Origin of the sequence: Sinomicrobium pectinilyticum (genome assembly GCF_003725735.1) — a bacterium.
GTDB classification, from domain to species: domain Bacteria; phylum Bacteroidota; class Bacteroidia; order Flavobacteriales; family Flavobacteriaceae; genus Sinomicrobium; species Sinomicrobium pectinilyticum.
In genome coordinates this window covers 1-57,671 of the sequence record NZ_RJTM01000108.1, presented here as the reverse complement: position 1 = coordinate 57,671, position 57,671 = coordinate 1, and the positions used below count along the sequence as shown (strand labels likewise).

The following is a 57,671-nucleotide window of genomic DNA, read 5'->3' as shown; positions in this document are numbered from 1 at the left end:
AGGAACAGCCCTGCGCCGATAATGGGAGAATCCCCTACCCTGCCGTGTACCTTCCAAGCAGCCCCACTGGTAGTGCAGGCTCCGTAAAGGTCACCGTTTTCATCTATGGCAAGCATGCTTATGGTATCGTGGTTTTCTATGTTAATAACCGGTTTGTACTCGGATTTTTCCAGCCATTCCCTGTATGCTTTCTCGGCATCTTCGGTAAGCAGGTTTTCTTCTTTGAATCCTTCTTCCAGGGCAAACTGTTTCGCTCCTTCCCCTACAAGCATAATATGCGGGGTTTTTTCCATCACTTTTCTCGCTACGGATATTGGGTGTTTTATATCCTGTAAAAAAGCTACGGAACCGCAATTGCTCTGGTGATCCATGATACAGGCATCCAGGGTAACTTTTCCTTCCCTGTCGGGCCATCCGCCATAGCCTACGCTGGAAACCTTCGGATCGGCTTCGGCAGTCATTACCCCGGCTTCCACGGCATCCAGACCGGACCCGCCGTTTTTAAGTGTTTTCCAGGCTTCTTCGTTGGCCGGTAGCCCGTGATTCCACGTAGATATCAATACAGGTTTCTTAACCGGTTTATCGTCACCGGCAGCAACTCCGGATTTTTTCTGGGGGTCATGGGGTTTTATACCATTGTCCACGCAGCTGTAGAGTGTTCCCACCGCTACCGTTCCAAGGGCAGTTTTTGTGATAAATTTACGTCTGTCTATCATAGCAGGTATATTTTCTGTTATCTCTCCGTCGATGTCACGGGCAACTATTAATACATTCAAAAACCGGCACTATCGCCCTTCTTTGGTTTCTTTGATCGCTTTCAGCATACCATCGGTAAGCGCGGGGCCGTCAAAGAATGAGACGCCTTTAGCCCCGTTCTCTTTTGCGAGTTTTACGGCTTCTTTTATTTCTCCAGGAGACATTTCGGGAACATAGACTCCGGTGTGGAGTTCAGTTTTTTTGTCTTTCAGGTCCTGTACCCCCTGTTTTGTTGCAAAACCTATCCAGTCGGTCTCTTCATTATAGAAATTGTGATAGATCATGGGCAGCACTACATCAATATTCCATTTATCCCAACGCTGGCGTACCATATGGTCTGCCATTTCCGGATAAGGGAATACAGCCGCTGTGAGTATTTTGTCGTTTTCATGAGCTATTTCATAAGCATCGTTTACTACTGCCCTTATTTTGTTCAGGCGGAATTGCTTCCACTCCATATCCAGGGCAGGGTCTTTGAATTCCCTCGGGTTCTTATGATGTATTTTTTCAAATTCGGCCACACAGACATCGCAATAGCAGAAATCAAATTCCGGAAGTTCTTCTTTTTGCTCGAGGTCATATTTCGGCAGTAACCCGATAGGAAGAAAAATATCGGGAAAACGGATATAATCGAGATGTACACTGGCCACTCCTTTTACTTTGGCCAGGCCTTCCACCAGGCCCAGTACGTGATTCCGGGACTCTTCTCTCGTAGGACAGAGCCACTGGTAATAATCTACATAAGGCCTGTGATCGAAACAGGATTTTCCTTCACGGCTCACGGCATACCAATCCGGATGTTGCAGGGCCACGGAGTCGCCTGGGCGGTTCATGGCCATAATCCAGGCATGTACTTCCAGGCCGGCTTCATCGGCAAGGGGAGTTAATCTTCCCAACAGTTCGGGATCGGTATTGGTATTAATGAGTACTGCATCCAGGCCATTATTCTTGTACTTGGCAAATTCTTCCCGGTACGAATCGTCTGTCCTTTTAGCATCGGCAGTGATCCATGTCCAGTATTTAAAGGCTTTTTCGGCAGTGTTGCCGGAGATGTCTTTTTCTTCTTTTTCCCCTGTAGCTTTTTCCTGTTTTCCACAGGAAACAAGGCATATGAGGGCATAAAACACAGTGAGTTTTAAGATTTTCATAAGATTATTTGTTAGTCGTTTTACTGGTGAATTTTCCATCTTCCTTCATAACAAGAAGGTTACCGGTAAAAGGGCTTACCGCCGTTATATTCCAGCCTTCGCTATGCACTTCGAGGGCTGTTTTTACCGGTTTTCCGTCAACGACAACGGGCTTATCTACCAATTGCCGTATGGAAGTTATCCATGTACCTTTTTCCTGAAAATACTGTTTCTGTTTACGGTACAGGGCATAGAGTTTCCACTTTATCTTTTCATCTTCAGGAATGCGGAACTCTTCGGTCTCTCCCGGTTTTTTACCGGAAAAATAGACATAGCCCCACCATTCCGGTTCGTGCATGTTTATCACCCATTGGGGTGACCAAACCCAATTGTATTCCGGCAGGTATTTTCCGTTTTCGTCTTTTTTCCGTTGATATTTATCATTTACCAGGTCAAAATCCCAGTTGACCCTGGAAAAATTTATCCGCCAGAATTCGTTTTCGGGAGTATTTGGAGACGCACTGCCGTGCGCCTCAACTAGCACTTGCCAGGGCATGGCTATTTCTACACTCCAGCCCTTGTCGGTATCATTCGGGTCATTTAGCGTCCCGTCAATATGAACGGCAGTCTTTATACCCTGTATATCCCAGCTGTCTATGACCGGGGCACTTTCCCTGTACGGTTTTACAAGATATAGATCCCATATGGTATTCAGGGCGTTCATCTCAAATTCCATATAGTTGTGTGTATCCCCGTCCGGGTCTATAAAGATCTCGAAATCGTTATTATAAAAAATTACGGTATCGCGCTGTTTCAGGGTTGCCCATACATGGGGTTCTTCCATTTCGGCATAAAAATACAGGTATTCTTCATCCCACAGCATCTTGACGTTGGTTTTATAGGCAGGGGTTTTATCTCCTTCGATATCTATAAAATCCTCACTCCATGCTGTTTTTTTCCAGGAATCTTCTTCTCCCTTTCCGTCTACCGTAATGGTTTCGGACGTTTTATGAGCTACATATTTCCTGGGCGGTGTGATTTCTTCCTGGGCAAATGTATTCAGGCATAAAAAAAATGTGATTGCCAGCGAGGCGATCATTTTTCTCAGATCGTGACAGCAGATGGAGACACACGGCCGTGTGTCTGTACGGGAGCAGGATTTTGCGGGGATGGTCTGGTGTATTTTTGCCATTGGTTTTCGTTTGGGCCGGGTTACAGGCTATTTTCCTTTATAAAACGGACAATTTCGCTTATCCTTCCGAATGCCATTGCCGTTACGGTGTCAGCTGCGCCGTAATACAGGGCCAGCTTGTCTTCTTCGTGCGAATGTAATGCTGCACACGGGAATACTACATTAGGGACATCGCCTACCATTTCATAGGTCTCGGCCGGCCCCAGGAGATAGGGTTGTGTTCTGTATTTTACCTTGTCCGGCTCGTTCTTATCCAGCAGGGCGGCGCCTACGGAATAGCGGAAACCATTACAGGTATTAATAACCCCGTGATAGAACAGCAACCAACCTTCATCGGTAAGGATCGGGATAGGTCCGGCTCCTATTTTGGTACATTGCCATGCACTGTCCACAAAAGGGGTTACCTTCATAACGCAGCGATGCTCTCCCCAGTATTTCATATCGGGACTATAGCTGATATAAATATCCCCGAATGGCGTATGGCCGTTATCGCTCGGTCTGCTCAGCATGGCATATTTACCGTTGATCTTCTCCGGAAATAACACGCCGTTACGGTTAAAAGGCAGGAAAGCGTTCTCACACTGGTAAAATTCTTTAAAATCGAAAGTATAGCCGATACCGATAGTCGGACCGTGATAGCCATTACACCAGGTGATCCAGTAACGGTCTTCGATAAACGTCACCCTCGGATCGTATTTGTAATCGGAATCGATCATTTGGGTATTGCCCGCCATAAATGATATGGGTTCGTGTTCGATGTCCCAGTTTATGCCATCTTTACTGAATCCGGCAAAAATATTCATCTGTACCGCCTTGTTATCGCAACGGAAAACACCTGCAAATCCATCTTCAAAAGGAACTACGGCACTGTTGAAAATACTGTTGGACGAGGGAATGGCATACCTGTCTATAATTGGATTTGCGCTGTAACGCCACATGACGTCTTTACAATTTTCCGGTCGGTCCTGCCAGGGTATAGTATTCATAGAGGTTAGATATTAGACGTTTAGACTTTAGATATTCAGATTTTTATAATGTGCTACATAACAACATTCGATTCAGGTGGATTTTCCTCAATTTTTCACCCCATCCTAAATGGTAAATCAAGAAGAATCGGGCCTCCTTTAGCGTCTGGGTCAAACTGATTTACCGATAAATCCGCATAGAACAAACTTTGTCATGTACTAAACTTTTTAATCTTTGTATTTCCTTACTTTATCGAGCCAGGTAAATTTGAGTATTGCCGAAGTTACGGCAAATACGGTGAACCATAACAGGGCCCGGGGGTAGTCCCGGACCATGAAAAATACGGGCAAGAGGATCATACTGGACTGCCATACGATACCTATGGTACAATTCAGCATATCCATACCGAACCCTTTGTTTTCCTCCACGGGACTTCCTCCTTCCTTCAACTGCCGGTATACGGGTTTCCACCAGCCCCACGGCCTTACATTGGCATAAAATTTCTTCAATACCTCATCATTGGTTGCCGGGGTCAAAAGCGTCCCCAGGAGACATCCTAGTATGGAGAAGCTAAATATCACCGGGAACAGGTAAATTGCCGGGGCATTTGCTATTTCATACGGAAATGATCCTTCTGTAAAATTGTGCTTGTTGTGATCGAGCAAAAACTGTAAGGTAGCAACGATCAGCCCGGCGAGCATGCCCCAGAAATATCCCCATCCGTTAAAGCGCCACCACACCCATTTCAAAAAATTTGCCGCTACATATCCGCCATAAAGCGCACTGGTGATCCACAAAGTTATGGAATTGATGGATTCGGCAAAAAAGCCCATGATCACTCCCAATGTTACTACAAAGAAAGATGCGATGTGGCTGGCCTTTATGTAATGTTTGTCAGAAGCTCTGGGTTTGAAATATTTCTTGTAGATATCATTTACGATATAAGCCGGGCCGGAGTTCACAAAAGCTGAGAATGTAGACATAAAAGCCGCAAGGAGCCCGGCGAGAAGCAATCCTTTGATCCCTACGGGAACGTGATTATTGATAACCCTGGGCAACACCATTTCCAGGTCATTGGACGTTACCGAGCCGGTCGCTGCCATAGATGGCGCCAGGTATACCAGTCCTATTACTACAATGCCGGCAATGAGCAGATAGCGCGGTATGAACAACACCAGGTTGGTAAACCCGCTCATATATGCGGCATCTTTTACCGTTCTTGTAGATAATATACGCTGCATATCATAGCTCGGGGTCGGCCCTGCTACACTGGCAAAGAAACCTTTCAGCAGGGTCATCCCTATAAATGCCCCGAACATCTTATAGCCCTGGGTATCGATAAGTTCATTAAACGTAGCGAATTTACCATCCCAGAAACCTTCCAGTTCATTGCCGAAAAAGATATTTTTCCATTCGGCAGGGATCAGGGCTGATATTTCCGCATCACTGACGGTAATGAAGGCATACACCGCAATCAATATTCCCGCAAGTACCATAATGAGGTACTGCAATACTTCCGTTGCCACTACAGAATACATTCCTCCTTTTATGGTATAAATGGTAGTCAGTAATATAATAAGAAGTGCATAGGTCTGTTCCGAAGTCAGCAAAAGTGTACTTCCTGCAGTCCAGGACAAGTCCCAGGGCAGTATGATGGTCATAAACTTGCCTACCCCTTCAAAAAAATAGGCGATAAAACCTACGGCAGCCACTACGGCAAAAACAGCTACGATGAGGTGCGAAGCCCTTCCGGCGCGGTCGTCCCCGAAACGGGTGAGTATCCATTCGGAGCCGGTCATAATATTCGACCTTCGTATCCATGCGGCGAGGAATACCATGACAAATATCTGGTTCCATATAGGCCACATCCACATGAACATAAAACTCTTTACACCGTAGAGGAACAATATACCTACCATCCAGGCCGTCCCGGAAACGTCGAACATTCCGGAACCGTTGCTCAGTCCCAGGTAATACCACTTAATACTGTTGCCCCCGAGAAAATAACCGTCCAGTCCCCTGGAGGCTTTTCTGGATACCCAGACCCCGATAGAGAGGGTTAAGATGATATACAGGGCAATAATAAGAACATCAATACTATTCATTCACCTGTTTTTCGGCTCGAACACCCCAGTTCTTATTCGGTTCAGGCCCCATTTCGAATTCCAGTTCGCCTCCGGCGGTTATTTCGTCATGGGTGATGTAGGTCCGGTTGAATTCTTCTCCGTTCAACGTAGCAGACTGTATGTATATGTTCTTATCTGATACGTTATTTGCTTTAATGGTAAACAATTCCTCTTCCGATACTTTGATCACCGACTTTTCAAAAATCGGGCTGCCTATCTGGTAGGTACCCGAAGAAGGGTTGTACGGGTAAATCCCCATGGCACTGAATACGTACCAGGCAGACATCTGGCCACAATCTTCATTTCCGCTAAGCCCCGCCGGGGTGGTATCGTACTGGGTATTTAATATCTCCCTCACCCAATATTGTGTACGCCACGGCTCTCCCGCAAAATTGAACATGTAGGCGATATGATGGCTCGGTTCGTTACCATGAGCATACTGGCCTATCAGCCCCGAAATGTCAGGGGAAGCATCTCCTCCCGTAATTTCGGAACTTTCCGTAAACAATTGTTCCAGCATATCGGTAAAGGGTTCTTTTCCTCCGTGCAATGTTATCAGCCCATCTACATCATGAAGGACAAACCAGCTGTGCTGCCATGCATTTCCTTCGGTATAGTCGGTCCCTTTTCTGTGAATGGAGAGTTTGGGGTCGAATGGTTCGTGCCATTGTCCCTTATCCGATTTTCCCCGCATAAACCCGCTTTCCGGATCATAGAGGTGCTTAAAGGCATTCGCCCTGTCCGAAAAATACTTGTAGTCTTCCTCTTTCCCGAGTTTTTTCGCCACCTGTGCAATACACCAATCGTCATAGGCAAACTCCAGTGTTATGGTTACGGACTCATCCAGGAGATTATAGGGCACATAGCCATATTCCTTATAAAATTTCACACCACGGCTTTCCTCATCCTTCATCATCGTTACTTTCATGGCCTCATAGGCTTCATTGATATCAAAGCCCTTGATCCCTTTCATAATAGCTTCGGTAATTACCGGAATGGCATGATTGCCGGTCATGGTATAGGTTTCATTACCGTACAATGTCCATACGGGGAGGGTCTTGTTTTCTGCGTAGTAGACCAGCATGGAGTTGATAATATCCGAGACTTTATCCGTATCCAGCAGCGTCATTAACGGTTGTGCAGCACGGAATGTATCCCAGAGGGAAAGCGTAGAATATGCCGTATAATCCCCGGCGGTAACGATACTGTCGTTCTGCAGGCGGAACTGACCATTGGCATCACTGAAAGTAACGGGAGCCAGGCGGGTATGGTACAGCGCGGTATAAAAAATGGTTTTCAATGAATCTACCGGTGTCTCCACTTCTATTTTGTCGAGGGTACTGTTCCATGCCTGTTCTGCATCTTCCCTTACGGCATTGAAGTCAAACCCTTTGCGCTCTTTCATGTTTTCCCTGGCGTTGTCTATGCTCACGGAAGAAAGACTGAGCTTTACTTCCAGGGTTTTTCCGCTCTTTTCATCGAAAAACAACTGCGCCGATGTTTTGGCGCCGGTGACCTCTTCCGCCCCTTCCGCTTCTTTGGCATCGGCATAAAGGTTATGTGCTGTTAACGGTTTGGAAAATTTAGCAACAAAAAACAGTTTCTGGTTCTTCGCCCAGCCGGTACTGTGCCTGTAACCGCTTATGGTTGTTTCGTCTTCTACGGTTATCCTGGTATCCAGCGCCTTGTCCCAGTTGATGGCAAACCCGAGATCGATCACCACGGATTGCGGATCATTCTCTTTAAAAGTATAACGATGGAAACCGGTCCGCTTTGATGTGGTAAGTTCGGCATTCACCTCATGATCTTCCAGATATACCTGGTAATAACCGGGAGTTGCCGTTTCATTTTCGTGCGAATATTTTGATTTATACGGGTAATCTTCTCTTGAAGAAACAGGAACAGACAGGTCTACCTCCTTATTTACGGGCATAAAAAGCAGGTCGGCCAGGTCTCCGATCCCCGTACCGCTTAGATGCAGGTGACCGAACCCTACGGCAACGGAATCGGTATAATGGTATCCGGAACACCAGTCCCATCCGGCAATACCGTTATCGGGACTGAGCTGGATCATCCCGTAAGGGACCGTAGCCCCGGGATATGTATGTCCGTGGTCGCCGGTCCCGATAAAGGGATCAGCATATTGTGTCAGTACAGGATTTTTCTCTTCCGGTTCACTTTTTTCCTTTTTCTCAACCCTGCCACAGGAGGCCAGGGCGCATAACATTCCGAGCAATGCGTAGGAAGTACATTTTTTTTTCATACAACAGTTTGTCAAGTCCGTCTTTATTTGTTAATTGCATCCCTCTAATCTACTTACCATTAACCCGATACCTCTTTATTCTGCCGGTTTCAGGATTAACCCTTTGTAAATTAAACCCGCAGGGATGTTACCAAATATTTATATTTTTGAGAACTTAACGAATAAATTTAGACCAACAACATTTTTTAAGAGCCAAACGTCATAAAAGTCGCCCGGAATATAAGGCATGGGTACGAAAGCAGGAAAGCATTGACAGGATCAGACAAAATCGAGGTTGGGGATGATTAAAAAGCATATCCTGGAGGGATGTGAAAGGTTATGATGCAAAACAAACAAACAGGCAGCTTTTTTAATTTCAATCCCTCTTCCAATTACCGGATTGAAATTAAACACCACATTATTTTTTGGTCGGTTTATTTTCTTTTTAACACCATACGATGGGGGAGTTATTACCATGACTATTGGTATTCTCTCAAAGCTAACCTCTTAGGGTTCCCCATTCATATGACCCTCTGCTATTTTAATATTTATTACCTCATGCCCAGGCTCATCTACAGGAAAAAGTTTATACTTTATACCGCATGTATCATCCTTGCCATTTATGTGATGGTCCTGATCAAGTTTTACCTGACCTATTTCCTGATAAGTACCAATGTATGGCCGGAAGGCCCCGAAGAGACTACCACCCTGTCCTTTAACTACATAATACAAATGATGCTGGGAGAGCTCTACGTAGTGTCTTTTGTTACCGCAATTAAAATTACGGCCGACTGGCTCCGGGAACACAAAAGGGCGGCAGACCTGGAAAAGGTACAGCTGGAAACCGAACTGCGTTTCCTCCGCACCCAGGTGTCCCCGCATTTCTTTTTCAATACGCTAAACAATATTTATTCCCTGTCCATAGAACAGTCCAAAAAAACCCCGGAAACCATACTGAAACTATCGGAGCTGATGCGATACCTGCTATACGAGACCAAGCAGCGCAAGCAAAGCCTTTCCAAAGAAATATTATGCCTTCAGAACTATCTGGACCTGGAACGGATACGCTACGGGGATTCCCTGAAAATAAAAATGAATATTTCAGGTGACATAGAAGGAAAAAAGATCCCCCCCATGCTGTTGCTGTCTTTTATAGAAAATTGTTTTAAACACGGGGCCAATAAAAATATTGACGGGGTCCGGATAGATATGGATTTTGATGTGCAGGGAGATTTCCTGTACTTTAAAGTGGCCAATACCATGCCCAAAGAATGCCATAGGGAACATTCCGGAGACCAGGCCGGGGGCATAGGCATTAAAAATGTAAAGAAAAGACTGGCCCTCGGATACAAAAAACACGAATACGATCTGAACATCTATGAAAAAGACAACAGATTTATAGTAGAATTAAAAATCAAGGTTGGCTGATGTCGTTCAGGATATAAGAAAAAACAATCGGCCTAAAATAAAAAAGTCACACAACATGGTTATACGATGTATTGTAATTGACGATGAACCTCTAGCTATCAACGTATTAAAAAATTACATTGGCCAGACCAGAGGACTGGAACTGATAAGTACTTTCAGCAACGCTCTGGACAGTATTGATTTTATGCGGGTGAATGAAGTTGACCTCATATTCCTGGATATTAACATGCCGGTACTGGACGGTCTTAACTTCCTGAAGAGTGTGCACATTAAACCCATGGTTGTCATTACTACGGCATATGAAGAACATGCCGTGGAAAGTTATGAACTCGAGGTACTGGATTACCTGGTCAAACCTATACCGTTCCACAGGTTTGTAATGGCTGTTAATAAAGTTTTCCGTATGCACTCCGTCCGGCAAAAAAATGATTTCGGAGATCCGGGAGAAAGAAAGTTTATCTTCATTAAAATAGACAAAAAGAAAATGAAGAAGATATTCCTGGATGAGATTACGGTTATCGAAAGCCTGAAAGATTACATAAAAATAAACACCTACTCCGGCAAATATATTGTACACCAGACCCTGAGCAGTTTTACCGATGAGCTCCCTGCGGATAAATTCATCCGCATACACCGCTCTTATACGATTTCTTTGGACAAGATTGAGGCCCTGGAAGGGAATAGTATTGAAATAGGCGGTCAAAGATATACGATAGGGAGAAGCTATTTTAACGAAGTGCGGAACAAAATACTGAACAAACCGCCTGAGGAAGATGAACTATAAAAAAGCCGGGAATGAACTCCCGGCTTTTTGTTTGTGATATAAAGATATACTTCTGTTATTAATCGTAATATCCGATCCGGATACTTCCATTACGCAAAATTACTTCACCGTCTATGGCGATGCCGGAACTTCTCCGGTAGGGCGATTCCATGTAATACGTGTTCCTGTAGTAAACCGGATAGCCTTTCCCTTTTTTCATCCGTTTGGCATAATGCTTCCGCATTTTTCTTTCTCTCTTCAGATAATCCTTATAGGCTTCTTTTTCCCGTTTTTCCTGTTCGCGGTAGTACTCTTCCCGGTTTTTTCGTATTTCCCGGTGGTATTCTTCCATGTCTTTACGGTATTCTTTTCCATGGGGTTGTGCCATCAGCCCGGTAAACGACATCACAGCGATTCCAAATAATAAGATTCCTTTCGTTTTCATCTGTTCCGTTTTTTTAAATCATAACAGAGCAGAACCAACTATTATGCCAAAACGAGGGACTTTAAAGCAACACCTTAGATAACAACACATTAACACATCCGACAGAACAACGACTTTGATCCGCGGAAGTCCATCACCTGGATAATTTATTTAAAACCCCGAATACGCCGCGTATAAAAGTTGCACTGGTAAGCACTTTTACCAGCGGGTTCATCCTTGTACTTGTACGCCCTGAAGTTCTTTTTTCCACTTTTTCGCGTTCCTTCTTCGCCTGCTCCTGTGCTTCTTCGCTTTCGGCATGTTCTATTTTCCTGTTCAGCATTTCATAAGCACTCTCCCTGTCAACAGTTTCATTATATTTTTTAATCAATCCGGATTTGTCCGTAATTTCCTTGATTTCCGCATCCGTGAGTACGTCCATCCTGCTCATGGGTGCACGGAGCATTGTTGCCGCCAGGGGCGTTGGCCTGCCTTTTTCATTCAGTACTGTAATAAGGGCTTCTCCCGTCCCAAGGGAGGTGAGTACGGCAGCCGTATCGTAATATTCACTCACGGGATAATTCTCCGCCGTGAGCTTGATAGCCTTCCTGTCCTTGGCAGTAAAGGCCCGGAGCGCGTGCTGGACCTTTAATCCCAGCTGTGACAGAACGGCATCCGGGACATCGGTGGGAAGCTGTGTACAGAAATACAGCCCGACACCTTTGGAACGTATCAGTTTCACTATACTCTCTATCTGGTCCAGTAGTGCCTTGCTGGCTTCATCGAATATAAGATGTGCCTCATCGATGAAAACTACCAGTTCCGGTCTTCCGGTATCTCCCTGTTCGGGCATGGTGTTGTATATTTCCGCCAGCAGGCTGAGCATAAAAGTGGAAAAGAGTTTCGGCCTGTCCTGTATATCCGTCAGGCGGATGATATTTATATATCCCCTGCCCTTATCATCCACCCGCATCAGGTCTTCGATCTCAAATGAACGTTCTCCGAAGAACAAGTCGGCACCCTGTTGCTCCAGTTCCACCAGTTTTCTCAGGATAGAGCCGGTTGAAGCCGTGGATATCCTTCCGTATTCTTTCTCTATTTCCTTTTTGCCCTCATCCGTGATGTACTGTAATGCTTTCCGGAGGTCTTTCAGGTCAAGTAACGGAAAATGATTATCATCACAATATTTGAATACTACCGACATTACTCCCGATTGGATATCATTAAGGTCCAGAATACGAGATAAAAGTACTGGCCCGAATTCCGAAACCGTAGCCCTGAGACGAACCCCTTCCTGGTCTGAAATGGTCATTAATTCCACCGGGGAACCCTGTGATTCGTATGGCAGCCCGATTTTTTCGTGTCTTTCCCGTATAAAATCGGCTTCCTCTCCCGGCCTGGCAATGCCGCTCAGGTCTCCTTTGATATCCATCTGCAATACCGGGATCCCCTGTTGTGACAGGTGTTCGGATAAGATCTGCAAAGTCTTGGTTTTTCCGGTCCCCGTTGCCCCGGCAATCAGTCCGTGACGGTTAAATGTTTTCAGCGGAACTTTTACATAGGCGTTGGTTACGGGTTCGCCATCCAGCATGGCTGCCCCAAGAATGACAGCATCTCCCTTGGTAGCATATCCGTCCGTAATGTATTTGAAAAAGGTCTCTCTCCGGCTCATGTACTATTTTTTTTGTATAAAAATAAGTTAATTTTTAAGAAACCGAAATATAGTTTTAATTCCCGTATATCACATTTGTATTTGTTCATCAGAAATATTCCCCGGGTGGGGCTTTCACATATCCGGGGAAAGGAGTATTCGCTTTTCCGACTTCTTATCGTATCTTTGTGCCATGATAAAAGAAGAGGTTTCAGGATTGGTGGCGAAAGGAGAAATGCTTCCCTTAATGGAAGAATTCTACACCATACAGGGAGAAGGATATCACAAAGGTACTGCTGCGTATTTTATACGGGTAGGCGGATGCGATGTAGGATGCCACTGGTGTGACGTAAAGGAGAGCTGGAACGCAGAAACCCATCCGCCCACGGCAGTAGAACATATTATAGAAAACGCGGCAAAACATTCGGACACTATTGTGATTACCGGAGGAGAGCCCCTCACCTGGGATATGGGGCCCCTGACTGCCGGATTAAAAGCCAGGGGACTTAAAACACACATAGAAACCTCGGGGGCATATCCGCTTACGGGTACGTGGGACTGGATTTGTCTTTCCCCGAAGAAAATAAAACTTCCCCTGAATGATATTTACGAAAAGGCAGACGAATTAAAAGTCATTATTTACAACCAGCACGATTTTGCTTTTGCCGAAGAACAGGCCGCAAAAGTGAATACAGACTGTATTCTGTACCTGCAACCGGAATGGAGCCGCCGGGAGAAGATGATCCCCGACATCGTGAATTTCGTCATGAAGAATCCCCGGTGGAAAGTCTCCCTGCAAACACATAAATATCTGAATATTCCCTGAGGGGTTGCCGGTTTTCCTGTTACCAGTCCAGTTATCGGTTATAACCTCCAGTGTGAAGTTACATATTCTTTAAAGTTATCTATTTTTCCTCCTGATGCATGATATTGCTCTGCTAATTCGGAAATATCATCACCTAAGCCGGGATATAGGACCTTTAGTTTTTCCAGATGATTAACGGTTTCGTCATTACCGGAATGGGAATATATCAAAAACTTCACAAAATCGTTTTTGTATTTTTTTCGACCATAACCTTCCACAATATTAGAATTAACCGAATCCGATGACCTTTACAACTGACTCCCCAACTCGAACAGTTCATATTTTGGTAAGCGTAAAGGTAATTTGTGCGTCCTGCTAAACAATTCGAATGAAACCTTATAGATCTCAAGATCTCTGTAAGAAGTAGTCATAATTATTGATTTTTATGGGTTTGGTTCAAATAATAATAACAAACACCCCCATAACAACTGGCAACCGACAACCGGAAAACCGCCCCCCCCTAAGCCCTGCTGTACTTCCTTCGGTAATCCTGTGGTGTGAGTCCGGTAACCCGTTTGAAAATTTTCCGGAAGGTCTTCAGGTCGTTATACCCTACATCGTATACTACGGAATGAATACTTTCCGTGGTTCGTTCCAGTGCTTTTTTAGCGGCTTCTATTTTTACACGCTGCAGGTATTCCAGGGGAGTGTTTTGTGTGGCATTCTTAAACCTGCGGACAAAATTCCTCTTGCTCATATTGGCCTTTTCCGCGATATCCTCCACGGATACCTGTGCATTATAATTTTCTTCTATGTATTTCTGGATCCTCAGGATCTCTTTGTCCTCGTGTTGATGCTGTCCCTGAAAAACACTGAAATGGGCCTGGTTAACCCTGTCCATATCTATAGAGAACATTTTGCTGACCTGTATGCCCACTTCCCTGCCACAAAATTTTTCTACCAGGTAAAGGATCAGGTTTAAAGACGAAAATGCCCCTCCGCTGGTGTAGATCCCTTCCCGGTCCGTAATCACCATATCGGGCATCAGGTCAATGTCCTGGTAACGCATTTTCATATCGGGAATGGCAAGCCAGTGCGATGTGCAGGGTTTTCCGGATAATAGTCCGGCTTCCGCAAGAAAATAGCTCCCAAAACAAAGACTGGCAACTTCCGATCCTTTTTCATTCATCTGCCGTATCCATTCTACCAGTGCCCTGTTCTTTTCCAGCACTTCTGTAGCATCTCCGTTAAACGCGGGCACAATGATAAGGTCGGTATTCTCTGCTTCACCCAGGGTTTTCCGGCAAATGAAACTCGCCGGGGCGAACAGGCGGATATCCCCGGCCCTTTCACTTATCAGCTCCAGTTCAAAAGGCATGGTACTGCCCATACCTTCCACGAACCTGTTTGTTCCTATAAAGATGTCTACCGCACCGGAAACTGCCGATAATACGGCTTCTTCATACACGAGCAGGGATATTCTTTTCATATACTCTGTTAATATTGAGTTGTTTTTCCGTGGCCCGGAGAAAACCGAAGGTTAGCTGCGCCGAATCTCTCCATCATAAATGCAGCTATGAAGATGTACCGGTTTCTGCCTGTCACTCTTTGCCACAGACCGGAAAACATTCAAATTCCGGCACTTAAAAGCCCGAACCTAATCAAAAATAAACAATTTTTGTCACAAACACCCCCTCAATATGGCAATTATGCACTTTACAAGCGGCCGTTTTCTTTCCGAGATTTGTATTATCACTAAAACACATCACCATGAAAAGTCAGTTATTAATGCAGTTTGACCTCCATCACAGAATTTTTAACAATGTTCTGGAAGACCTTTCGGATAAAGAGACCAATATAAGGGTTAACGGCAATACAAACATGAATCATATTAAGTATATAGCCGGGCATCTGATGAGCACCCAGTACGGTTTTGCCTACCTGGCAGGACTACGACCGGAGGAAAAATGGAACGAACTTTTCTCCCCTGCAAGCGGGTCCAGGGCTATGGACAATATCGCCTATCCGGATATCGGTGAGATCGCCGGCGAATGGAACCATATGTATGAGGGCATCCGCGAAGGACTGGTACAACTGCCCGCAGATACCCTTCACAGCCGCCCCCCCTCCCCGATGGACGGGATTATCGGTAACACGACGCTCGGGACAGTCTTTGACAATACCATAGCCGGGTTATGGGCTTTCTTTAATCATCATCAGGCATACCACATAGGGCAGATAGGAGTTCTTCGCAGGGGCCTGGGGAAAAAGGCCATGCGTTATGACGGGCCGGAGGTTTACAGTAATGAAAACAAATAATAAATCTATAAAGTTTCAATCATGAAAGCAGTAAACATTTATCTGAATTTTGAAGGCAAGACAGAAGCGGCCTTTAACTTTTACCAATCCGTATTTGGCGGCGAATTTATGGGCGGGATCATGCGCTATAAGGATTTCCCACCATCTGAAGAATTCCCGCCCCTTTCCGAAGCAGAGAAAAATCTCGTGGGGCATGTTTCCCTCCCGTTGGGCGACCATTCCATACTCATGGGAACGGATGTCGTGGAATCCCTGTGCAAAGGCCATAAAACAGTAATGGGAAATAACGTTCATATTACCCTGGAAACCGACAGCGTGGAAGAAGCCGAAACTTTTTTTGGTAAACTTTCCGAAGGAGGCCATACGGTAATGCCCCTGGAAAAGACATTCTGGGCAGAAAAATACGGTGCATGTACCGATAAGTTTGGCGTACACTGGCAGCTCAATTACACCAGAAACAAAGCACAGTAACGGCTTAGGGGTGCAGGTTTCAACTTCGGAACCTGCAACTTTTTCACCTGGTGTACGGGATGTCTGTCTCCGGTTGAGCGGAAACCTAAACTGACATATCCAAATTAATTATTATCTTATACATATTTTCAATCATGGAAAAATTTCAGATCACCATTAATGCATCCCGGGAAAAAGTGTGGGATATTCTTTGGGACGAAGACACTTACCCGGTATGGACTGCTCCTTTCAGTGAAAGTTCACAGGTAGAAACGGATCAGTGGAAAGAAGGCAGTAAGGTACTTTTTATCGACGGAGATTCCGGGGAAGGCATGGTCTCGACAATCGCAAAAAATATTCCGGGAGAGTTTATGTCCTTCCGCCACATCGGTATCTACAAAAACGGCGTGGAGGACACCGAAAGTGCTCAGGCCAGGGAATGGAGCGGGGAAGAGAACTATACGCTGAAAACCGTTAACGGAAAAACCGAACTGGTTGTAGAGATGGACATCGACGAACAGCATAAAAGCATGTTTGAGGACCTGTGGCCAAAGGCACTTCGGACAGTAAAGGAACTGGCCGAAGAAAAATAGGCGGCACCCCGGCATATGTGGAATACCGATTTATATAAAAATTCCTCAAAACCTTAAACCCAAAAAACAATGGACCCCATAGAGGAACAAAACAACCACTCCAAAGAAAAGCATTCCGCATCTTCGATCTTCAAAGCGCTCAAAAATGCTGTTTTGGGTACTGAGGCGGATTATACAAAAGTAGGCCTTAAGAAAGCCATCTTTCTCCTGGCAGTCCCCATGATACTGGAACTGGTCATGGAATCTGCCTTTGCCGTAGTGGATATCTATTTCGTAGGCAAACTCGGCCCCTCTGCCGTTGCTACCGTAGGGCTTACGGAGACTTACCTGTTCCTCCTTTATTCCATAGCCATGGGGCTTTCCATGGCCGTTACCGCGATTATTGCCAGAAGGATAGGTGAAAAGAAAAAGGAAAGTGCCGGGGCCTCGGCCATCCAATCTATCTTTCTGGGCCTGCTGGCCTCTGTTCCCTTTGCTCTCGGTGGCATATTCTTCGCAAAGGAACTGCTCACACTTATGGGTGGCGACACGTGGAGCCTGGAACACGGCTACAGGTATACACAGTGGATGCTGGGCGGCAATGCCGTGATCATGCTGTTGTTTGTTATAAATGCCATTTTCCGCGGCGCGGGCGATGCGGCCATTGCCATGCGTATCCTCTGGATATCCAACGGGATCAATATGGTGCTGGACCCCCTGCTGATCTTCGGTTGGGGCCCTGTACCCGCAATGGGCATAGAGGGTGCGGCCATCGCCACCAATATCGGACGGGGCATAGGAGTACTGACCCAATTGTGGATCCTTTTCAAAGGCGGAAAACACATCCGTGCCAGGCTTTCCCAACTGTACTGGGATGCAGGGATGATGCGGCACATCCTCCGTACTTCACTGGGCGGTATCGGGCAAATGATCGTAGCCATGACCTCCTGGATCTTTCTCATGCGCATCCTTGCCGATGTAGGCAGTGAAGCTGTTGCAGGTTCTACCATAGCCCTCCGCATTATGATGTTTACCCTGATGCCCGCCTGGGGGCTCTCCAACGCCGCAGCAACACTGGTAGGGCAAAACCTGGGCGCCGGAGACCCGGAACGTGCGGAGTCTGCCGTATGGAAAATAGGATTTTACAATATGATCTTTCTTGTCTGTGTCTCTCTTGTTTACTTCTTCTTTAACCAACCGCTGATGAGCCTGTTCACAGACAATCCCCGGGTTATTGCTATCGGGGGCGAATGGTTACGTATATTGTCATACTCCTACTTTGTATACGGATGGTGGATGGTTTCGGTACAGGCATTTAACGGGGCCGGGGATACAAGAACCCCTACCAGGATAAACTTTGTCTTTTTCTGGCTTGTCCAGATACCCTTATCCTATTTGCTGGCCATTACGCTCGGCTGGGAACATTCCGGGGTATTCTGGGCAGTGTTTGTCTCTGAGACCGCAGTCGGGCTGTATACCTTATGGCTCTTTAAAAAAGGCCGTTGGAAAACAGTAGAAATCTAGAAAGATAACCGGAGCTACTCCCGAACCTTTAACTCTAAAATCAGAACCCATGACCGAAAAAGAAAAATTTCTCCGAACGTTCCACCGGGCATTTGCAGAAAACGATACCGGTTACATTATGGACAATATTACCCAGGACATTAGCTGGGATATTCCGGGTGACAGGTATGTACAAGGCAAAGAAGCTTTTGCCTCGGCCCTTAAGGAAATGAAAAACGAAGGAAAAACCAAGACGGAGATCGAACATGTCATTACCCACGGAAAGACTGCGGCCGTCAACGGGACAGTATTATACGAAAACGGGATGTCCCATGCTTTTTGTGACATATATGTCTTCAGTGGTTTTAAGGACCCCAAGGTTAAGGAGATCACTTCGTATGTGGTCCGAATAAACAATCGTTCCAGATAAAAACCTTTGGCATGGGAAAGACGAGAATCGAAGACAGCCCTTTTAACAAGCTTATCGGACAATGGGAAACCGAGGGGCGAATACTGGAAACCCCGGAAAACCCGGAAACGGAAATAAAGGGAAAGGATATTTACAGCCCCATACTGGACGGATTTTTCATTCTTCATAAAGCCGATGTGGAAATCGGGAAAGAAAAAAGTCAAACCTACGAGATCATCGGACCTGACCAATCCGGTAATCAGGCTAAGATGCAGCATTACAACAATAGTGGTGCTTCGGGAATAATGCTGGGCCGCTTAAAAGGGGACAGCTATAGTATTAACGGGGAAAAACTGCGTTTTAAGGGAAGGTTCGACCATAATAACAACACTCTCAATGGTATGTGGCAGCAATTGACCGACAAAAAAGAATGGAGGGATTTTATAGAAATAAAACTGATTAAAATCAAAAGTTAAAACAAAGACAAATGGAAACACCAAAGAAGGTATCAAAAAAAATGTTCTGGACAGGAAAGATCATCAGTGTGTTGCTCGTTCTCTTCCTGCTCATGGACGCCGTTATGAAGGTTGTTAAGGCCACCCCTTCCGTTGAAGGTACAATAGCTCTGGGCTATCCGGAAAGCACCGTTGTTCCCATAGGTATAATCCTGTTGTTATGCACTGTGCTTTACATTATACCACGTACTGCTGTACTCGGAGCCATATTGCTTACCGGTTATCTCGGCGGGGCAACGGCAACACATTTTCGTGTGGAGCAGCCGGTTTATTTCGCTGTGATTTTCGGAATACTGGTATGGCTTGGTGTATATCTTTATGACGAACGCCTGCGCACTCTCATCCCTTTCCGGAAAAAGGATGTTACGGGTGAAAACCGGCCTCAAAAACAGGAAGACCATTAGTCCCCGGAATTTAAGATTCTATTGCTTTATTTTACTCATATCAAAAAACTAAAATCAGAAACCATGAAAAAAGTAAGTATCATTATTGCAGCCTTTGTCATACTGACCGCTTTCGGTACAAAGGATACCATCAGCACAAGTAATCACACAAAATCTTCGGTAATTGCCAAAGATGACAAGCAAGTTCTGCTGGACTATTTCAAAGAGACCAACAAAAACCTGTTGCAGAACGTAAAAGGGCTGAGCAGCGAACAATTGGAATTCAAGGCTGCCCCGGATAAATGGTCGGTAGCCCAGTGCCTGGAACATATTGTACTCACGGAAGGATATATTTTCGATATGGTGGAAAAACTGATGGGGGAGCCTGCCAATCCGGAACGAAGGGAGGAAATAAAAATAACCGATGAAGACCTCATCAAAGGGATGACCGACCGCAGCCAGAAAGCCCAGGCTCCGGAAGAAATACAACCTTCCGACAAATACACCAATGCAAAAGAAGCCCTCCAGGCTTTAGAGGAACAAAGGGCAAAGATCAAAAAATACATCAAAAGCAATGCCGTGGAAGATATGCGTAACCACGTTACCGATTCTCCTTTCGGCCCTATCGATGCCTATCAGTTTACCCTGTTCATCGCGGCACATAGTGCCAGGCATACGCTACAGATAGAAGAAATAAAAGCAGATCCCGGCTTTCCGGCCAAATAATACTATTATACCGTAACGGCCTTACTCAGGTAATTACGGAACGGCAGTAATTCCCTGTACACAGCGATCACCTCTTCCTTAAAACCGGGAGAAGTGATCGCTGTTTCCTTCAGATTATGCACCACAACATAACTCTTATTCCGCAAAAGATCTATGTGCGGGTGTTCTTTATCATATCCTTTGGGAGTGGTTTTCAGGCGATCATCATATAAACCCTCCGTAAATAATTTCCGGAAAGCAGGTTTATTCAGAATCTTCTGCAACTCTTCCCCGTCGTAGTCTATAGCATCGCGGATACTGGCAAGTATCTCTTTATCCGGCCGGTAAAAACCTCCTGCTATGAAACTCTCCGAAATACCAAGATGGATATAAAATTCGCTCTTATGCGGCGCCTTGTCCAGGACCGCTCCGAAATTGTCTTTATACACAGGCCTGTTCGGGTGATACAACAGGTTATTGTTTATCCTGTTCAGTGCTTTTCCGGGTGGGGTATGTTCATAGTCGGTATCTATTGCTGTAAGCTCGGCATCGAGGGCTTCCAGCCATTTTTTATAAGAATCCCTGACTGCATGGTATTCTTTCCGGTTGGCATCCATCCATTCTTTGTGGTTGTTTTTGTTCAGGTCCCGAAGAAAACGGAACAACCGCTTAAAGTCCATAGTATAAAATTTAAGGTTAAAAACAGCTGCAGGCCGCTAACCGTATTTTAGTCACGGAAGATAATAAAAAAAAGAAACGTATCAGAATTTGTACTTCAAGGCAATCGAAAAATAGGGGGCAGCAGAGAAATGGGGATTACGCTCATCATCATCACTTTTAAAAATGGACTTTAAATTCCTTTCCTGATAATATGCGTCCCTTCCGGCAGAGATACCTGCGGTAACAGGGATAGAAAATGATTTGCCAAGAATGAACTCGGGCTGAAGACCTGCTACAAAATACTGATGTGTGAACATCATCTTTTTACCGTTAATTTTTTCCAATGCGAGTGTCCCATTCAGTTCTGCTATTAGTTTTAACTTGAAATTTTCGTGTAGCTGCATCCCTGCCGAAACGGCAAGTCCGTCCACTGCGGAAGCCTTGAGTTCATAACGCCCGTTTAATTCCCAATTGAAGTAAAACCCGGGGAAGACCATGGGGTATCCTACTATATTATTTATAACAGGGCCCAACCCTATATCCAGGTTATCCCTTAAATGCCATATAAATATCACACCGCCATTGCCCAGGACATTATTTAATTGCACATCCGACACGTCGGTATGACTGGTATAAACCCCTGCGCCCAGCATAGCCAGGATAGACCATTTTTCGCCAATCGGCCTCATATGGAACAGGCCTACCTGTGCATTTACTATTTTATCCGGGCCAAGCGCTCTATCCATATTTTTATTATTAAAGAAAGTATAGCTTCCTCCTACGCCCAGGCCCCATATTGTAGGTTTGTTGTTTCCATTCGTCTTTACGGAAAAGGGAATCCTGGCATTCACCGAAAATATTTTCGCGTCCCCCTTGCCATCCGTTTTATTGTTGTCTTCACCCTTAAAACCGGAAGAACCTATATATTCTGTTTTCAGCTCAACCTGGGCATTTAATCCGGCCGACAGCAAGGTCAATAAAATCATGCAAAACAGTCTCATAATTGTTATCATAGTCATTGTTTTTAACAGTTAAGATCATCTCCGTATGGATTTGACCCTGCAAATATTAGCTGCAACGTCCCCCTGTTAAAATACATTTGACGAATGGCAATACTCCTTTGACGAATAGTAACGGTCCAATGGTATTATCTGTTAATTTTGCAACAGTGAAGTTCTTAGCAGAGATTCAACAGGCAAAGGCCAATATCTTCCGGTGATTACCGGCGCGATATACATCATTACAAATCAACAACCTGAGATTTTCAGAGAGATGAAAAATTATTTTTTCAGAAGTTATAACCGTGTCATTATCCTTATCTGGGCGATCATTGTTTTCCTGGTCTGGGTACAGTTCAAGGATCATTACCCACCTCTGCCGGCCCTTTCATTGATCGCATGTATTTTTATACCGACCATCCTGATTTCCTATTTTTTGAGCAATCGCCTGTTACAAAAGGCGATGTACCATAAAAAAATGAATGTTTTTATCGGTTGGTTCATAGGTTTGTCCGTACTTCTTTCATTTATGTATGCACTGACTTACCAAGGGTTTATGCTATTGGAAAAAAAAGGTTTTTTCACCTCTTCGCAGTGGATATATAAAGATTCCCTGCTATTGGAATTTGTAAGTGAATTACCAACTCCCTTCGTCATTAATCTCGGTTTTTGCGGACTGCGGTTTTATTACGAATATTCCAAGCTGGAGAAGATACATTTAAGGAGCCAGTTACAAATCCTTCAGGAACAGATCAACCCGCATTTTATGTTCAACGTGTTGAACCATATTCACATCCTGATGCAAAAAGATGTGGAACTGGCCTCTGCCCTGCTCGTTAAATATTCCGATATACTCCGCTACCAGCTTTATAACGGCAAAAAGGAATCGGTATCCTTAAACCAGGAAATACAATTTCTCCGGGATGTGATTGAAGTGGAAAAAATAAGGTGGGGAGATGCGTTAAAAGTGCATTGTACCTGGAAGATCAAAGACGGGGAAAAAGAAATACAGCCTTTGTTATTTATTACTTTTATAGAAAATGCCTTTAAACATGTTTCCCGCTCCCTGTCGGAAAAAGGATATATTAATGTATTTGCCGAACAAAAAAGGAATTCCTTTTATCTCGAAGTCGAAAATTCAAAATCGACACAGCAGTTACAAAAAAAGAATGCTTTGGCCTCGGGATTGGGCCTGAAGAATATCAAAGAACGCCTGGAAATCCTCTACCCCGGAAATCATAAGTTACATATCCATGAAACAGAGCTTTCCTATACCATTCAGTTAAACATCACATTGTAGATTATGGAAGAACAGCCTGCAAAACCTACGGACCATACCGTTTTGAAATGCCTGGTAACGGATGATGAACCCATTGCTAGGGAAGGGATCATTTCTTATATAGACAAACTGGATTTCCTGGAGGTTGCCGGGGTGTGTTCTTCCGCATTGGAAGCCGCTGAATATATCAAAAAATCTACCGTAGACCTGATGTTCCTCGATATTCAGATGCCACATCTCTCGGGAATGGAATTCCTCGAATCCCTGGATACCCCTCCCCTGACCATTTTAACTACAGCTCATTCAGAGTATGCCCTGGAAAGTTACAGGCTGCAGGTGGTGGACTACCTGTTGAAACCGATTACATTTAAACGTTTTTTCCAGGCGGCATTAAAAGCACGGGAAGCGTTCAATCTCCGAAATAAAGGCGAAGACCCCGATGCCCCGATGTATATCCGCCAGGGAGATTCTTTCGTGAAGATCATATGGAGGGACATACTCTATGTGGAAAGTATGCAGAATTATCTGAAACTGCACTTCAGGGATAAAATCCTCGTCATACACCAGACCATGACTTTCCTGGAGAATATCCTCCCGAAGGATTCTTTTTTCAGAATACACAAATCCTATCTGGTGCACCTCTCGCATATAGACCTGATAAAAGGGAACCGCGTTTACATTAATCATAAGGCACTTCCCGTTTCCAGGCAGAGAAAAGATGAATTTCTGAATACTGTGGTCTACAAGAACCTGGTGAGTAAATAATAGTACCCACGGGAACATTTTTATTTCCGATGTTCACGCAAAAGCCACAAGATCACGGCACAGGATATTTGCACTTTACCGGGATTTCCTTTCGTAAGGCCCGATTGTAAATCTGTCCTTTTCTTCCTTCCATTCCCCAATAATCACTATTTTGCATACGAAAACCGGGTATAAACACACTTTGTAAAAATGACATTTCATACCGTAAAAGCGGTTGTCTGTATATTGTTTAGGGGTCTTCGTACTTATTTTATTCTGATCACGAAGCTTAATTTGTAATCTTGTATAAGCAAAGAATATATGCTCTCTTTCGAAAAAGAATATAAAGGCTGGCCACCGGAACGGATTGCCAGGCACATCATTTACTGGAGTTGCTGGCTGACTTTCTATTGCGTGATCAACGCTTCTTATTATGAGACGGACTACCTGCAATGGTTTCTGCTGGAACTGATCTTCATGACCGTAAAAGTGCCTTATGCCTATTTCGTGGCTTATTACCTGTTTCCAAAATTTCTCTCTCAAAAAAAGTACGGCACCCTTTTTTTCCTGATGCTGTTCTTCGCCTTTCTGGGGGTGGGCTTCCTCGTGATCCTCCTGTCCAATTTTCCTCAGATCGCCTGGGGGCAACCTACCGAATTCTGGTCGGTCAAAACCTTTTTCAGGGCTATTGACCTGGTATACGTAGCCTCCCTGGTCGTGATTATAAAAATGATACAGCGGTATCTCCGGCAGGAACGGATGAATGCACAGTTAAAAGAAGATAAAATGGACGCCGAACTCCAGATACTGAAAAACCAGTTACAGCCCCATTTCCTTTTCAATACGCTGAACAATATATACAGCATAGTCCTTTCGGGGGATAAAAACGGGGCAGGGGCCATTTTAAAACTATCGGACATGCTGAGCTATATGTTGTATGAGTGTAATGTGGACCTGGTAGCACTGAAAAAGGAAGTAGCACTTATCCGGAATTATATCGAACTGGAAAAAATACGGTATGGCGACAGGACGGACCTTTCTTTTGAGGTAGACGGTGATGTCGGGGGAAAGACCATCGCCCCGCTGCTACTGATCCCCTTTGTAGAAAATGCCTTCAAGCACGGCGTGTTCAAGGATGAAAAACACTCGTGGATACGTATCCATTTACAAACGGATGAAAACCAACTGACCTTTATTGTGGAAAACAGTCTGCCGGAAAACAATAACGGGAGCCCCGGGGTGAAAAGCGGTATAGGGCTGAACAATGTAAAAAAGCGACTGGAACTGCTTTACCCGGAAAGACATTTTCTCAGTATGACCCAAACCGAAACTTTTTTGATTAACTTAAAGATAAGCTTATGAAGTGTATGATCGTAGAAGACGAACAGCCGGCGGTAAAGGTACTGGAAAGCTATATCGGGCATTTCAGTGACCTGGAGATCACGGGTGTTCACCATAATGCCATGGATGCCTTTACCAGTCTGCAGAAAAGCCCCGTAGACATTTTGTTCCTGGACATACAATTGCCAAAAATATCGGGAATCCAGTTCCTGCATTCGTTACACGACCATCCGGCCGTCATCCTCACCACCGCCCACCGGGAATTCGCTCTCGACGGCTATGAACTTGAGATTACTGATTACCTGCTGAAACCCATTTCTTTCGGAAGGTTTACCAAGGCCATTGCCAAGGTGTACAAGCAGCACCAAAAACCACTGAACATCCCGAGGGAAACTCCTGCGGACAATCGTGTCCTTTTTTCAGAACCGTTCATCTATATCAAGTCGGACCGGGAATTCATCAAGATTTATCTGAAGAATATACTGTACATAGAAAGTATCAAAAACCACGTTAAACTGGCTACGTTGTGCGGTAATTATTTTACGCTGATGAGCCTTTCCCAGGCCGAGGAAAAGCTGCCCGGAGGACATTTTATGCGGATACACCGTTCTTTTATCGTCTCTTTGGAACATATTTCAAAATTCACCCCTGCCGGTATACAGATCGGTAATAAATATATTCCCGTGGGCCGGCATTATAAAAAAGGATTCCTGCACTGGGTAGAAAAGAACATCGTATAATATAACCTTGAACTTACCGGGCGAAACGCCTCAAGCTTTTCCATATAAATTTGTATTCCTTTTAGCCGACCTGCACATATCTGCCGATATTAAAAACCGCTACGTGAGAGAGAAATACCACTTTCAAAAATAAGTTCCGTAAACCCTGCTTTCTATTTTCCGGACCGGAAGAGGTTCTTAAATATAATATCGAAGGCCACATAATGTGCATCCTGAGAGAAATCATTCCCCAGAAGGTTGTTCATATAACCGAAATTCAAGGTCACATCCTGCTTTGGCAGGTTCAGGGAATAATAGACAGAAAACCTGCTTTCGCCGTATTCCCAGGTATCCCAGTGTTCCTTTTTATCGGCAGCGTAAAGAACTTCCGCGGCAGTTATCAGTTTCTGGGTTTTATCCGGATTGAGGTTTATGGTCATTTTTCCGCTTAACCTGCCCCGAAACTGTGCCTTTTTCTTATAGGGTTCGAAACCGGGGGTATAGAACAACCTCAATTCCGGGCGGAACGTAAACGAAAAGCTGATGAACTCTCCCGGGTGCAGATAAGAATAACGGCCGTAAACCCTTACTTCCTGACGGGCATCATAAGGAGGCTCTTCGTTAAACTGGTTCTGCCACCTGTAACTCAATGCCCCGGAATATTTCCAGTGTTTGGCAAACCGATGTTCGATCTCCTGGTTGAATACATAAATGGTCCCCCTGCCGAAAGGATTATCACTTCCCGGGCTATTGGTACTCCCTATTCCTATAAAAGTGGTGGATGTAAGGTGCTTTTCTGCATTAAGGTCTTCCTTTACCCCGACGGCAAACCACCCGGAACTGTTTACTTCCCCCAGGCCGGGAGGTGTTATCTGGGCGGATACGGGTATATAGAGTAACCCGAGGAACAACATACTCAGCAATAGTCTCATAGGTGTCTTTATCAGATTATACGGCAAAGTAAAAACCGGAATTAGGAAAGAATCTGGAATTCCGGGCGGTTTCGGGAAAGTAATCCGGACTATAATTTTTTCACACTGCTAAAGTGCCGCAATAAAACAATATACCAGATTTACTTAAGGTAAAATTTGAAAAATCGGGAAGCCTTCATTATCCTTACCCCTTCTTACAGACCAAGGCGTCTTTATATCAGGCTTATATTAAATTATTGTCAACGAAAGGAAATCCCGGATTTCTGGTATACTGTTTTTTAAGCTAAACTGCTAAGTTTGTCTTCTATACAAACATATATACAAATGATTACCCAGGAACAGGCCCGTGAATATATTGGCACGCAACAAAAGATACAGGTAACCGAAAAGGATCTGTCCGCCTTTTCCAGACCCTACCAGGTACTCGGGAGAATTATTACGAACCAAACCCGGAAGACCTTCGGTAGTGTTGCTCATATCACCATTTATGTAAACCACGTCAGTAAAGACCCTGCCTTTAATCCGTGGAGATCAGCCGAGGGCAGGCGCCTGGCCGAATTGCTTTTTGGCAGTATCAGGGCTCCCTACATAGAGGGTATATGGGATTTGGTCTTCTCTTTGCCCTATCAGACAGGCTATTACAGGAGACCTTTCCGCAACAAGCCTTCTGTCACCTATAACCAGGTACAATTGCAGCAACTGCAATCCCTGTATTCTTCCGGAATTGCAGGTTTTGCTTTCATCCCTTTTGAAGAGCAAATACGATATGGCAGCCTGTTCCATCATCAGTACGAAAGTCATGCCTTATTGTTCTCGCTATTATTGAAAACAGCTCCGCAAACCTATTTCCCGGTTTTCGAAGATATCATTAACGGTGAGGACGAAACAGGATCGGTAAGTGCGCAAATTATCAAAGCCCTACTGCTTTCCGAAAACCCGGAACACTGGAAGCCCGTAGGCAACCTCCTTTTGGCGGCACAGCGACAGGAAGGACTGCGTCAAACTATTCTGGAAGTACTGGATTTTACCTCTATAGGGGCACTTGAATACATGACAAAACTTATTCTGGATGAAGATCTGTACCGCTTCAGCAGCGTGGTCCGGGCAGTGGATTCATGGTTCGGTTTTGGCTGGGAAGCCCCTAAAAAAGCCACTATACAACGTATATTAACCATTGTATTGAAACTATTACAGGACCCGGGATCTGTTTCCGAAGCCGCCGGAAGCCGGGATCATCTGGAAGCTTATACGGCATTCTGGGTAAAAGGACTGACCAATGTCGATGAAGCCAATAAAATGGCATTCGATACGGTTTTCAGTGATACTGCCGGTAAAAATGAAAAACTGGTAGCCCTGTTTTTCATTCATGAGACACAGCGTACCCGTAATGAACTGGTTGGTTATGCAGAAAACCATTTCGGAAAAGACGAAGAATACGATTACTGGATGCTCCTGAACATGCCGGAATTTAACCTCAGTGATCCCTTTTTTGCAAAAATAAGACAACGCGCGGAAAGCCTTCCAAAAGAGGGAAAAACATTTTCCGGAAACGGATTCTCATGGAAGAGCTACAAAATCACTCCGGATTATTTTTACAGGTTCCTCATCAATAAAGCCTCGGAAAAACAACTGGAAATATTAGGCTCCGGCCTGGCTGCATTACCTTCCGAAATAAGGGAATTTTACATGCGTACGGTTTTCCCGGGGTTCTATACCTATTCTGCCCGGTACAACAACAATAAGACAGAAGCTGCATTTAATCCTCCCAGGGGTTCCTGGCAGCGTACCGTAGTGCTTCAGGCCATACAGGACAGAAACGAATCGGTTTCCGCCACAGGGATGAACCTGTTCCGCAAAATGGAACTGTTTCCGGAAGAACTGGATGTTCTGGAACAATTGCTGGCACGAAAAAGCAAACACATCCGCTCCGGCAGTATAGACGTATTGCTGAAACAACCCGAAGAACCCTTAAAACAACGCATCCATAACCTCCTCTCCTCCGCCAGACTACCGCAACGCCTGGCAGGGCTGGAAATACTCACGATACTGTATGACAAACAGCAATATCCGGATTTTGTAAAAGCGCAGGCAACGCAATACAAAAACAGGGCCCTCAGTAAAAACGAGTCTGTTTTTATTGATAAACTCCAGGACCGCACCAGCGAGTATTCGTTCGAAAACGGATTTGGCATCATCGATTATGACAACCTGAGCCCTTTATTTAATCCCGAACAAAAATTCGAGCGTAAGACCGGGATCTCCTTCCTCAAAAAGAAAAACAGTTTCCTCTTTAAGAGCTTTATGGATACCGGTAAAATCGTTTCCCAGTTAAACAGGCTTATTTCGCTTTTTGAAAAACACAAGGATTATGAGTACCGGGCCAGAGGATACCAGGATGAAATTGTAACTACATTACTTTCCCAACGGCTGGATTATGTGTACTCCGGAGAAAATGTACGCAATCTTCCCGTAAATCAACGTTTCCGGCATCTGGTACTGGCGGAAACATGGGAAAAATGGTATGAAGAAAGTACTTTAAACGATCTGGAACTCATGGTATGCCTGTACTGGTGCAGACAACTGGAATACCCATACCGCCAGGCCGGGCTCACCCCGGAAGCCGGGAAGTTCAGGGACATTTATATCCCGAAAATCGAAGGTCTGCACCTTAAACCACGGCCTCATGCCTACCAGACAGACCCCGTACTCAGCAAAATGTGTGTTCTGCTCTCCCTCTTGACAGAGACTTTTGCAGACGTCACGACCATCACAACATTCAAACTTGATGTCATGGAAGATATGCTGGCCGGTATACCGCCGGAGCTTAAAGAGGTTTCGATGACCGTTGGCGATAGCTATAATCACAGGGACTGGTATCAAATCATCCCGGAACTGGCCTTTGATATCCGGGAACATGAAGTAATGTCACTGGTACCGGAACAGCAATTGCGGTTCTGGAACATGCAGCAATACCTTATGGCGCATGAATTGAATTTCCCGGCAAAGGTAACCGACATCAAAGAAATAATTCCGGCCATTCCCAAACTGAATGCGGACAGCAGGTACAGAAACCATGAAAACACTTCATTAAAACTTACGCTGGACCTTTACAAAGACGGGTATATTACGAAAGAGGACGTACAGTTACTCGCACTTATGAATCCCCCCTTTTTCTACTACCTGGACGGGGGTAATAACTATTTGAAAAACCGCTTCAAGGACATGGAGCGCCCCCCGGTGATGGAAACGGTAAAATATAACATGCTGGCCGTGGAACTGGAACGGGGCGATCTGGAAACCGAAGTATCTCCTTATGTAAAAAGCTTTAATGTAGTGGAGGGCACGCGCTATTTTCACAGCATCATGCAACGCATGAAAAACGAGAAGTTTGACCGGGGCAATGGTTATTACGACACAAATACCAGGTCTAGAAGTTTCAGTCACCTGCTGAAACACACCATTCCGGCAGAAGACGAACCACTCTCTGATTTTTCCCAGATGATGGATTCCTTAAAACTTACCAGAAAACGGAACATAGAAATTGCATGTTTCGCTACACAATGGGCAGACTGGCTGGGCGATTATCTGAAAATAGATAACCTGAAAGAAGCGGTATGGTGGTTCCTGGCACATACGACCGATTACATGACTGCCGAAAAAGAAACGGTTATTTCCAGATATTCCGGTATACCAAAGAACGATTTCAGCAGGGGTGCCATAGATATTAACTGGTTTAAAAAGGTATATGAAAGCCTGGGAAAGACCAATTGGAAATTACTGCATGAATCGGCCAAATACCTCTCGGACGGAATGGGCTACAGAAGAGTGAAAATTTACTCTTCCGTACTATTGGGAGAGACCAAAATACGGGAAACTCTCAAAAAAATCACCGAGAAAAGGGACAAGGATTATGTCATGGCCCTCGGGCTGATCCCCATCAGCAAGGCAAATCCGGAAAATGACCTTCTCAAACGCTATGACCTGTTACAAACCTTCCTTAAGGAAAGCAAACAGTTCGGTGCCCAGCGCCAGGCCAGTGAAGCCAATGCGGTGGAGATAGGGCTGGACAACCTTGCCCGGAATGCCGGGTACGAAGACCGTATCCGGTTCAGTTGGGCAATGGAGGCCAAAGCCGCACAAAAGATCATGGAGAACCCGGGAGTGGTTAAAGATGATACGGAAATAGCACTGGTAGTCACCCCGGATGGGAAAGCCGATATACGGGTGACCAAAAACGGAAAGCCACAAAAATCCATTCCCGCCAAATACAAAAAAGATAAAGACATATTACAGCTCAAAGCGCATAAAGAATATCTCAAAAAACAATACACCCGTACCCGGGAATCCCTGGAAAATGCAATGATAAGGGAAGACAGCTTCTCCTCCGGGGAAATCGCGGGTATTATGGAGCACCCGGTAGTTAAAGCAATGCTTGGCAAGCTTGTACTGTTTAACAGGGAAAAACAATTTTCCGGCTTTTGGAATAACAGTACATTAACAGATCCTGCGGGGAATTCGGTTACACCGGACAAAGAGGACAAACTGGTTATTGCGCATCCCGTACATCTCTATCATGCCGTACAGTGGGACCTGTACCAGAAATATCTTTTCGATCACGCCATTGTACAGCCCTTCAAACAAGTATTCCGGGAATTATATCTGCCTACTGAAAATGAAATGGAATTGAGCAACCGTTCCGAGAGGTATCAGGGACATCAGGTTCAGCCCAGGAAAACGATCGCCCTGTTACGATCGCGGGGATGGACGGTAAATTACGAAGAAGGTCTTCAGAAAGTATTCCATCAGCATGGTGTAATGGCTACGCTTTATGCCATGGCAGACTGGTATTCACCGGCAGAAACAGAAGCCCCTACACTCGAAGAAGTATGTTTCCACTATCTGAAAGATTACCACAAGGTACCCTTAAAGGAAATAAACCCGGTAATCTTCAGCGAAGTAATGCGCGATGTGGACCTGGTTGTAAGTGTGGCACATGTAGGGGAAGTAGATCCGGAAGCCAGTCACAGTACTATGGAAATGCGTGCGCTTCTTGCCACGGAATCGGCCCGGTTGTTTAAATTGGATAATGTGGAGGTAAAAGAACGTCATTTACTCATTACAGGGAAGCTGGCGAACTATAGTGTCCACCTGGGAAGCGGTATTGTATTTAAGGACGGATTACAGTTGTCCATCATCCCGGTTCACAGCCAGCACCGCGGACGGGTATTCCTTCCTTTTATGGATGATGATCCGAAATCGGCAGAGATCATTTCGAAAATGAAATTACTGGCCGAAGATTCCGGGATCAAAGACCCGACTATTCTCGCACAAATCCAAAAATAATAAATACCAGACTGTTATGAACGGAAAAACCTTAGGTTTGCAACAGGCTGCCACGGATACGCAAAATAATTTAAGAGAACGATTGATTTCCCTCATGAAAAGACGGGACAATCCGTGGCCGGGATTTGCAGGAATTAAAATAACGGCAATGAATCCCATCTCCGTCGGGAGCAGGGTTCCGAACCGAAACTCATACTAATAACATGCAGGATATCCGGCTTCAATTAAAAAGACTAGGGAAAAAGAAAGTAAAAACGGTAGTATTTCCGGTGGAAAAATATCCGGAAACACTTTCCGGCCTCATAGAGCAATGCGTAATAAGCGAAGTAAAACGTTACAATAACGAACGTACGGAAATACTATTGAGCCCGTTCCTGGCCCCTTCGGAAATCCAGGAAAGATCCGGAGAGGGAAAAATCGGGTTCGGGAATATTTACAATACAACACCGGCAGATACGGACAAGGCCATAGAAAGTGCCATGCTTGCTTTCAAAGATGGGCTTTTCCTGGTATTTGTCGATGACGAGGAAATAATCGCTCCCGATCAGCCCCTGCAACTTTCACACAACAGCACCATTACCTTTATAAGGATGACTTTTCTGGCGGGGACGTACTGGTAATATTCTTGTTTTTCCCGGAAATAACCTCATCCCCTTACAAAAACTGACATTTCGTTGCCGCCATAACAAGTTCGGCAACATTTCTGACCTGGAACTTATAGTGCAGGTTCCTGCGGTGTGTTTCTATCGTAAGCGGACTTACGTGGAGTATATCTGCAATTTCCGTGGTGGTCTTTCCTTCTGCTACGAGTGCGAGCACCTGCTTTTCTCTCTTTGTCAGGCGGGGCACCTCCTTTAATTCAAATCGGGAAGGGTTCCCTATAATTTCGTTAATCTCCCGGCTGAAATAAATTTCCCCGTTCTGCACTGCGGCAATTCCGTTAAGGAGCCCCTGCCCGGATATGTTTTTCAACATATAGCCATTGGCACCGCTTTGCAGCATCTGCATAATGATATTGCGTTCCGTATAGTTGCTGAGCGCCAGTATTTTTGTTTCGGGAACGGCTTCTTTTATCTGCCGGCACAGGTCTATTCCGTTAATATCTGGCAGGTTAATATCCAAAAGTATAACATCAGGTCGTTCTTTCCCGATAAACTCAAAAGCCGGTTTGCCCATTGTAAAATGTGCTGTAATATCCAGGTTATGGCCATGCTCCAATAAAGATTTCAGGCCTTCTATTACAATGGAATGGTCGTCAACAATGACAACAGATATTTTACTGATCGACATAAAGTTCAATATTTACGGTAGTTCCCTCATTTTTACCGGAGATTATTTCCCATGTACCTCCCATGGTATTCACACGATGTTCGAGATTGGTAAGCCCCAGTCCCTTGCCGCTTTCGGAGTGCTCCGGATCAAAGCCTTTTCCGTTATCTTCCACGGTAATGTAAAACCTGTCCCCGTTCTGGCTGCACTGTACGATGACCTCGGAAGCTTCACTGTGACGCATGGCATTGTTCAGCAGTTCCTGAACAATCCTGTAAATGGTAAGTTGCTGGGTGTTACTAAGGCCGGAACTTATCTCATAAGGTTGGTAATCTACCTTAAAAAAGGCCGTTTCATATGACTTGCACAGGTCTTCCAGAGCACCTTTCAGGCCTACCTGTAATAAGGATTCCGGCATGAGATTCCGCGCAATCCTGCGAAGTTCCTGCAGCGATTTGTCCACATTGGTGATAATACGGTCCATTTCGGACTGAAGGGTATCGGTAAACCTGGATTCTACCTCGGAGAGGTTCATCCGCACCCCGGCCAGTATACCTCCCAGTCCGTCGTGAAGGTCCCGGGCTACCCGCTTTCTCTCCTGTTCCTCTCCTTTCAGCATGGCCCTGGCAGAAAGAAGTTGTTGTTCCTGTTTCAGTTTGCCCAACCGGCTCTGATAGTTCCGTTCTTTTTCCATTGCCAGCTTCCTGTCCTTTCGGTAATAGAAATACGAAAAAGCAATAGCTATCATAAAAAACAGGCAGACAATACCCAGTAACCAATTAATCAGGCGATTGTTCTTTGCCGAAAGCACGGCCAGTTTATTACTGGCCTCCAGGCTGGCTATTTTTCGCTCTTTTTCTGCATTTTTATATTTTATCTCCAGGGCATTAATGTCGTCTTCCAGCGTACTGGTGTGCAGGCTGTCACTTAAAGTACTGTATTGTTTCTGCCAGTGATATGCCTGTTCCATATTCCCCATGCCCGCATATGTTTCTGCCAGGGAGGCATATATTTCTACGCGGTTGCCGTAAAAATCCATCATTTCCTCTTCCTGTAAAAACCGGTTCAGCAAAGCATTCGCTTCTCCGTACCTCTTCGCTGCTATAAGGGTTTTCACTTTGTAGAATTCGAGTTCCTGAATTTTATAGGCCTTTCCTACACCACTCGCAGAACGTATACCCTGGTCATAATACTGCAATGCCCTATCATAATATCCTGTTTGCTGGTAGTACATTCCTTCCGCCATATAATAAAGGGAATTATGTTCCGTATCCGGATAAGGGGCGAGAAGAAGCTGCAAACTATCCAGTACGGCCCTGGCTTCGGGAAACCTTTTCAACAAAATGTAGTTTTCGGCAGCACGTCCGTAGGCCGAGGCCAGCCGGAATGATTGGGAACGGTTCCTGCTGAGGATACCAATAGACCTCTCCAGGTATTCCGACGCCTTATTATACTGTTCCAGGTTCATAAAAGAAAGGCCGACTGCCAGGTATTCCGATCCCATTACGGCACTGTCCGCGGCCTTTTCGGCCAGGGGAATGGCTTTGTTGAGCAGAATATCGATATGTGCCCGGTCATCATCGTTGCGCTGGCGGTGTACGGCTATATTATTCCACACATTCGACCGGCTGACATAAGCTTCCTTCGTATCCAACCCGCACAACAGGCTATCTGCAATGAGATAGGCCTTCTCACTTTTTTGCTCGTCAGAATTGAAATAAAGGAGTCCCTCTGCATAATAAGACATTGCGTAGATATAGGGATAACCTTTCCCCAGTTCCCGTCCCCGTTCCAGGTACTGCCTTGCCCTGACCGTATCTTTATAAAGCCAGTAATTGATAAGCCCTAACGATGCCCCTGCTTTTACACTATCGTTGCTCCCGCTTTTCAAAATGTGCTCCAGGCTGTCCGCATAAGACTCCATGTCCAAAGATGCCGACTGGGCAAAACCGTCATATACACTGAGAAAAAAGAATAGCAGGAAATAAAAATTCCGGATCATAAACGCAATTTAAACATTAGTTCGATCACTTTTTATCCTTTTCGAAAAAATACCCGAAAACCAGTAGAAAAAAAGACTCGTTTCCGGGGATTGCCTTGCTTAAGACCTTCCGGTACATTTGCGAAAATCCGGTTAAAAGACAGACCATAAACCGTATGACAACCTATTTCAGAAACCTTCAAAAGAATATATCATGAAATCGCTTTGCATTGACTTCAGCAAGAAAAGACGGGTTTTCGCCTCCCTTTTTACGGTCTTTTACATTTTATTGTCAGCCTCGTGTAATCCGCTGAAAGAAGCGGACCGAAAAGCAGAAAAAAATAAAGTAACCACTATTTATCCCACCGTTGCATTCGATTCTCTTAAAGCTATCCATGCACTTCAGCCCGGGAATTCCACGATTCGGGGAATTCTTTTTACCAAAGAAAAGACCAGCCTCGGAATTAAGCCTCCTTTGGGGCAAAAAGTATATGCGCAGAACACCCTGGTAACCCTGTTCCCCGTTACCGATTATTTCAATGCCTGGTACGAACTCCGTAAAAAAAGGGAAAATAAAAGGACTATAGTATATATGAGCAACGAGGCTTTTCACTATCGTCTGGAGACCAAGACAGACGAATACGGGCGTTTTGCCTTTGAAAACCTGAAACCCGGGACATACTTCCTGCAAAGTATATTCAATACTTCCTTTGCCCATACGGGACAGTATTATACGGGGCGTAGCGTATACGGCAATTACGGGACCGCTGCCCATGAATATGAATACAAAACTTTTTACAACCAACAGAATGAACGCATTGAAAAATTTGTGGAAATAGATCAGGATGGGGAGATTCAGGAAATCAAACTAAAATAGGTGAAACGAGCAATATCGTCCGACAGTACAAACCGGAAAACCTTTTCCGGAAAGAGAGGCCCTGTTTGTACAGGGCCTTGTTTTTGATATCTGTAAGAGACAGAGAATAAGAGATATATAAAAATCAATATTTTCCGAATTCCCGAACATTCAAAATTCGTATCTTGTCGTCCTTTAATACCTTGCCCGGAACCGGGAACAGGAAAATGCGAATCAAAAAAACATGTCATACTGCTTTTATATCGATACCATGCCGGAACCACGGCGGAGCCTGCATAAAAATTATCACGACAATCATTACGGTTTTCCCATTCACAATGATAATGAACTCTTTGGACGGCTTATCATGGAGATCAACCAGGCGGGGTTAAGCTGGGAAACCATCTTGAAAAAAGAAGAAAATTTCCGGAAAGCCTATGATAATTTCAACATTAAAAAAATAGCCGCCTATACGGAAAAAGACCGGGAAAGGTTACTGGGCGATGCCGGTATTATACGCAACCGGTTAAAGGTAAATGCTGCCATTGAAAATGCCCGAAGCGTACTTGTCTTACAGAAAGAATTCGGGTCTTTTGAAAAGTGGCTGGAACACCACCATCCCAAAACCCTGGAAGAGTGGATGAAACTATTTAAAAAGACCTTTAAATTTACCGGCGGGGAGATCGTCAATGAGTTTTTAATGAGTACAGGTTATCTTCCGGGAGCCCATGCAGAAAACTGTCCGGTCTACGAGGATGTGCTGAAAGGCAACCCTATGTGGAAACAATAGACCGTGAACGGGAAAGCCCTGTTCTTCTCACCCTACAAAAATACCGCACTACCCCCTCTCATCATCGGGAGCCGGGCCTAAAACCCGGAACAGGGACTGATCAGATCATTTCGTGCCCTATGAGGAATTGCAGCAAGGCTGCCCCCGAGGGGACAAGGATTAGCGACAGTCCCGTTGAAAACAAAATGAGCAGCGCAGCCTCTTCTTCCCAGGATTTCAGGAAAGAGGCAAAAACCGCAAGATTAACTGCTATCGGAAAAAGTGAAATGAGTGCCATGACCTGCCTGTCTTCACTACACAACCCGTCTACCAGCCAGAATTCCAGCGATAACAAAAGTACCACGATAAGAACGGCGGCCAGTACACGGATGCTCAATATTCTGGCATAATACCCCCAGGACACCGTGCCGAATTTTATATTGGTCAGGCTCATGCCAATAATTGTCATCCCCGCAACTGAAACAACCACTCCTAAAACGCTACTGACAGAGCCCATCACTTCCGGCAACTCTACATTGAAGATCTTGAGAATAACACCCAGGCTAATGGCATAGATAAAAGGCACCTTAAATACTTCCTTTACAGCTTTCCGGGTACTGTACCTCGATTTGGCTACCTGGATATACCCCAAGATATTCCCGTACAGTGCAGACCCTATATAAATGCAGATCAGGATAGTTATACCTTCTTCGCCAAAAAGGGCAGTCACTACCGGTATTCCGAAAAAGGCCACGTTAAAATAAGCATAGCTGCTTTTCAGAATATTTATATTCATGGGAACGTCCATCTTATGCTTAACCATAACGGCAGGTAGCTGCATCAGAAAGGACAGTGAAAAAGAAATAACGGCCAGAATGGCAATATTGGAAATACTGGCTTCCAGAACCTTGTCAACAACCAGGATGGGCAACAGTACGAACAGCAAAGGCTTGTTGATATACGCCTTGGGGACCATATTCCTTTTACTCAGAATATAGCCGACAGGGATAAAGCACAGATAGGGAAGCAAATTAAAGTAAAGTGCCTTAAATGCGCCCATCCCCGGTGATTTTAAAAATAATCTCCGCGGCCAGTCTTGCTATGGTCTTTACATTAAACCACATGGCATTTACATCTATCAGCATCCCGTTCACCAAATGGCCTACGCCATAAATATGTTCCCCGCCCTTTTTCGAAATGCACTGCATAGTATGCGGATTGATCACGGCTCCACCCAGCGGATACGATTGAAGATATTTTTTAATTAACAGATTTTCCAGTAAAATATTGTCCATTTCTTCCAGCTTACCTGCACTCCCGGTAGCATTCACCAACCTGTCCACATAATGGGTACCGTTTTTCGAAGTCTCTACCCGGAACTGCCGTTTTTTGTCATTGAATTCTACCTTCTCATTTTCGGCTATGACCCCCAGTTTTCCCTCCCGTATCAATGCTGCAATCCGTTTGGCATTGTGCAGGGGCATGGCATGCCTGTTTATCATCCAGTGCGACCCGAGCCACTTCGTAAACATCATCTGCTGCTCCATATCCATCCAGCTCCATATATCAGCCGTGTCATAGCGCAGGGCATATGCCATATTCAGAATAGCATCTCCTCCCTTTTCCGCAACCTCGATATCTTTTTCCAACAGCGGTAACGGATCTCTTGCATGGCGGTTCATCGCCTTCCATTCCAATTTTTTGCCTTCGGAAGATTCCACATCTTTAATAAAAAGACGGAAAAGCTCTTTTACCGTGGGGGAATGTCCCTTTTGCCGCTTTAGTTTATGTAAATTCTCCAGCGTGAGATAACCTCTCTCCAAATTATTATTTTCATCGGGCTGTACCCTCGGCAGCATACCATCCGGCGAAAACATGGTAATCTTTCCTGTATGTCCGTTATCTATCAGTGTCATTACCGTGTCTATAGCACTGAGACTGGTACCCAGTATGCCCACGTGGTCTTCTTTCCCGGTCCTTTTCAGGAGCCGTTCCGTAGGCCACGGAAAATCTATGTATTGCCTGTACTCCCTTAACCTCTTAAAAGAATTCGGTTTAGGAGTGCCGGGAGCCAGAAGTACCTCATCGGCTACAACCCCAGAGCCGTTTGCCAGTATTACGGAAAGCTGCTCATTTTCCAGGCGGTCTATCGTAATGGCCTCACTGTGGATAACCGTTACGGATATCCCGTGCTGCCGTGCTTTGTCGATTGTTTTTTCCAGTTCTTCCGACACATAATGCCCATACAGTATTCTGCTGGTATAGGCATTCTCCTCATCGCTTCCTCCTTTAACATCACTCCTCTTTTTCCCTCCGTTCTCCCTGAGCCATACTGCAAAATGACCGGGTTCGTGGGCATATATTCCCATAAGATCGGCCTGTGTATTCAATAAATGTGATTTTTGCTCGGTCCCGAAGGCCAACCCGTATCCGACCCGGTCGTTACGCTCTATCAGTGTATAGCTGATCTGTTGTTCGAGTTTTTTGGCAATACTCCGGATAAGAAGTTCTATAAGAGCAGCCGAACCACAGGCCCCGCCTCCGATAATCACCACATTTTTCATTGTTTTCCGTTCGCTTTGCACCTAATTTAAAGAGATAATAGCAAACATTAAAGAAAATTTGATTATTTACCGTTTTTTAGTTCCGGGAATTCTCCCTCAAAGGGTTTTAAACCCACCGATATGGAGCAGCTGAACCGCTAGGCATAGATCATTGCAGAGTGACCGCAATAAGATGGCAGGCTTTTAAACTCCAAACCGGGCCACTCAAAAAGCTTTTGTAAGGGTAAGGCATGCCAGGCCCAGTATCAGGTGAATATCATATCTTTATAAAAAACCCGCAATACCGGGGAATAAAAAACACAACACAAGCAGCTATGGCATTATTCGGAAATCCGGAAAGAACACTTAGAGAAGGAGATACCATTCCGTCATTCACCTTGAAAGATCAGGATGGGAAACCGGTAAATCTTCCGGAAGAACTGGGGGAGAACGGAGCCGTAATCTTTTTTTATCCGAAAGATGACAGTCCGGTCTGCACCAAAGAAGCCTGTGCATTCCGGGACCATTATGAAGAATTCACGACCGCCGGCGTTCATATTATTGGTATCAATTCCGGGAGCGTGGAAAGCCATAAGAAATTCCGGCAGAAGTATCATTTACCATTTACGCTCTTAAGCGATCCGGACAATAAGGTGCTGAAGCGGTTCGGGATCAAAAATATGCTGTTCCTGACGGGGAGGGAGACTTTTGTAGTCGATAAACGAGGAGAGGTAGTATATAGGTTCCGGGACCTATTCCGTGCGGGGAACCATATCAGGGAAGCTTTGAAAGCGTTGAAATTACTGGATTAAATCTTTTATCCTTTCATCATGTTCGGATAAAGCCTGCTACCCTCTCTTTTAAGCGGGTTTCGTATAAAGATAAGGCAATTGCAATGAATTTGCAGGTTTTGAATCTTTAACTCAACCCTCTGCTTTTCACTAAAAATAAAGAGGACATGAAAACAACCATGGAAGAATCCAAAGAATATACAGGTATATGGGATTACCGGTTACGGATACATCCGGCATCCACAGACCGGGAAATACAACTATTCCGGGCTATAGGAGTATTGTTTGGTAAAGTCTTCTTCGGCAATGAGTTCCAGGGCACTCACATCCTGTAAAACTTCTCCCTCTATTTCTGCTTTATAGCTGACTTTTAACGGCGCGCCGAAATTAAGGACCTGCACCCCGACACTTATGGCCTGTAGCGGTACGGCATTCTCTACAACATAAGTAGTGGTCCCTCCGGAAAATTCATTGTCCCCGAGGGAAACTCCCATTTCATTGGTTTGCTCTACCCCGTTTATTTTCCATAAGGTATTTTCTTTAATATCGGCACTGGCAAAGACAAAGGATATAAAATCCGAAGATTCGACTTCCCCTTCAATTTTAACCGTAAACTTTGCTTTATGAATAACCTTTTCTTCATTTTTTATATCTCCGGAATCATCATCGCTACCGGAACAGGCGGTTACAAAAATACCCATGACCATTGCCGCGAATAATAAAAAGCTTTTTCTCATTTTGAACATTGTTTGATTACAGTCCAAAATTAAATGGCCCGGATTTTTCCTGAAATACCACCGTATCAGTAATTTTTTCTACTTGTTTTCCGGTAGTTCCTGCGTGATAAGCCAGTGGGGGCACTGGGAGCTGGGTTGCGACGAACCATACAGATATGGGAGAAAAAAACGAACTTATTCCGATAACCGCAATTTCACGTAGCTTATCTTTTCCCTATCGTATGTATAGGTAATATAGACCGTACCATCGGCAGTTTGTATAATGGCCGGATAACTGAATTCGCCTTTATCCTGATCTTCGAGGATATAAATATCTTTCCAGTTTTTGCCATCGGCAGAAAATGCCAGGTTCAGTTTGTTCCTGCCTTCCCACCAGTCCTTACCACCGGTCATGGGATTATAAACCAGAAGATGGTTCCCGTTGTCCAGGGTCACAGCATCTATCCCGGAATTGGGATTGGCCACTCCCGTCTTTTTTAAAGAAGTCCAGGTCTTTCCCTCGTCGGAACTCTCACTCTCCAGGATAACATTCTGGTTACTCCGGACCAGCGCTTTAATTGTGCCGTCCCTGAGCCTGATAAGAGTTGGCTGGATGGCCTTATAATCCGAATCCGGGTCAACCGGTATTTTTTGCCAGGTGTATCCGCCGTCCTCCGAAATTTCCATGTGTACCTTCCATATATCCCCGTTCTCCGTACTGGACGGACTTATCATTTTTCCGTCGACCAGCATAAGAGGTTTGTTTTTTATGGGACCTAATATCGTCTCCGGAAGTTGTTTCCCGCCCGACCAGGTTTTGCCGTTATCTTCCGATGTTTTGTACATTCCCCACCACTCACTGGGGGAAGGCCCTGCTTTATAATATAAAAACAGGGTACCAGCTTTGTTTTTAAACAAGACAGGGTTCCATGTCGGGTACCGTACAGCGCCGCCGACAATCCCGTCTGCTATTCTTTCGGGTACCGACCAGGTCTTACCATCATACACCGCCGAATAGATACAAACATCGGGATGGCGTTCGTGTGTACCACCAAACCATGCGGCCATTATATCGCCATTGTCCAATGATAACAATGTAGAGGAATGGCATTGCGGAAAAGGCGCTTCTTCGTAAATAAAGCCTTGTTCCAGTATTTCTATTCCGGGGGTATTACCGGTCTGTTGAGAATTTCCGTTTTGTAAACCGACAATAAGCAGTGCCGCAATCCATATCTTTTTCATGCGGTCAATATAGTTCATTCCGGAAAGATGTCGGATATCCTTTTTCATTTCTAACAGAATATATGCAAATAATGAAATTATTCCTGCCGTTATATTTATTTATGCAAAAACGGTTTGTACTAAAAACTACTTACGAAAAAAATCAGTTCAGGCCTCTGTTATACCATAACTGTTCTTTCCCGTTGCTTTTCAACATATTTTGTAACGTGTATTTTTTGACGTCCTGTTTGCTTAGCTGATGGCTCCAGGAAACCCTGCCGGATATTTCTGCTCCTTCACCTGTATTTTCATATTCGGCATAAAAGGCCGTCTTTTCCTTTTCCGGAAACATTTTATCTCCTTTCCAGGGGTTCCACCCTTCGGCAACTATGTGCGGCCCCAGGTTGCAGGAAATCAATACTGTTTGTGCATATGGGCGCCAGGGTCTTCCCAGGAAGACTTTGGTTACATCCTCGCCTGCAACGAGACGGCATTTCATAAATACAAATCCGAAATCCTGGTGCTCGGGTGTCGCCGCTGCGGTAATATAGGAATCGCGTATGCTCTTTATAGTGCAGTTATTGAAAACCGCTGTAGCCTCTCCGAAGATAAAATCAGTGGTCCCTTCTATATAACATCCGTCATAATATTGTTTGCTTCCTTCCGTAGCCGCATAAATGGTATCCTGGCAGCCGACTATATTACAATTCCTGAAAACGGCCCTGTCCCCTTCCACATGTAATGCCACGGCCTGCCCTTCTCCGCAGGACGCATTTTTAACAGTCAGGTTCTCCGCCATAAAATCATTGCCCTCAACCAGCAACGTATAGGAATTAAAGGTGGAAAATTTAACCCCGGTAGCGGGATTTATTTTACCCGAAAAGTCATTGTTTACAATGATGGTTTCGTCCCTGTCCTCGCCTTTCAGGATAATTTTGGTCTTCCAGCTCGGAACAACTAATTTTTCATTGTAGACTCCTTTTTTTATCGTAATCAGAACAAAACCGGGCCCGAGGTCCCGGGTAGCATTTATCGCTTCCTGAATGGTTTTAAAATCGGAAGTTTCGTCCTTTGATACTACTATTTCCCGATAGGGTTTTACCACCTCCTGGCCGGAAGTACGGACAAAAGATAGGGACAGTAATAACAGAAAAAGCAATTTTTTCATGTGTTGGGTTTTATTATTTTGACTTCGCTCAATTCAAGTATTTATGGTCACATGCAACTTTTGATGACTTAAATTATCATTGAGGAGTTTAATGATCGGGTAAGTCATGCCGGTTCCATCTGATTTTTATTTTTTAAACACTTTATTCAGAAATGCTATGCTGTAATTAAGTGTGGTTTCGAACCACGGATGTAAAAGCCAGAAAGAATGCGGCGAATCCGGAATGGTATGGGCCTCGTTGTATATACCATGTTTTTCCAGTATCCGCATCATGTCGTCCCTTCCGGCATGAAACCTGGGTTGGGCACTGTTTATAAAAAGCGTAGGAGGTGTGGTTTCATTCACATATTCCAATGGGGAGGCTTCTTGCCATATCCCCGGTTTTTCCGTTTTCGTACCGCCCAACCAGTAAGCTGCATATTTCCCTTCTTCTGCTTCCGGGTGGATAAAAGAAACGATACCATCTGTATTGATAATGGCCTGTACCGCGTCGGAATAGCGGGATTTACCTTCTTGATATAAGGGGCTATCCGGAGTGACACCTACCAGTGTGGCCAATTGTGCCCCGGCGGAAGCTCCCGAAATTGCAATCCTGTCCGGATCTATACCGTATGTCCCGGCTTTTTCACGGAGCCACCGTATGGCAGCTTTAATATCAAGCACAGCGGCCGGATAAGGTGCCTGTGAACTCAGCCGGTAGGATACCGTAGCCGCAACAAAGCCGTTTTTTGCCAGATATTGCGCCATGGCCCTCTGGTTCTCTTTGGTCCCGGATATCCAACCTCCCCCGTGCACCAACAAAATGGCAGGAGTGTTTTCCTTTTCTTTACCGGTAGGGACATAAATATCCATATCTAACCGGATACCGTCAACTTTGCGATAGGTTATATTTTCTCTTGCAATGACTCTGTCATCATGCAGTTCTGCCACGGGGATAACCGTAGGATAATATTTGCGGAGTTTCTCATAAGTCGTCTGTACCGTGTATGGTTGTGCTTCAATCTTCTCCTGTGCAAACATACCTGTCCAATTCGAAAAAATCAGACAAAGCCATATGTACACCGGTATTTTCATAGACGATTTATAAACTCTTATTTTTTATCTGCACTCCATTCCTGCATGCCTTCGAATACCAGCCGAGCCACTTCCGTAGCTCCTTCGGGCTGAAAATGAGTATTATCTTTCTGCCCGTCGGGATAGGCTTGATACACCCCGGCAGGAAGGTTCATAAAATAATTTCGGGAAATGTATTCTTCTCCTTTTTCAGCAAAAAAATCCATAGACTTTTTATTCAGGTCGATCATCGTGGCCTGTAATTCTCGGGCCACATCTTTTACTGCTTTGTCGTATTCACCATGTACATTCCGAAGTTTCCCGTCTTTCCACGGATAGTTTCGGGCTACCGGGGTAAGGAGAATAGGATATGCACCCTTTTCCCTGGTTTGGGTAACGAAAAGTCTCAGGTATTCCTTGTACCCTTCGACATCCACATATCTTTCGGGCTTATTCGTTGCGGCATCGTTATGACCGAACTGTATGATGACTATATCATTTTTCTTTAAGCTTTCATAAACGGAACGCCACCTACCTTCCTGGAAAAAGGTACGTGTACTTCGTCCTCCCCGTGCCCTGTCATCAACAAATACACTGTCACCCTTAATAAGCTTCTCCACCTTGTGTAAACTGTCAACGCTCATAAAGGGCTGAAATACCTGTCCCCACCCGGTAATAGGATATCTCGTTTTCTTATAATCTTTTCCCGGTTCGTAATCATTACTATAATCTGCCATAGTAGAATCTCCTACGAGGTAAACCACAACAGGGTCTTTTTTACCCGTACAACCGGTAAGGAACAGACATACAAAATATACGGTCAACAGCAGAAAAACCTGTTTCGTTTTCATTCCTTGTTATTTTAATGTGAATTAGGATCAGATTTTGTTTTAGTTAAAGATCAGTCAATACTGCTTTTCCATAAAAAAACAGTCGGGTTAGGTTATAAATAGTGAATTTCAACCCTTAATTCCCATTTTTAACATACCGGCGGAAAAGTTATGCATCTATTTCTCTCCCGGTTTTTCACCGTTGATCGTAGTATTTACAAATTTTACCGGTTCCGAATCTTCTACGGACATTATGGTTTCGGCTTTGTCAATAGTAACATTTTCCAGGGTCACATTCTGTATTTTGGCCTCTTTCCTTCCCCGGATCAGCACACCGAATTTACCGCTGTTCTTTACAGTCACGTCTTTCAGGTGAATATTTTTGATAACGGGAATGTATTCTCCTTCCTGGGCTTCATAAATGGCATAATGGGTATTGATCTTTAATGTGGCTTCCTTTACCTGGCCCACTTCTACGTTATTTACAAAGACATTTTCCACAAACCCGCCCCTGAGGGTATTGGTTTTTATCCGGATGGCCCTGTCCAGGTTCGGGCTATCCATGATACAGTTGCGGACATATACGTTTCTAACCCCGGCAGAAATCTCACTTCCCATGACAACGCCTCCGTGTCCGTCCTTCATTTCACATCCTTCCACGACGATATTTTCACTCGGAATGTTAACGCGCCTGCCATCGTTATTCCTTCCGGATTTTATGGCGATACAATCGTCCCCGGTATCAAAAACACAATTTTTAATATGTACGTTTCGCGCATATTCCGGGTCACACCCGTCATTATTAGGCCCGTGACTGCTTACGGTTACCCCGTCTACCGTAACATTGTTTGATTTAATGGGATGCATCACCCAAAAAGGTGCATTGGTAAAGGTTACTCCCTGCACCAATACATTCTCACATTCGAAAGGTTCAAAGAAAGTAGGTCTCAGATGGTGTCCTTCACCGAAGATCCGTTCGGCAACGGGAGTACCTTCTTCATTCATTTTACGCAAGCGTGGCAAATTCTGTTCGTTCCTTTGATGCGGACCTCCTTCGGTATAACCATACCTGGTACTTCCGCACCACGGCCACCAGTTGGTTTTATCGGCTTGTCCGTCAAAGGTTCCTTTTCCGGTAACCGCTATGTTTTTTTGCTCGTATGCATAGATAAGCGGGGAATAGTTCATTAATTCCACCCCTTCGTAGGACGTGTGAACAACAGGTAGATAATCTTCGGTATTTTTGCTGAACAAGATAACCGCCCCCGCTTCGGTATGCAGATTTACATTACTCTTCAAATGGATTGGCCCGGTAAGAAATTTCCCCGAAGGTACAATAACCTTTCCTCCACCCTCTTCATGGCAGGCGGCAATAGCTTTTTCGAAGGCATCCGTACTCAGGGTGGTGCCATCTGCGACCGCTCCGAAATCGGTGATATTAAAGGTTTTATCCGGAAAAACGGGTATAGTGATACTTTGAATAATTTTATCCGCCGGGTCAACGGCCTCTACGATATCCTTTTTATCTTCTTTATTATTTGTTTTACAGGATTGAATACCAAGAGAAGTCAGTACTAACGAAGCACATACTACTTTCAGGAAACCGGGAGTTTTGATTTTCATAGGTTCGGTTTTAGTTAATCTTTTATTCTGTTATTTAAGAAACATTCCTGTTTCCGGGATTATAATAAATAATGCAATCGATTACACGAAACTACACAATAATTGTGAAACAGAAAATTTTTAACCTTAAAAATGTCAGGTGTACAATTAAAAACACCTGAAATTAACACTATCGCATCTTTTCCGGAGACAGTAATGTTCAATGTTGATCTTTTATTTTTAAACACAATAACATTTCGGGATAAAATTGTGAAAGCGTAAGAAATAATTTACCACAGGAAATATTGAACTCATTTAAACCTTCCTGTGATTTATGGTTTCCCGTTATTTAAACAGGCTTTATTTTTCAAAGATAAAGGTATAGCTCCCGGACCCTAGGTGAAGAACTGTTCCGGTTTTGCCGGGCCCTGCTCTGATTTCCCCGATATCGGGTACGGGAATACCACCTTCCTTCAGCTTATTGATATCTGTTAAGGGAAGATGCAATTCCGCTACTGTATTTACCGGAATCCGGACATTATAGATTATTTCCTTTCCTTTTACCTTCCAGTGCGAAACAATTTCCCCGTAATATGTGTTCAGGCTCCCCTTTACTTCGGTCAGCGCCTCACTATTATTTTGCTCCTTAACCTTATCCGAAACAAATGTATTGGTGAAGTGCGGGGTCAGCACGATTTTCTTGTATCCGGCTTCATCGGGGTTCTCTGCATTATTTATCCCGGCAAGTTCCCTGTACATCCAATCACCGATCGCGCCATAGGCGTAATGATTAAAGGAATTCATGGAAGGCGTCTGGAACGTTCCGTCCGGTTTTCTCCCGTCCCACCGTTCCCATATCGTTGTGGCCCCCACGGTGACAGGGTACAGCCAGGAAGGATAGGTTTGCTGCATTAACAGGGTATAGGCCAGATCGTGATAGCCGAATTCGGATAGTACAAAACACAAATAAGGAGTCCCTAAAAAACCTGTAGTCAGGTGGTAATCGTAGCTTTTAATATTTTCTACCAGACGCCGGGCTGCCTGTGCCCTGAGAACTTCCGGAAGCATTTCAAATTTCAGGGCCAGCACATAAGCAGTCTGGGACCCGGAAACCAACCTGCCGTTCGGAGTTACATATTCCCTGAGAAACGCGGCTTTTATGTTCTTTAATAAAGTGGTATATATGGTTACGTCATCTTCTTTTCCCAACACTCTTGCGGCACGGATAAGCAGTTGTGTGGAGTTTGCGAAAAAGCACTGGGCGATCAGGTATTTATCGGTTATTGCGGCCCTGCCATCGTTGTCGTCATCGGGTCTGTAAAATAACCAGTCCCCGAAATGAAACCCTGTGTTCCACAAGTAATCATTGCTGTGGTTTTTCATATAATCTACCCAGGACTTCATGCTGTCATACTGATTTTTCAGTATTTCTTTATTTCCATACAACATATACGCATTCCACGGAATAATTGTAGATACATCCGCCCAGCCTGCGGATGCCCCGTCATTCGGCCCCAATACGTTGGGGATCACATGGGGTACGCTCCCGTCATCTGACTGATCTGCGGCGACGTCTTTCATCCATTTTACAAAAAAGTTATCTACATGCATGTTAAATGCAGCCGTACGGAAGAACACCTGGGCATCTCCCGTCCACCCCAGGCGTTCATCGCGTTGCGGACAATCCGTCGGAACATCCAGGAAATTACCTTTCTGTCCCCATTCGATATTGTGTTGTAACCGGTTCAATAATTCGTTGGAAGTGGTAAAGCTCCCGGTTTTCCGCATGTCGGAATACAGCGTTACAGCCTTGAAATTGTCGGCTGAAATATCCTTTACATTTCCCCTGATCCTCATATACCGGAAACCCTGCCATGTAAAGTGCGGTTCAAAATTTTCCGGGCCCTTTCCGCTGAGGATGTAAATATTCCGTTGGGCTGCAGCCCGCAGATTTTCGGTATAAAAATTCCCGTCTTTGTCCAGTACCTCGGCATGGTCTATAATCAAACTATCTCCTGCATTTCCCGTTACATTTACCTGTACCCAACCCACCAGGTTTTGCCCGAAATCTATTACTTTTTCTCCCTTTGGGGTTATAATCATTTCTACCGGGGTAAATGTCTCGTGCCTGGTTACCGGTTCGTTATAGGTAGCCATCAGGTTATCATAACCAAAATTCTCCACTACTGCTGGAGACCATTTATTATCATTATAGCTCACGTTTTTCCAGTCCCCCGGGGATTTTCGTGCATCTGTGATTTCGCCATCGTAAATCTCCGAAAATATTATCGAACTCTTATGCGTTTTCCAATCATCGCCCGTCCCCACAGTTTCGGAAGTTCCGTCGGCATAAGTAATGTTTATCTGTAGTAAGAGCGCCAGATCACTTCCGTATATATTTTTATTATCTCCCCAGGCCAGGGCACCTCTGTACCATCCATTGCCCAACAGTGCTCCGATGGCATTTTGCCCTTCTTTCAACATATGGGTAATATCGTATACCTGGTATTGTAACCTCTTGTTATAACTGGTCCATCCGGGTGTCAGACAGGCATTGCCTATTTTGTTACCATTTATAAACGCTTCGTATAAGCCATGGGAAGTTATGCTCGCCGTGGCTTTTTTTACTTTCTTCTGAATAGAAAATTCCTTTCGGAAAGCCGGACTTTCCCGAAGCGTATCTTCTTCGTATCCCATAGTGATCCACTTTGCTTTCCAGTCGGACGGGTTCAAAATTCCCATCTGCCAGTATGCGGCCGAACTCCAGGGAGAAGATTTTCCTTTATCATTCCACACTTTCACCCTCCAGTAGTATGTTTTAAGCGAACTTACTTCAGGTCCCGCATAAGCCACTCTTACAGATTGGCCCGATTCTACTTTTTCACTGTCCCAGATCAATTTGGAAGTGAAGTCATCACTTTCGCTCACCTGGATCTGGTATGCAGCCTGTTTCTCATTTCGTTTCTGAGAGGAAAGTATCCAGGTGAATTTCGGGTTGACATTGTCTATTCCAATCGGATTTTCCCTGTTTTCACAATAGAGTTGCTCCGGTTGTACCTGGGCATGGGATAAAAAATGTATGCCCAACAGGATTATTGTTTTTGTAATTACCTTTAAATAATATTTTTTCATGTGGCTGGTTATTGAGGATGTGCGGTTCAGGGAAAAAACAGTTATAAATTTATCAATAAATCTGTTTTTTTCCGCATATGGTATATTGATTTCGCATTTAACAAAATAATACGGACTGGGCAATATTCAAAAAGGCAGACGGATAGCCGGAAAATCTATCCCCTGCCCCCGATATTTCATTATTTTTTTTCCTGTAAGTCCATTGCAACATCGAACAGACTTTTCTATTTCTGTTGTCAACAGTCATTTATTATTCTGTCATGGCCAATTGCGACAGCATTTCCACTATAGCTCCCTGGTGGAGGATCTCCCACTTATCCTGTGTTGTGGTTCCTGTGAAATTCTCATTGATGAGATTCGTATCCCTGTTCCTGGCATCGGACAGCCAGGCATGGAGCAGGGTTTTCTTATAGTCATCAATATACTCACTGTTGTGATCTACATTGTAGAGTTCCACATAGCCTCTTAGCATAATGCCCTGGAACCATACATGGCCGGGTTCCAATATATTGAAGGATTCATTCAGAATATCGGACTCAAACGGTATAAACCATCTTTGATGGGCTGCTTCGGCTATATTTTGTGCATCTTCCAGGTACTGTACCTCATTGGTAATATTATATAAGAGCACTGCCGCCTGCATGGGTTGTCCGGAGTTATAGGAGTATTTGGCCGTGGATATTTGTATCTCGGAATCCGGATCATTTTCATCCGATAACCGGGCATTGTCCCAGTACAAATAATCCGAAGGGTCCTGAAGCACTTCTTTAACCCAGGAATAATATGCTTTGGCACTTGTTAAATAGTGTTCTTCCCCGGTGGCCTCATATAACCGGGCCGCCAGCACAGCTGCAGGAGCCGTAGAACATGTGTGTTTGGAGTTCAATCCTTCTTTCCAGTACACTCCGCCTCCCATAATGTCGTCTGTTCCTGCCTGAACAAAATTCCAGACGATCTCGGCCCTTTCAAGATATCTCATATCATTTGTCAGCAAATAAAGGTTCACCATATCGGTCCCTACCCATATATTATCATCGTAATACCGTTCATCCCCTTCCCCGGGATACACTGCATATGCTTCCGGCCCTCCGTTCCTCCGGTTCCGGAATTTATCAATAGCGGTCAGTAATCTTTCGTCATATTTTTCTTCTACTTCCGCCCTGAGTCCTGGAATATCCCAGGTGCTGTGTTTAAAAGCGGTATACCCTGAAAATGCCGAGCCATGTCCCCATATTACGGCGGCCCCGTCCCAATAGCCGCCTCCCTGCGGATACTGTGAACTCCAGATATCGCGCGGTTTTCCGTCGAGATACAGTTCAACGATGGCTTTCATAAGCGTATCCGCTTTCGCTACCCAGTCATTTTCTTCTTCTTCTTCTTCTTCTTCTTCTGCAATACGGCCGGCAACGTTTTCTCCGGAAATGGTAGCATCCGGTTCCGATGTCACTTTATCATCACAGGAGTACATTGTTAACAATGTTATCGATCCTAAAATGACATAATACATAAAACTTCTTTTCATAATATAAGCAGGTTTAAGGTTATAGTTGTAACAGAACTTATATAAACATCACACTTAAACATAGGAAAAGTCCCAATGTAAATTTGTTTTCTTACAGAATACCTCAAAACTTTATTGATGCATACTATTCAAGAACTCCTTTAAAGGCCAGAGATATGGCCTATTATTTTTCTGGTTATTTTGATTGTTTCATTTATTTCCTTTTATAAAACAGATGGCGGAAGAAGGTATACTGAAACAAAGAATGTGTCATAAGCCAACAACCCCGGAGCAAACACGAAAAGTTTGTGTCGGAGAATCCAATAAAAATATGTTCGAGTATTTTAAATCTCACCCTCGTAAGTAAAAATTTCTTTTTATTCACTCAGGATCTAAGGGAAGTGGTTTTTAGGGGCGCCGGACTACATAGTATGGAATAATTTAAGCTTTCCCAACCTGCCTAACAACAGGCAGGTTGGTTGTAAAGTCATATCTTCATCCCCTATGTAAATTATGCTGTTTTGATGGTGCACTTCTGCAGGGCCTCGAATAATCTTCTCCTAAAACATGAACTGACTATCAACTTGTTTAACCTCATATTATTGGCTAAAAAGCCAATAGTCAACAGACAGACCTCCGCTTCCTTTCAGGATCACTACCAGGAGTAACGCCAGCAGCATAATAAAATATTCTATCCCTTCACCCTGTTTTTTACCGGTCCAGTTCATACTCCAGCCTTCGGAAAAATGCACCGCAAGGGCCCCGCTAAAAATAAGGAAATTAAAAAATGCAGCTACCCTCCCGGCAAGACCGATAAGCAACATTATACTGCCTATCGATTGCCCCAGAATTACCAGCCACGCTATAAACAAAGGTATTTTCTTCTCCTGAAAACTACGCAGGGAAGCTTTAATCCCTACGCCCCCTCCCAGGTCATCGAACCACCCAAATAATTTTTGCATTCCGTACGGGAAGATAATTACACCTGCGATGATCCGGATAAATGTGATGATCAGATCACCGCTGGTTTGCATTATGTGTATCATTTGTTTAAGATTACCGCAAGCAAGGATCACTACTGACCGGAAACTCACAGGATTACTGCATGCCGACAATCTGTCTGCTATTTAATAGACGATTGTTTTCAAAGATAGTGTTTTAATGCTGCATCAGAACGTTTTCTTTGATCGTATGATACCAAAAAAACGGGATCTTTTACAAGAATCCCGTTTTGTGCGGATGAAAGAACTTTCAATTGATATTACAAATACTTATACCGTGATATTCGTTTATTTACGGATTTCAACAATTATAAATTCACTTCGTCTGTTTAACTGGTGTTTTTCCCTGGAACAAGGCACTCCGTTAGCACATTCGTTTACCAATTGTGTTTCACCATAACCCTTTCCGCTAACCCGGTCCGGGGATATTTCACCTTTTTCGACAATATACTTGACTGTAGACTTCGCTCTCCTGTCAGATAATGCAAGGTTATAGCGGTCACTGCCCCTGCTGTCCGTATGCGATCTTACTTCTATGACCATACCGGGGTATTGTTGCATGACCTGTATGACCTTAGCCAGCTCCTCGGCGGCATCTTTCCGGATATTATGTTTGTCGAAATCAAAGTAAATGGGGTTCAGGTTGAGTTTTTGCGCTAGGTCGTCCCCGGGGAACATACCCCCGCGTTCCAATTCGATAAGCAATTCTCTCTTTTCTCCTGCTTCGAGTTTTGTTACAAATTCTTCATGTGGCTGGTATTCCTCCTTATCATAACGGGTATTATAATTTCTTCCGGCAAGTACTTTTATACAAAAATCACCCTCATTATCTGTTTCAAATTCTTTTTTCTTTTCTCCGTTTTCATCATATAGTGTAACTTTTGTCCGGGCAAGAGGTTCTTTGGTATGCATATCCCTCACGTGTCCGCATAATTCCGCCTCTATAACAAGAGGTGTATTTTCGAGGAAAGTATATATATTATCAAATCCGGTTTCTTCGTTACGGTTGGATGAAAAATATCCTTTCCGGGTATTAACATCAACGATATACCCGAAATCATCATCTTTCGAGTTTACGGGTTCCCCTACATTGATCGCCTGTTCTTCTCCGAAGGGCCCGGTGATAACCGCAAAAACATCCAATCCGCCGATCCCGGCATGTCCGTCGGACGCAAGATAGAGTGTTCCGTCTTCAGCTATAAAAGGAAAAGTTTCCCTACCCACGGTATTTACAATTTCTCCCAGATTCTCCACAGGTCCGAAGCCGCCGTCGGTCATGATCTCCACCCGGAAAATATCCGACATTCCCCTACTTCCTGGCCTGTCCGAAGCAAAATACAAGTATTTATCATCCGGACTAAGAGCAGGATGTGCAGTGGAAAACTCTTCTCCATTAATGGGCAGGTCTTCAATCCCTGTCCATTTTCCCTTGTCATGTTTCGCCCTGTATATTTTCAGGTGATTGGTCCCTTCTTCATCTTTGCCATAATTCCCCGGGGTAAAGTTATTCCTGGTGAAATACATGGTTTCCCCGTCTTTGGTGATTACCGGGGAGCTTTGATGGTATTTGGTATTTACATCGCCTTTGAGTAGTTCGGGATCGTACAGGGTCCCGTCATCGTTTGCCGCCGCCGTGTAAAGTTTTAAAAAGGGCTTTTTGTTCCACTTATGCGTACGGTCCACAAAAATACCGGTATCCCTGGCGGAAGCAAACAAGATTTGTCCTTCCCTACCAAAAGCAGGTCCGAAATCAGCATATTCACTATTAATTTCCACATCCGCGATTTCGTATCGTCCGGAGTTTTCCCGGATCCTTAACAAGGCTTCTGACAGGGAATTACCTGGTGCCCCGGGCTGACCGATCAATCCGTAAAATTTTTCCAGGACTTCCTGGGCTTCATCATAATTTCCTTCGGCCTGTAAACACTTGGCATATCTGTAATAGTACACCGGGTCCGTTTCTTCTTCATAGGAAAACACTTTTTCGTAATGCTGCAAGGCTTCTGCATATAGGGCATTATAATAGTAAGTATCTCCCAGTTTACTGTACAGGTCTTTGGATTCATACCCCTTTTTCAGCAGATTTTCATAGAGCTCCCTGGATTTTATGTACCCGAAATTTTCATAACTCTTGTCTGCCCTTGTTTTTTTAGCTTCCTGTGGAAAGGCCATATTTCCAATAATCAGGCATAACCCGATGAGTATATATTTTTTCATCCTGATATTTTTGTTTTTCATATTCAATTAATCTAAAAGAATCTTGGAGAGTGTAACCTGTTGCGCGACGAGAAAATAAACTCATACCTTAAAAATACTTCATGGCTGCCCGAGTTATAATTACCAATACGGCGGGTATCCCAATCATAGCCATATCCTACAAACAGGCTTGGGGTTATATTAAATCCGGCCATTGCACTCACTGCCGCATCCCAGCGATAAGCCGCACCCAGTGTCAGGTTTTCATTAAACATAAAATTGGCTGAAAGATCCACGGAAAGGGGAGCGCCGTTTACGGCTTTTAATAAGGTTGCAGGTTTGAATTTCACTGAAGGCCCCAGATCAAAAACATAACCTCCGATCAGGTAAAAATGCATCTTTTCCCTGGCTACCGATTGTTGTACATCATCATAAAAACTGGTTTCGAGCAATGCCGGTACCGACAGACCCACATACCAGCTATCGGAATGCAGATAGGCCCCTACCCCGACATTCGGGGAGAATTTGCTTAATTTCCCGGTAAGGTTAGGGTCCTGATTGTTTTCCAGGTTAAGTTTATTATAATCCACTTCCAGGAAACTCCCTCCTCCCATAAGCCCCAGATTCAACCTGGTCCTGTCGGATAATTGTAACAAATAAGAAAAACTGGCATTGATATAGGTATCCCGGGAAGGGCCTATGTTATCACTCATCACAGATAGTCCTAATCCATGCCCCCTGCGACTTACCGGGGAATGAATGGAAAACTGGGTGGTCCTCGGGGCACCGTCAAGACCAATCCATTGAGAACGGTGTAATCCGAATAAACTGGTTACACCCCGTGTACCTGCATATCCCGGGTTCACCGTTACAGTATTGTACATATACTGCGTGTATTGCGGTTCCTGCTGTCCGAAAACCGACAATGACCAAAATATGATGAGCACCGATACTGCTTTTTTCATAATATACGTTGTATTTTTAGTTCTCACTTTAAATCTGATCTTTAAAATCCGGTGCCGGAATACCATCCGAAATACGTTGGAAACAATATTTTGATTATGATCGTAAGCCCAAATTACCGACACCGGAATATTTCACATTTTTTTAAGCATTAGTTGATAAAGAGATAACCCGATTTATCCTGAACACTCCCGTTTTCTGTCCTGTATTTCAGTACATAGAAATACGTTCCCGTCGGTAATCGTTTTCCCTGGTTCAGGGTTGCCCGTCCGTCCGAATAACCGCGGAATACCCTGCTGTTATTGTCATATCCGCGTGTATCGTAGACCTTAACTCCCCAGCGGTTATATATTTCCACGGTGTTATCCGGATAACATTCGATCCCCTGTATTTTGAAGGTATCGTTCAATCCGTCTCCGTTGGGTGACACGCCATTGAACACTTCTATTGTACAGCCTTCCAGTTCTATGAAAGTAGGAGCATCGCCCAAACCATCTTCACTATCGGAAATGTTACTTACGCGGGAACCATCGGTAGCATTGGCATAAACCGTAGCCTGGTTGGTAACCCCTCTGTCAATAATATCATCCTGGGTTATCGTATAAGTTCCGGAAAAAGTGGTATTGTCGGATTCGCCCGGTGCCAGGGAAACAGGTCCGCCCGTTATGGTTACTCCCGGCAATGGATCTTCAATTTCTATATTGTCCAGGTATACGTTCCCTGTATTGGTCACTTCAAACCTATAGGTTATGGTCTCCCCGGCCTGGGCCTGGCCGTCACCGTTTTCATCATTAAACTCTCCGGTTTTAAGTAAGGTAATCGCAGGGTCCCGTTTGAGTTTAACAATCGTACAATCTGGGCACTCATCCATATAGAACGGATCTGACGGATCAAGGGGTTCCGAAGGTTGTGATTCTTCATATACCTCTTCCCCACCGGGTGTTTCCGCACTTGCCTCTGCGATATTGTATACTGCACCTATATTAATATCTTCCTGGGTGATCGTATATATCGCAGAAGCGGTTCCTGTTTCGCCAGGGGCCAGAACAGACGGGCTTACTTCCGAAACTTCCAGGGCCGGCACCATAGTTTCATCGGAAATGCTCACATTACTCAAGGTTACGTTACCCGTATTTTCCACGGTAAAGCTATATTGAATAATATCCCCGGGAGTTACACTTCCGTCACCGTTTTCATCAATATACATCCCTGTCTTAATAAGTGTCATATCAGGATTTTGTTCTATAGGAGTGTCCGTAGGGTCATCGTTGTCAGCATCCGTTCCGGATTCATCTTCTACAGGATCACCGTTCGGGTCTTCGCCACTGGCTAAAGCCTGGTTGCTGACACCGCCGTTGTCCATATCTTCCTGGGTGATGGTATAGGTTGCCGTTGCCGTACCTGATTCTCCGGGGGCCAATATCACCGGAGTGATCGGCAGGCCTGTCGTACCGGTCAGATCATCGTTAATACTGATATTATCGATAGTAACGTTACCTGTATTGGTTACCGTAAAGGTGTAAGTAATCTCATCTCCGGCATCAGCCATTTCATTGCCGTTGGTATCCGTATACTCCCCGGTTTTCACTAATACTATGGACGGAACCTGGTCTATGGGAGTCTCTGTCGGATCATCATTATCAGGATCTGTTCCGGATTCATCTTCTACGGGATCGCCATTGGGGTCTTCACCACTAGCTAAAGCCTGATTACTGACACCACCGTTA

Annotated in this window: 49 protein-coding genes (1 of these 49 running past the window's edge); 20 read left to right on the top strand and 29 right to left on the bottom strand. The window is 44.6% G+C overall.

Annotation, left to right across the window (positions count from 1 at the left end; translation table 11 throughout):
- The 6 genes from ED312_RS16125 to ED312_RS16100 all read right to left on the bottom strand — a co-directional run.
- Positions 1-716 carry the 5' portion of a N(4)-(beta-N-acetylglucosaminyl)-L-asparaginase gene (locus ED312_RS16125; RefSeq protein ID WP_123217051.1) on the bottom strand. It extends 310 nt beyond the left edge of the window, so 716 of the gene's 1,026 nt are visible here — the first part of the coding sequence; it begins with the start codon at positions 714-716; the stop codon falls past the left edge of the window.
- Between the two features lie 69 nt (positions 717-785).
- Positions 786-1,904 (bottom strand): putative glycoside hydrolase, encoded by a 1,119-nt coding sequence (locus ED312_RS16120; RefSeq protein ID WP_123217050.1) that lies wholly within the window; start codon positions 1,902-1,904, stop codon positions 786-788.
- Positions 1,905-1,908: 4 nt separating this feature from the next.
- Complete coding sequence (locus tag ED312_RS16115; RefSeq protein ID WP_317125687.1) at positions 1,909-3,075, bottom strand: carbohydrate-binding family 9-like protein; 1,167 nt, start codon at positions 3,073-3,075, stop codon at positions 1,909-1,911.
- Positions 3,076-3,095: 20 nt separating this feature from the next.
- Positions 3,096-4,061, bottom strand: a complete 966-nt coding sequence (locus ED312_RS16110; protein WP_123217048.1) for a glycoside hydrolase family 130 protein — start codon at positions 4,059-4,061, stop codon at positions 3,096-3,098.
- A 207-nt stretch (positions 4,062-4,268) separates the two neighbouring features.
- Positions 4,269-6,146, bottom strand: coding sequence for a sodium:solute symporter family protein (locus tag ED312_RS16105; RefSeq protein ID WP_123217047.1), 1,878 nt, complete (start codon positions 6,144-6,146; stop codon positions 4,269-4,271).
- Positions 6,139-8,430, bottom strand: coding sequence for a GH92 family glycosyl hydrolase (locus ED312_RS16100; protein WP_123217046.1), 2,292 nt, complete (start codon positions 8,428-8,430; stop codon positions 6,139-6,141). The genes ED312_RS16105 and ED312_RS16100 overlap by 8 nt, the downstream gene beginning before the upstream one ends.
- 318 nt (positions 8,431-8,748) lie before the next feature.
- On the opposite strand from ED312_RS16100, the gene ED312_RS16095 reads away from it, so the two are divergent.
- Both ED312_RS16095 and ED312_RS16090 read left to right on the top strand, forming a co-directional pair.
- On the top strand, positions 8,749-9,837 hold the full coding sequence (locus tag ED312_RS16095; RefSeq protein WP_123217045.1) for a sensor histidine kinase: 1,089 nt from the start codon (positions 8,749-8,751) through the stop codon (positions 9,835-9,837).
- Between the two features lie 55 nt (positions 9,838-9,892).
- Positions 9,893-10,621 (top strand): LytR/AlgR family response regulator transcription factor, encoded by a 729-nt coding sequence (locus ED312_RS16090; protein WP_123217090.1) that lies wholly within the window; start codon positions 9,893-9,895, stop codon positions 10,619-10,621.
- Between the two features lie 58 nt (positions 10,622-10,679).
- Here the strand turns inward: ED312_RS16090 and ED312_RS16085 are convergent, their stop codons facing one another.
- Together ED312_RS16085 and ED312_RS16080 are read right to left on the bottom strand one after the other, a co-directional pair.
- Positions 10,680-11,045: a hypothetical protein gene (locus tag ED312_RS16085; RefSeq protein WP_123217044.1), complete on the bottom strand. Its 366-nt coding sequence runs from the start codon at positions 11,043-11,045 to the stop codon at positions 10,680-10,682.
- Between the two features lie 133 nt (positions 11,046-11,178).
- A complete protein-coding gene (locus ED312_RS16080) occupies positions 11,179-12,696 on the bottom strand; it encodes a helicase HerA-like domain-containing protein (RefSeq protein WP_123217043.1) in 1,518 nt (505 codons plus the stop codon).
- Between the two features lie 172 nt (positions 12,697-12,868).
- Here ED312_RS16080 and ED312_RS16075 point away from each other — a divergent pair, with 172 nt between their 5' ends.
- Positions 12,869-13,501 carry a 7-carboxy-7-deazaguanine synthase QueE gene (locus ED312_RS16075; protein WP_123217042.1) on the top strand — a complete coding sequence of 211 codons (633 nt, stop codon included), beginning with the start codon at positions 12,869-12,871 and terminating at the stop codon, positions 13,499-13,501.
- 38 nt (positions 13,502-13,539) lie between these two features.
- On the opposite strand, the gene ED312_RS24290 is transcribed toward ED312_RS16075, so the two are convergent.
- Positions 13,540-13,758 (bottom strand): four helix bundle protein, encoded by a 219-nt coding sequence (locus ED312_RS24290; RefSeq protein ID WP_240643124.1) that lies wholly within the window; start codon positions 13,756-13,758, stop codon positions 13,540-13,542.
- A gap of 242 nt (positions 13,759-14,000) precedes the next feature.
- Positions 14,001-14,969 carry a GlxA family transcriptional regulator gene (locus tag ED312_RS16065; RefSeq protein ID WP_123217041.1) on the bottom strand — a complete coding sequence of 323 codons (969 nt, stop codon included), beginning with the start codon at positions 14,967-14,969 and terminating at the stop codon, positions 14,001-14,003.
- 281 nt (positions 14,970-15,250) lie between these two features.
- Here ED312_RS16065 and ED312_RS16060 point away from each other — a divergent pair, with 281 nt between their 5' ends.
- The 8 genes from ED312_RS16060 to ED312_RS16025 all read left to right on the top strand — a co-directional run bounded on the left by ED312_RS16060 (position 15,251) and on the right by ED312_RS16025 (position 20,357).
- The gene (locus ED312_RS16060) at positions 15,251-15,799 is read left to right on the top strand and encodes a DinB family protein (RefSeq protein ID WP_123217040.1); all 549 of its coding nucleotides are present in this window, start codon (positions 15,251-15,253) and stop codon (positions 15,797-15,799) included.
- Between the two features lie 21 nt (positions 15,800-15,820).
- Positions 15,821-16,270, top strand: coding sequence for a VOC family protein (locus ED312_RS16055; protein ID WP_123217039.1), 450 nt, complete (start codon positions 15,821-15,823; stop codon positions 16,268-16,270).
- A 134-nt stretch (positions 16,271-16,404) separates the two neighbouring features.
- Complete coding sequence (locus tag ED312_RS16050) at positions 16,405-16,842, top strand: SRPBCC family protein (protein WP_123217038.1); 438 nt, start codon at positions 16,405-16,407, stop codon at positions 16,840-16,842.
- Between the two features lie 69 nt (positions 16,843-16,911).
- Positions 16,912-18,345 carry an MATE family efflux transporter gene (locus ED312_RS16045; protein ID WP_123217037.1) on the top strand — a complete coding sequence of 478 codons (1,434 nt, stop codon included), beginning with the start codon at positions 16,912-16,914 and terminating at the stop codon, positions 18,343-18,345.
- A gap of 49 nt (positions 18,346-18,394) precedes the next feature.
- Positions 18,395-18,754, top strand: a complete 360-nt coding sequence (locus ED312_RS16040) for a nuclear transport factor 2 family protein (protein ID WP_123217036.1) — start codon at positions 18,395-18,397, stop codon at positions 18,752-18,754.
- An 11-nt stretch (positions 18,755-18,765) separates the two neighbouring features.
- Positions 18,766-19,209 (top strand): DUF1579 family protein, encoded by a 444-nt coding sequence (locus ED312_RS16035; RefSeq protein WP_123217035.1) that lies wholly within the window; start codon positions 18,766-18,768, stop codon positions 19,207-19,209.
- Positions 19,210-19,220: 11 nt separating this feature from the next.
- Entirely contained in the window at positions 19,221-19,652 is a 432-nt protein-coding gene (locus ED312_RS16030) for a DoxX family protein (protein WP_123217034.1), read from the top strand.
- Positions 19,653-19,715: 63 nt separating this feature from the next.
- Positions 19,716-20,357, top strand: a complete 642-nt coding sequence (locus ED312_RS16025; RefSeq protein WP_123217033.1) for a DinB family protein — start codon at positions 19,716-19,718, stop codon at positions 20,355-20,357.
- Positions 20,358-20,362: 5 nt separating this feature from the next.
- Here the strand turns inward: ED312_RS16025 and ED312_RS16020 are convergent, their stop codons facing one another.
- Together ED312_RS16020 and ED312_RS16015 are read right to left on the bottom strand one after the other, a co-directional pair.
- Positions 20,363-21,016, bottom strand: coding sequence for a DUF2461 domain-containing protein (locus ED312_RS16020; RefSeq protein WP_123217032.1), 654 nt, complete (start codon positions 21,014-21,016; stop codon positions 20,363-20,365).
- A gap of 81 nt (positions 21,017-21,097) precedes the next feature.
- A complete protein-coding gene (locus tag ED312_RS16015; RefSeq protein ID WP_206363269.1) occupies positions 21,098-22,009 on the bottom strand; it encodes a DUF6268 family outer membrane beta-barrel protein in 912 nt (303 codons plus the stop codon).
- 259 nt (positions 22,010-22,268) lie between these two features.
- Here ED312_RS16015 and ED312_RS16010 point away from each other — a divergent pair, with 259 nt between their 5' ends.
- The 4 genes from ED312_RS16010 (at position 22,269) to ED312_RS15995 (ending at position 26,098) form a co-directional block, all read left to right on the top strand.
- Positions 22,269-23,294, top strand: a complete 1,026-nt coding sequence (locus ED312_RS16010; protein WP_123217031.1) for a sensor histidine kinase — start codon at positions 22,269-22,271, stop codon at positions 23,292-23,294.
- Positions 23,295-23,297: 3 nt separating this feature from the next.
- A complete protein-coding gene (locus tag ED312_RS16005; protein ID WP_123217030.1) occupies positions 23,298-24,038 on the top strand; it encodes a LytR/AlgR family response regulator transcription factor in 741 nt (246 codons plus the stop codon).
- 300 nt (positions 24,039-24,338) lie between these two features.
- The gene (locus ED312_RS16000) at positions 24,339-25,379 is read left to right on the top strand and encodes a sensor histidine kinase (protein WP_123217029.1); all 1,041 of its coding nucleotides are present in this window, start codon (positions 24,339-24,341) and stop codon (positions 25,377-25,379) included.
- Entirely contained in the window at positions 25,376-26,098 is a 723-nt protein-coding gene (locus ED312_RS15995) for a LytR/AlgR family response regulator transcription factor (protein WP_123217028.1), read from the top strand. Before ED312_RS16000 ends, ED312_RS15995 begins: the two co-directional genes overlap by 4 nt.
- A 152-nt stretch (positions 26,099-26,250) precedes the next feature.
- Here ED312_RS15995 and ED312_RS15990 read toward each other — a convergent pair whose 3' ends face one another.
- Positions 26,251-27,009 carry a DUF2490 domain-containing protein gene (locus tag ED312_RS15990; protein ID WP_123217027.1) on the bottom strand — a complete coding sequence of 253 codons (759 nt, stop codon included), beginning with the start codon at positions 27,007-27,009 and terminating at the stop codon, positions 26,251-26,253.
- A gap of 324 nt (positions 27,010-27,333) precedes the next feature.
- Here ED312_RS15990 and ED312_RS15985 point away from each other — a divergent pair, with 324 nt between their 5' ends.
- The gene (locus tag ED312_RS15985) at positions 27,334-32,352 is read left to right on the top strand and encodes a DUF4132 domain-containing protein (RefSeq protein WP_123217026.1); all 5,019 of its coding nucleotides are present in this window, start codon (positions 27,334-27,336) and stop codon (positions 32,350-32,352) included.
- Between the two features lie 203 nt (positions 32,353-32,555).
- Positions 32,556-32,972: a hypothetical protein gene (locus ED312_RS15975; RefSeq protein WP_240643123.1), complete on the top strand. Its 417-nt coding sequence runs from the start codon at positions 32,556-32,558 to the stop codon at positions 32,970-32,972.
- Positions 32,973-33,006: 34 nt separating this feature from the next.
- Here ED312_RS15975 and ED312_RS15970 read toward each other — a convergent pair whose 3' ends face one another.
- A complete protein-coding gene (locus ED312_RS15970) occupies positions 33,007-33,642 on the bottom strand; it encodes a response regulator (protein WP_123217024.1) in 636 nt (211 codons plus the stop codon).
- Positions 33,629-35,623, bottom strand: a complete 1,995-nt coding sequence (locus ED312_RS15965) for a tetratricopeptide repeat-containing sensor histidine kinase (RefSeq protein WP_123217023.1) — start codon at positions 35,621-35,623, stop codon at positions 33,629-33,631. The genes ED312_RS15970 and ED312_RS15965 overlap by 14 nt, the downstream gene beginning before the upstream one ends.
- A gap of 193 nt (positions 35,624-35,816) precedes the next feature.
- Between ED312_RS15965 and ED312_RS15960 the strand changes: the two genes are divergently transcribed.
- The gene (locus tag ED312_RS15960) at positions 35,817-36,479 is read left to right on the top strand and encodes a carboxypeptidase-like regulatory domain-containing protein (RefSeq protein ID WP_123217022.1); all 663 of its coding nucleotides are present in this window, start codon (positions 35,817-35,819) and stop codon (positions 36,477-36,479) included.
- 223 nt (positions 36,480-36,702) lie between these two features.
- A complete protein-coding gene (locus tag ED312_RS15950) occupies positions 36,703-37,248 on the top strand; it encodes a DNA-3-methyladenine glycosylase I (protein WP_123217020.1) in 546 nt (181 codons plus the stop codon).
- A 100-nt stretch (positions 37,249-37,348) separates the two neighbouring features.
- On the opposite strand, the gene ED312_RS15945 is transcribed toward ED312_RS15950, so the two are convergent.
- Positions 37,349-38,287 (bottom strand): AEC family transporter, encoded by a 939-nt coding sequence (locus tag ED312_RS15945; protein ID WP_123217019.1) that lies wholly within the window; start codon positions 38,285-38,287, stop codon positions 37,349-37,351.
- Complete coding sequence (locus ED312_RS15940) at positions 38,274-39,791, bottom strand: FAD/NAD(P)-binding protein (RefSeq protein WP_123217018.1); 1,518 nt, start codon at positions 39,789-39,791, stop codon at positions 38,274-38,276. The genes ED312_RS15945 and ED312_RS15940 overlap by 14 nt, the downstream gene beginning before the upstream one ends.
- Before the next feature lie 314 nt (positions 39,792-40,105).
- Here ED312_RS15940 and ED312_RS15935 point away from each other — a divergent pair, with 314 nt between their 5' ends.
- Positions 40,106-40,582 (top strand): peroxiredoxin, encoded by a 477-nt coding sequence (locus ED312_RS15935; protein WP_123217087.1) that lies wholly within the window; start codon positions 40,106-40,108, stop codon positions 40,580-40,582.
- Positions 40,583-40,821: 239 nt separating this feature from the next.
- Here the strand turns inward: ED312_RS15935 and ED312_RS15930 are convergent, their stop codons facing one another.
- From ED312_RS15930 to ED312_RS15875, 12 genes are all read right to left on the bottom strand, one after another.
- Positions 40,822-41,298 carry a hypothetical protein gene (locus ED312_RS15930; protein ID WP_148044317.1) on the bottom strand — a complete coding sequence of 159 codons (477 nt, stop codon included), beginning with the start codon at positions 41,296-41,298 and terminating at the stop codon, positions 40,822-40,824.
- 174 nt (positions 41,299-41,472) lie between these two features.
- Positions 41,473-42,567, bottom strand: coding sequence for a sialidase family protein (locus ED312_RS15925; protein WP_240643122.1), 1,095 nt, complete (start codon positions 42,565-42,567; stop codon positions 41,473-41,475).
- A 94-nt stretch (positions 42,568-42,661) separates the two neighbouring features.
- Positions 42,662-43,666, bottom strand: a complete 1,005-nt coding sequence (locus ED312_RS15920; RefSeq protein WP_123217016.1) for a pectinesterase family protein — start codon at positions 43,664-43,666, stop codon at positions 42,662-42,664.
- A gap of 126 nt (positions 43,667-43,792) precedes the next feature.
- Positions 43,793-44,686 carry an alpha/beta hydrolase gene (locus ED312_RS15915; RefSeq protein ID WP_240643121.1) on the bottom strand — a complete coding sequence of 298 codons (894 nt, stop codon included), beginning with the start codon at positions 44,684-44,686 and terminating at the stop codon, positions 43,793-43,795.
- Between the two features lie 71 nt (positions 44,687-44,757).
- Positions 44,758-45,570, bottom strand: coding sequence for a rhamnogalacturonan acetylesterase (locus ED312_RS15910; RefSeq protein ID WP_123217014.1), 813 nt, complete (start codon positions 45,568-45,570; stop codon positions 44,758-44,760).
- A gap of 156 nt (positions 45,571-45,726) precedes the next feature.
- A complete protein-coding gene (locus tag ED312_RS15905; RefSeq protein WP_123217013.1) occupies positions 45,727-47,172 on the bottom strand; it encodes a glycoside hydrolase family 28 protein in 1,446 nt (481 codons plus the stop codon).
- Between the two features lie 339 nt (positions 47,173-47,511).
- Positions 47,512-50,283, bottom strand: a complete 2,772-nt coding sequence (locus ED312_RS15900) for an alpha-L-rhamnosidase (RefSeq protein ID WP_123217085.1) — start codon at positions 50,281-50,283, stop codon at positions 47,512-47,514.
- Between the two features lie 250 nt (positions 50,284-50,533).
- Positions 50,534-51,805, bottom strand: a complete 1,272-nt coding sequence (locus ED312_RS15895) for a glycoside hydrolase family 76 protein (protein WP_123217012.1) — start codon at positions 51,803-51,805, stop codon at positions 50,534-50,536.
- A 578-nt stretch (positions 51,806-52,383) separates the two neighbouring features.
- Entirely contained in the window at positions 52,384-52,830 is a 447-nt protein-coding gene (locus tag ED312_RS15890) for a DoxX family protein (RefSeq protein WP_123217011.1), read from the bottom strand.
- A 243-nt stretch (positions 52,831-53,073) separates the two neighbouring features.
- A complete protein-coding gene (locus ED312_RS15885) occupies positions 53,074-55,002 on the bottom strand; it encodes an OmpA family protein (RefSeq protein ID WP_170164539.1) in 1,929 nt (642 codons plus the stop codon).
- Positions 55,003-55,034: 32 nt separating this feature from the next.
- Positions 55,035-55,946 carry a PorP/SprF family type IX secretion system membrane protein gene (locus ED312_RS15880; RefSeq protein WP_123217084.1) on the bottom strand — a complete coding sequence of 304 codons (912 nt, stop codon included), beginning with the start codon at positions 55,944-55,946 and terminating at the stop codon, positions 55,035-55,037.
- A gap of 149 nt (positions 55,947-56,095) precedes the next feature.
- A partial coding sequence (locus tag ED312_RS15875; protein ID WP_123217009.1) for a DUF7507 domain-containing protein occupies positions 56,096-57,671 on the bottom strand: 1,576 nt, incomplete at its 5' end.

Excerpts from the sequence above, each read along its gene's own strand:
- ED312_RS16120 (WP_123217050.1), bottom strand. The coding sequence starts at position 1,904 with ATGAAAATCTTAAAACTCACTGTGTTTTATGCCCTCATATGCCTTGTT.
- ED312_RS16115 (WP_317125687.1), bottom strand. The coding sequence starts at position 3,075 with ATGGCAAAAATACACCAGACCATCCCCGCAAAATCCTGCTCCCGTACA.
- ED312_RS16110 (WP_123217048.1), bottom strand. The coding sequence starts at position 4,061 with ATGAATACTATACCCTGGCAGGACCGACCGGAAAATTGTAAAGACGTC.
- ED312_RS16105 (WP_123217047.1), bottom strand. The coding sequence starts at position 6,146 with ATGAATAGTATTGATGTTCTTATTATTGCCCTGTATATCATCTTAACC.
- ED312_RS16100 (WP_123217046.1), bottom strand. The coding sequence starts at position 8,430 with ATGAAAAAAAAATGTACTTCCTACGCATTGCTCGGAATGTTATGCGCC.
- ED312_RS16095 (WP_123217045.1), top strand. The coding sequence starts at position 8,749 with ATGATGCAAAACAAACAAACAGGCAGCTTTTTTAATTTCAATCCCTCT.
- ED312_RS16090 (WP_123217090.1), top strand. The coding sequence starts at position 9,893 with ATGGTTATACGATGTATTGTAATTGACGATGAACCTCTAGCTATCAAC.
- ED312_RS16085 (WP_123217044.1), bottom strand. The coding sequence starts at position 11,045 with ATGAAAACGAAAGGAATCTTATTATTTGGAATCGCTGTGATGTCGTTT.
- ED312_RS16080 (WP_123217043.1), bottom strand. The coding sequence starts at position 12,696 with ATGAGCCGGAGAGAGACCTTTTTCAAATACATTACGGACGGATATGCT.
- ED312_RS16075 (WP_123217042.1), top strand. The coding sequence starts at position 12,869 with ATGATAAAAGAAGAGGTTTCAGGATTGGTGGCGAAAGGAGAAATGCTT.
- ED312_RS16065 (WP_123217041.1), bottom strand. The coding sequence starts at position 14,969 with ATGAAAAGAATATCCCTGCTCGTGTATGAAGAAGCCGTATTATCGGCA.
- ED312_RS16060 (WP_123217040.1), top strand. The coding sequence starts at position 15,251 with ATGAAAAGTCAGTTATTAATGCAGTTTGACCTCCATCACAGAATTTTT.
- ED312_RS16055 (WP_123217039.1), top strand. The coding sequence starts at position 15,821 with ATGAAAGCAGTAAACATTTATCTGAATTTTGAAGGCAAGACAGAAGCG.
- ED312_RS16050 (WP_123217038.1), top strand. The coding sequence starts at position 16,405 with ATGGAAAAATTTCAGATCACCATTAATGCATCCCGGGAAAAAGTGTGG.
- ED312_RS16045 (WP_123217037.1), top strand. The coding sequence starts at position 16,912 with ATGGACCCCATAGAGGAACAAAACAACCACTCCAAAGAAAAGCATTCC.
- ED312_RS16040 (WP_123217036.1), top strand. The coding sequence starts at position 18,395 with ATGACCGAAAAAGAAAAATTTCTCCGAACGTTCCACCGGGCATTTGCA.
- ED312_RS16035 (WP_123217035.1), top strand. The coding sequence starts at position 18,766 with ATGGGAAAGACGAGAATCGAAGACAGCCCTTTTAACAAGCTTATCGGA.
- ED312_RS16030 (WP_123217034.1), top strand. The coding sequence starts at position 19,221 with ATGGAAACACCAAAGAAGGTATCAAAAAAAATGTTCTGGACAGGAAAG.
- ED312_RS16025 (WP_123217033.1), top strand. The coding sequence starts at position 19,716 with ATGAAAAAAGTAAGTATCATTATTGCAGCCTTTGTCATACTGACCGCT.
- ED312_RS16020 (WP_123217032.1), bottom strand. The coding sequence starts at position 21,016 with ATGGACTTTAAGCGGTTGTTCCGTTTTCTTCGGGACCTGAACAAAAAC.
- ED312_RS16015 (WP_206363269.1), bottom strand. The coding sequence starts at position 22,009 with ATGATAACAATTATGAGACTGTTTTGCATGATTTTATTGACCTTGCTG.
- ED312_RS16010 (WP_123217031.1), top strand. The coding sequence starts at position 22,269 with ATGAAAAATTATTTTTTCAGAAGTTATAACCGTGTCATTATCCTTATC.
- ED312_RS16005 (WP_123217030.1), top strand. The coding sequence starts at position 23,298 with ATGGAAGAACAGCCTGCAAAACCTACGGACCATACCGTTTTGAAATGC.
- ED312_RS16000 (WP_123217029.1), top strand. The coding sequence starts at position 24,339 with ATGCTCTCTTTCGAAAAAGAATATAAAGGCTGGCCACCGGAACGGATT.
- ED312_RS15995 (WP_123217028.1), top strand. The coding sequence starts at position 25,376 with ATGAAGTGTATGATCGTAGAAGACGAACAGCCGGCGGTAAAGGTACTG.
- ED312_RS15990 (WP_123217027.1), bottom strand. The coding sequence starts at position 27,009 with ATGAGACTATTGCTGAGTATGTTGTTCCTCGGGTTACTCTATATACCC.
- ED312_RS15985 (WP_123217026.1), top strand. The coding sequence starts at position 27,334 with ATGATTACCCAGGAACAGGCCCGTGAATATATTGGCACGCAACAAAAG.
- ED312_RS15975 (WP_240643123.1), top strand. The coding sequence starts at position 32,556 with ATGCAGGATATCCGGCTTCAATTAAAAAGACTAGGGAAAAAGAAAGTA.
- ED312_RS15970 (WP_123217024.1), bottom strand. The coding sequence starts at position 33,642 with ATGTCGATCAGTAAAATATCTGTTGTCATTGTTGACGACCATTCCATT.
- ED312_RS15965 (WP_123217023.1), bottom strand. The coding sequence starts at position 35,623 with ATGATCCGGAATTTTTATTTCCTGCTATTCTTTTTTCTCAGTGTATAT.
- ED312_RS15960 (WP_123217022.1), top strand. The coding sequence starts at position 35,817 with ATGAAATCGCTTTGCATTGACTTCAGCAAGAAAAGACGGGTTTTCGCC.
- ED312_RS15950 (WP_123217020.1), top strand. The coding sequence starts at position 36,703 with ATGTCATACTGCTTTTATATCGATACCATGCCGGAACCACGGCGGAGC.
- ED312_RS15945 (WP_123217019.1), bottom strand. The coding sequence starts at position 38,287 with ATGGGCGCATTTAAGGCACTTTACTTTAATTTGCTTCCCTATCTGTGC.
- ED312_RS15940 (WP_123217018.1), bottom strand. The coding sequence starts at position 39,791 with ATGAAAAATGTGGTGATTATCGGAGGCGGGGCCTGTGGTTCGGCTGCT.
- ED312_RS15935 (WP_123217087.1), top strand. The coding sequence starts at position 40,106 with ATGGCATTATTCGGAAATCCGGAAAGAACACTTAGAGAAGGAGATACC.
- ED312_RS15930 (WP_148044317.1), bottom strand. The coding sequence starts at position 41,298 with ATGAGAAAAAGCTTTTTATTATTCGCGGCAATGGTCATGGGTATTTTT.
- ED312_RS15925 (WP_240643122.1), bottom strand. The coding sequence starts at position 42,567 with ATGAAAAAGGATATCCGACATCTTTCCGGAATGAACTATATTGACCGC.
- ED312_RS15920 (WP_123217016.1), bottom strand. The coding sequence starts at position 43,666 with ATGAAAAAATTGCTTTTTCTGTTATTACTGTCCCTATCTTTTGTCCGT.
- ED312_RS15915 (WP_240643121.1), bottom strand. The coding sequence starts at position 44,686 with ATGTTTGCACAGGAGAAGATTGAAGCACAACCATACACGGTACAGACG.
- ED312_RS15910 (WP_123217014.1), bottom strand. The coding sequence starts at position 45,570 with ATGAAAACGAAACAGGTTTTTCTGCTGTTGACCGTATATTTTGTATGT.
- ED312_RS15905 (WP_123217013.1), bottom strand. The coding sequence starts at position 47,172 with ATGAAAATCAAAACTCCCGGTTTCCTGAAAGTAGTATGTGCTTCGTTA.
- ED312_RS15900 (WP_123217085.1), bottom strand. The coding sequence starts at position 50,283 with ATGAAAAAATATTATTTAAAGGTAATTACAAAAACAATAATCCTGTTG.
- ED312_RS15895 (WP_123217012.1), bottom strand. The coding sequence starts at position 51,805 with ATGAAAAGAAGTTTTATGTATTATGTCATTTTAGGATCGATAACATTG.
- ED312_RS15890 (WP_123217011.1), bottom strand. The coding sequence starts at position 52,830 with ATGATACACATAATGCAAACCAGCGGTGATCTGATCATCACATTTATC.
- ED312_RS15885 (WP_170164539.1), bottom strand. The coding sequence starts at position 55,002 with ATGAAAAAATATATACTCATCGGGTTATGCCTGATTATTGGAAATATG.
- ED312_RS15880 (WP_123217084.1), bottom strand. The coding sequence starts at position 55,946 with ATGAAAAAAGCAGTATCGGTGCTCATCATATTTTGGTCATTGTCGGTT.